This window comes from Microbacterium sp. WCS2018Hpa-9 (assembly GCF_031843745.1).
Classification (GTDB): domain Bacteria; phylum Actinomycetota; class Actinomycetes; order Actinomycetales; family Microbacteriaceae; genus Microbacterium.
This window is the reverse complement of the sequence record NZ_JAVTIY010000005.1, coordinates 55,834-113,012: the sequence shown is the minus strand read 5'-3', so window position 1 is coordinate 113,012 and position 57,179 is coordinate 55,834. Positions and strand designations below refer to the sequence as shown.

At 67.1% G+C, this 57,179-nt stretch carries 56 protein-coding genes (2 of these 56 only partly in view); 12 read left to right on the top strand and 44 right to left on the bottom strand.

From position 1 onward, the window contains the following. The 9 genes from RQG82_RS11730 to rpsA all read right to left on the bottom strand — a co-directional run. Positions 1–74 carry the 5' portion of an MFS transporter gene (locus RQG82_RS11730; protein WP_311259259.1) on the bottom strand. It extends 1,159 nt beyond the left edge of the window, so only the first 74 of its 1,233 coding nucleotides appear in the window; its start codon is at positions 72–74; its stop codon lies beyond the left edge, outside the window. Then, complete coding sequence (gene coaE / locus RQG82_RS11725; protein ID WP_311259258.1) at positions 50–649, bottom strand: dephospho-CoA kinase; 600 nt, start codon at positions 647–649, stop codon at positions 50–52. The genes RQG82_RS11730 and coaE overlap by 25 nt, the downstream gene beginning before the upstream one ends. 32 nt (positions 650–681) lie before the next feature. Then, entirely contained in the window at positions 682–1,266 is a 585-nt protein-coding gene (locus RQG82_RS11720) for a CoA-binding protein (protein WP_311259257.1), read from the bottom strand. Beyond that, entirely contained in the window at positions 1,263–2,567 is a 1,305-nt protein-coding gene (locus tag RQG82_RS11715; RefSeq protein ID WP_311259256.1) for an O-acetylhomoserine aminocarboxypropyltransferase/cysteine synthase family protein, read from the bottom strand. The genes RQG82_RS11720 and RQG82_RS11715 overlap by 4 nt, the downstream gene beginning before the upstream one ends. Beyond that, a complete protein-coding gene (gene acs, locus RQG82_RS11710; protein WP_396653612.1) occupies positions 2,564–4,570 on the bottom strand; it encodes an acetate--CoA ligase in 2,007 nt (668 codons plus the stop codon). Before acs ends, RQG82_RS11715 begins: the two co-directional genes overlap by 4 nt. Next, on the bottom strand, positions 4,567–5,427 hold the full coding sequence (locus tag RQG82_RS11705; RefSeq protein ID WP_311259254.1) for an ABC transporter permease: 861 nt from the start codon (positions 5,425–5,427) through the stop codon (positions 4,567–4,569). The genes acs and RQG82_RS11705 overlap by 4 nt, the downstream gene beginning before the upstream one ends. Then, the gene (locus tag RQG82_RS11700; RefSeq protein ID WP_311259253.1) at positions 5,424–6,470 is read right to left on the bottom strand and encodes an aliphatic sulfonate ABC transporter substrate-binding protein; all 1,047 of its coding nucleotides are present in this window, start codon (positions 6,468–6,470) and stop codon (positions 5,424–5,426) included. The genes RQG82_RS11705 and RQG82_RS11700 overlap by 4 nt, the downstream gene beginning before the upstream one ends. Beyond that, positions 6,467–7,318, bottom strand: coding sequence for an ABC transporter ATP-binding protein (locus RQG82_RS11695; RefSeq protein WP_311259252.1), 852 nt, complete (start codon positions 7,316–7,318; stop codon positions 6,467–6,469). Before RQG82_RS11695 ends, RQG82_RS11700 begins: the two co-directional genes overlap by 4 nt. Positions 7,319–7,451: 133 nt before the next feature. After that, complete coding sequence (gene rpsA / locus RQG82_RS11690) at positions 7,452–8,906, bottom strand: 30S ribosomal protein S1 (protein WP_056377208.1); 1,455 nt, start codon at positions 8,904–8,906, stop codon at positions 7,452–7,454. 204 nt (positions 8,907–9,110) lie between these two features. Between rpsA and RQG82_RS11685 the strand changes: the two genes are divergently transcribed. After that, positions 9,111–10,046, top strand: a complete 936-nt coding sequence (locus RQG82_RS11685; protein ID WP_311259251.1) for a 5'-3' exonuclease — start codon at positions 9,111–9,113, stop codon at positions 10,044–10,046. Position 10,047: 1 nt separating this feature from the next. On the opposite strand, the gene RQG82_RS11680 is transcribed toward RQG82_RS11685, so the two are convergent. Beyond that, on the bottom strand, positions 10,048–11,034 hold the full coding sequence (locus tag RQG82_RS11680) for a PHP domain-containing protein (protein ID WP_311259250.1): 987 nt from the start codon (positions 11,032–11,034) through the stop codon (positions 10,048–10,050). An 8-nt stretch (positions 11,035–11,042) separates the two neighbouring features. Beyond that, positions 11,043–12,107, bottom strand: a complete 1,065-nt coding sequence (trpD, locus tag RQG82_RS11675) for an anthranilate phosphoribosyltransferase (protein WP_311259249.1) — start codon at positions 12,105–12,107, stop codon at positions 11,043–11,045. 288 nt (positions 12,108–12,395) lie between these two features. On the opposite strand from trpD, the gene RQG82_RS11670 reads away from it, so the two are divergent. The 7 genes from RQG82_RS11670 (at position 12,396) to RQG82_RS11640 (ending at position 18,216) form a co-directional block, all read left to right on the top strand. Further along, positions 12,396–12,953 (top strand): heme-copper oxidase subunit III, encoded by a 558-nt coding sequence (locus RQG82_RS11670; RefSeq protein ID WP_311259476.1) that lies wholly within the window; start codon positions 12,396–12,398, stop codon positions 12,951–12,953. A 20-nt stretch (positions 12,954–12,973) separates the two neighbouring features. Continuing rightward, complete coding sequence (locus RQG82_RS11665; RefSeq protein WP_311259248.1) at positions 12,974–13,777, top strand: c-type cytochrome; 804 nt, start codon at positions 12,974–12,976, stop codon at positions 13,775–13,777. Positions 13,778–13,813: 36 nt separating this feature from the next. Continuing rightward, positions 13,814–14,890, top strand: coding sequence for a Rieske 2Fe-2S domain-containing protein (locus RQG82_RS11660; protein ID WP_311259247.1), 1,077 nt, complete (start codon positions 13,814–13,816; stop codon positions 14,888–14,890). Next, on the top strand, positions 14,887–16,701 hold the full coding sequence (locus tag RQG82_RS11655) for a cytochrome bc complex cytochrome b subunit (RefSeq protein ID WP_311259246.1): 1,815 nt from the start codon (positions 14,887–14,889) through the stop codon (positions 16,699–16,701). The genes RQG82_RS11660 and RQG82_RS11655 overlap by 4 nt, the downstream gene beginning before the upstream one ends. 95 nt (positions 16,702–16,796) lie before the next feature. Beyond that, a complete protein-coding gene (locus RQG82_RS11650; protein WP_311259245.1) occupies positions 16,797–17,210 on the top strand; it encodes a Rid family hydrolase in 414 nt (137 codons plus the stop codon). Beyond that, positions 17,207–17,710, top strand: coding sequence for a GNAT family N-acetyltransferase (locus RQG82_RS11645; protein ID WP_311259244.1), 504 nt, complete (start codon positions 17,207–17,209; stop codon positions 17,708–17,710). Before RQG82_RS11650 ends, RQG82_RS11645 begins: the two co-directional genes overlap by 4 nt. An 86-nt stretch (positions 17,711–17,796) precedes the next feature. After that, on the top strand, positions 17,797–18,216 hold the full coding sequence (locus RQG82_RS11640; RefSeq protein WP_311259243.1) for a rhodanese-like domain-containing protein: 420 nt from the start codon (positions 17,797–17,799) through the stop codon (positions 18,214–18,216). 59 nt (positions 18,217–18,275) lie between these two features. On the opposite strand, the gene RQG82_RS11635 is transcribed toward RQG82_RS11640, so the two are convergent. The 5 genes from RQG82_RS11635 to RQG82_RS11615 all read right to left on the bottom strand — a co-directional run bounded on the left by RQG82_RS11635 (position 18,276) and on the right by RQG82_RS11615 (position 23,306). Next, positions 18,276–18,710: a cytochrome c oxidase subunit 4 gene (locus tag RQG82_RS11635; protein ID WP_311259242.1), complete on the bottom strand. Its 435-nt coding sequence runs from the start codon at positions 18,708–18,710 to the stop codon at positions 18,276–18,278. A gap of 3 nt (positions 18,711–18,713) precedes the next feature. Then, positions 18,714–20,447, bottom strand: a complete 1,734-nt coding sequence (ctaD, locus tag RQG82_RS11630; protein WP_042538403.1) for a cytochrome c oxidase subunit I — start codon at positions 20,445–20,447, stop codon at positions 18,714–18,716. 3 nt (positions 20,448–20,450) lie between these two features. Beyond that, positions 20,451–21,350: a cytochrome c oxidase subunit II gene (gene coxB, locus RQG82_RS11625; RefSeq protein ID WP_311259241.1), complete on the bottom strand. Its 900-nt coding sequence runs from the start codon at positions 21,348–21,350 to the stop codon at positions 20,451–20,453. Between the two features lie 97 nt (positions 21,351–21,447). After that, positions 21,448–21,813 carry an iron-sulfur cluster insertion protein ErpA gene (gene erpA, locus RQG82_RS11620; protein ID WP_311259240.1) on the bottom strand — a complete coding sequence of 122 codons (366 nt, stop codon included), beginning with the start codon at positions 21,811–21,813 and terminating at the stop codon, positions 21,448–21,450. A gap of 71 nt (positions 21,814–21,884) precedes the next feature. Further along, a complete protein-coding gene (locus RQG82_RS11615) occupies positions 21,885–23,306 on the bottom strand; it encodes a dipeptidase (RefSeq protein WP_311259239.1) in 1,422 nt (473 codons plus the stop codon). A gap of 46 nt (positions 23,307–23,352) precedes the next feature. Here RQG82_RS11615 and RQG82_RS11610 point away from each other — a divergent pair, with 46 nt between their 5' ends. Next, on the top strand, positions 23,353–23,940 hold the full coding sequence (locus RQG82_RS11610; protein WP_311259238.1) for a DUF3043 domain-containing protein: 588 nt from the start codon (positions 23,353–23,355) through the stop codon (positions 23,938–23,940). 70 nt (positions 23,941–24,010) lie between these two features. Here the strand turns inward: RQG82_RS11610 and RQG82_RS11605 are convergent, their stop codons facing one another. From RQG82_RS11605 to RQG82_RS11475, 27 genes are all read right to left on the bottom strand, one after another. Continuing rightward, positions 24,011–25,033: a quinone-dependent dihydroorotate dehydrogenase gene (locus RQG82_RS11605; RefSeq protein WP_311259237.1), complete on the bottom strand. Its 1,023-nt coding sequence runs from the start codon at positions 25,031–25,033 to the stop codon at positions 24,011–24,013. 10 nt (positions 25,034–25,043) lie between these two features. After that, the gene (gene nrdR / locus RQG82_RS11600; protein ID WP_311259236.1) at positions 25,044–25,514 is read right to left on the bottom strand and encodes a transcriptional regulator NrdR; all 471 of its coding nucleotides are present in this window, start codon (positions 25,512–25,514) and stop codon (positions 25,044–25,046) included. 10 nt (positions 25,515–25,524) lie between these two features. Further along, positions 25,525–26,829: a histidinol dehydrogenase gene (gene hisD, locus RQG82_RS11595; RefSeq protein ID WP_311259235.1), complete on the bottom strand. Its 1,305-nt coding sequence runs from the start codon at positions 26,827–26,829 to the stop codon at positions 25,525–25,527. A gap of 2 nt (positions 26,830–26,831) precedes the next feature. Next, entirely contained in the window at positions 26,832–28,232 is a 1,401-nt protein-coding gene (locus RQG82_RS11590) for a hypothetical protein (RefSeq protein ID WP_311259234.1), read from the bottom strand. Positions 28,233–28,345: 113 nt separating this feature from the next. Further along, positions 28,346–31,864 carry a DNA polymerase III subunit alpha gene (dnaE, locus tag RQG82_RS11585; protein WP_311259233.1) on the bottom strand — a complete coding sequence of 1,173 codons (3,519 nt, stop codon included), beginning with the start codon at positions 31,862–31,864 and terminating at the stop codon, positions 28,346–28,348. A gap of 70 nt (positions 31,865–31,934) precedes the next feature. Further along, positions 31,935–33,068, bottom strand: coding sequence for a hypothetical protein (locus tag RQG82_RS11580; RefSeq protein ID WP_311259232.1), 1,134 nt, complete (start codon positions 33,066–33,068; stop codon positions 31,935–31,937). Then, on the bottom strand, positions 33,055–33,630 hold the full coding sequence (locus RQG82_RS11575; RefSeq protein WP_311259231.1) for an RNA polymerase sigma factor: 576 nt from the start codon (positions 33,628–33,630) through the stop codon (positions 33,055–33,057). The genes RQG82_RS11580 and RQG82_RS11575 overlap by 14 nt, the downstream gene beginning before the upstream one ends. A gap of 44 nt (positions 33,631–33,674) precedes the next feature. Beyond that, a complete protein-coding gene (locus RQG82_RS11570) occupies positions 33,675–34,274 on the bottom strand; it encodes a GNAT family N-acetyltransferase (protein ID WP_311259230.1) in 600 nt (199 codons plus the stop codon). Between the two features lie 43 nt (positions 34,275–34,317). Continuing rightward, positions 34,318–35,238 carry an RluA family pseudouridine synthase gene (locus RQG82_RS11565; protein WP_311259229.1) on the bottom strand — a complete coding sequence of 307 codons (921 nt, stop codon included), beginning with the start codon at positions 35,236–35,238 and terminating at the stop codon, positions 34,318–34,320. 2 nt (positions 35,239–35,240) lie between these two features. Then, positions 35,241–35,891, bottom strand: a complete 651-nt coding sequence (gene lspA / locus RQG82_RS11560; protein ID WP_311259228.1) for a signal peptidase II — start codon at positions 35,889–35,891, stop codon at positions 35,241–35,243. 9 nt (positions 35,892–35,900) lie between these two features. After that, a complete protein-coding gene (locus RQG82_RS11555; protein ID WP_311259227.1) occupies positions 35,901–36,500 on the bottom strand; it encodes a DivIVA domain-containing protein in 600 nt (199 codons plus the stop codon). A 155-nt stretch (positions 36,501–36,655) separates the two neighbouring features. After that, positions 36,656–36,955 carry a YggT family protein gene (locus RQG82_RS11550; protein WP_042538428.1) on the bottom strand — a complete coding sequence of 100 codons (300 nt, stop codon included), beginning with the start codon at positions 36,953–36,955 and terminating at the stop codon, positions 36,656–36,658. Between the two features lie 3 nt (positions 36,956–36,958). Beyond that, complete coding sequence (locus tag RQG82_RS11545; RefSeq protein ID WP_311259226.1) at positions 36,959–37,435, bottom strand: cell division protein SepF; 477 nt, start codon at positions 37,433–37,435, stop codon at positions 36,959–36,961. A gap of 42 nt (positions 37,436–37,477) precedes the next feature. After that, the gene (locus tag RQG82_RS11540) at positions 37,478–38,182 is read right to left on the bottom strand and encodes a YggS family pyridoxal phosphate-dependent enzyme (protein WP_311259225.1); all 705 of its coding nucleotides are present in this window, start codon (positions 38,180–38,182) and stop codon (positions 37,478–37,480) included. After that, a complete protein-coding gene (gene ftsZ / locus RQG82_RS11535) occupies positions 38,179–39,330 on the bottom strand; it encodes a cell division protein FtsZ (RefSeq protein WP_311259224.1) in 1,152 nt (383 codons plus the stop codon). The genes RQG82_RS11540 and ftsZ overlap by 4 nt, the downstream gene beginning before the upstream one ends. Positions 39,331–39,506: 176 nt before the next feature. Continuing rightward, positions 39,507–40,454, bottom strand: a complete 948-nt coding sequence (locus RQG82_RS11530) for an FtsQ-type POTRA domain-containing protein (RefSeq protein ID WP_311259223.1) — start codon at positions 40,452–40,454, stop codon at positions 39,507–39,509. 3 nt (positions 40,455–40,457) lie between these two features. Beyond that, a complete protein-coding gene (murC, locus tag RQG82_RS11525; RefSeq protein ID WP_311259222.1) occupies positions 40,458–41,855 on the bottom strand; it encodes a UDP-N-acetylmuramate--L-alanine ligase in 1,398 nt (465 codons plus the stop codon). Positions 41,856–41,919: 64 nt separating this feature from the next. After that, complete coding sequence (locus RQG82_RS11520) at positions 41,920–42,996, bottom strand: UDP-N-acetylglucosamine--N-acetylmuramyl-(pentapeptide) pyrophosphoryl-undecaprenol N-acetylglucosamine transferase (protein ID WP_311259221.1); 1,077 nt, start codon at positions 42,994–42,996, stop codon at positions 41,920–41,922. Next, positions 42,993–44,231 (bottom strand): putative lipid II flippase FtsW, encoded by a 1,239-nt coding sequence (gene ftsW / locus RQG82_RS11515; RefSeq protein ID WP_311259220.1) that lies wholly within the window; start codon positions 44,229–44,231, stop codon positions 42,993–42,995. Before ftsW ends, RQG82_RS11520 begins: the two co-directional genes overlap by 4 nt. Then, complete coding sequence (murD, locus tag RQG82_RS11510; protein WP_311259219.1) at positions 44,200–45,738, bottom strand: UDP-N-acetylmuramoyl-L-alanine--D-glutamate ligase; 1,539 nt, start codon at positions 45,736–45,738, stop codon at positions 44,200–44,202. Before murD ends, ftsW begins: the two co-directional genes overlap by 32 nt. After that, positions 45,728–46,840, bottom strand: coding sequence for a phospho-N-acetylmuramoyl-pentapeptide-transferase (gene mraY, locus RQG82_RS11505; RefSeq protein WP_311259218.1), 1,113 nt, complete (start codon positions 46,838–46,840; stop codon positions 45,728–45,730). Before mraY ends, murD begins: the two co-directional genes overlap by 11 nt. Next, positions 46,837–48,249, bottom strand: coding sequence for a UDP-N-acetylmuramoyl-tripeptide--D-alanyl-D-alanine ligase (murF, locus tag RQG82_RS11500; protein WP_311259217.1), 1,413 nt, complete (start codon positions 48,247–48,249; stop codon positions 46,837–46,839). The genes mraY and murF overlap by 4 nt, the downstream gene beginning before the upstream one ends. A gap of 28 nt (positions 48,250–48,277) precedes the next feature. Next, positions 48,278–50,059 carry a penicillin-binding protein 2 gene (locus tag RQG82_RS11495; protein ID WP_311259216.1) on the bottom strand — a complete coding sequence of 594 codons (1,782 nt, stop codon included), beginning with the start codon at positions 50,057–50,059 and terminating at the stop codon, positions 48,278–48,280. Between the two features lie 33 nt (positions 50,060–50,092). Then, a complete protein-coding gene (locus RQG82_RS11490; RefSeq protein WP_311259215.1) occupies positions 50,093–50,668 on the bottom strand; it encodes a hypothetical protein in 576 nt (191 codons plus the stop codon). Further along, positions 50,665–51,603 carry a 16S rRNA (cytosine(1402)-N(4))-methyltransferase RsmH gene (rsmH, locus tag RQG82_RS11485; RefSeq protein ID WP_311259214.1) on the bottom strand — a complete coding sequence of 313 codons (939 nt, stop codon included), beginning with the start codon at positions 51,601–51,603 and terminating at the stop codon, positions 50,665–50,667. The genes RQG82_RS11490 and rsmH overlap by 4 nt, the downstream gene beginning before the upstream one ends. A gap of 117 nt (positions 51,604–51,720) precedes the next feature. Beyond that, positions 51,721–52,152 (bottom strand): division/cell wall cluster transcriptional repressor MraZ, encoded by a 432-nt coding sequence (mraZ, locus tag RQG82_RS11480; protein WP_311259213.1) that lies wholly within the window; start codon positions 52,150–52,152, stop codon positions 51,721–51,723. 291 nt (positions 52,153–52,443) lie between these two features. After that, positions 52,444–52,818, bottom strand: coding sequence for a DUF3040 domain-containing protein (locus RQG82_RS11475; protein ID WP_311259212.1), 375 nt, complete (start codon positions 52,816–52,818; stop codon positions 52,444–52,446). Between the two features lie 161 nt (positions 52,819–52,979). Between RQG82_RS11475 and RQG82_RS11470 the strand changes: the two genes are divergently transcribed. Then, positions 52,980–54,005 (top strand): polyprenyl synthetase family protein, encoded by a 1,026-nt coding sequence (locus tag RQG82_RS11470; protein ID WP_396653621.1) that lies wholly within the window; start codon positions 52,980–52,982, stop codon positions 54,003–54,005. A 40-nt stretch (positions 54,006–54,045) separates the two neighbouring features. On the opposite strand, the gene RQG82_RS11465 is transcribed toward RQG82_RS11470, so the two are convergent. Continuing rightward, complete coding sequence (locus RQG82_RS11465; protein WP_396653620.1) at positions 54,046–54,390, bottom strand: Rv2175c family DNA-binding protein; 345 nt, start codon at positions 54,388–54,390, stop codon at positions 54,046–54,048. Between the two features lie 218 nt (positions 54,391–54,608). Here RQG82_RS11465 and RQG82_RS11460 point away from each other — a divergent pair, with 218 nt between their 5' ends. Together RQG82_RS11460 and pknB are read left to right on the top strand one after the other, a co-directional pair. Further along, on the top strand, positions 54,609–55,802 hold the full coding sequence (locus RQG82_RS11460; RefSeq protein ID WP_311259210.1) for a LysM peptidoglycan-binding domain-containing protein: 1,194 nt from the start codon (positions 54,609–54,611) through the stop codon (positions 55,800–55,802). Between the two features lie 79 nt (positions 55,803–55,881). Next, on the top strand, positions 55,882–57,179 hold the 5' portion of the coding sequence (pknB, locus tag RQG82_RS11455; protein WP_311259209.1) for a Stk1 family PASTA domain-containing Ser/Thr kinase. 649 nt of this gene lie beyond the right edge of the window; 1,298 of the gene's 1,947 nt are visible here — the first part of the coding sequence; its start codon is at positions 55,882–55,884; its stop codon lies beyond the right edge, outside the window.

Below are 57,179 nucleotides of genomic sequence, written 5' to 3'. Positions count from 1 at the left end.
ACGATGAGACGCCGATAGGCGGGAGACCCCGGCGTGTGACCGGTGAAGGTCACGACGAGCGGATCCGCTCCCACAGGGCGTCGGTCTGCCGGATCGTCTGCTCCAGAGAACCCGAGGTGTCGATGACCTCGTCGGCGATCGCCAGCCGACGCTCGTCCGACACCTGCGCGTCGATCCGCTCCTGCGCCGCCTGCTCCGCCATGCCCCGCAGCTCGACGAGCCGCCGCCGGCGCTCGTCTGCCGGTGCATGGGCGACGACGATCAGATCCCACGGGTCATCGACCCGCGCCTCGACCAGAAGAGGGACGTCGTACACGACGACCGTCTGGGGATCAGCGGAGGCGGCCGCCTCGAATCGACGCTGCGACTCGGCACGCACCGCGGGGTGCACGATCGCGTTCAGCCGCGACAGCTGCTCGGGATCGCCGAACACCTTGGCGCCCAGCGCCGCACGATCGAGTGCGCCGCCCGCCGCGATGACGTCGGCGCCGAACACCTCCTCGATCCGAGCCAGCACCGCGGAGCCTGGCGCCTGCACGTCGCGCACGATCTGATCGGCGTCGACGACGACCGCTCCGAGCTCTGCGAGTCGTCGTGCGATGGTCGACTTTCCCGAGGCGATGCCGCCGGTGAGCGCGATGAGAGGCATCTCGCCAGTCTAGGCTCGGCCGCGAACGCGGGTCATCGCGCCAGCAGCTGCCGACGTGAGCTGATGACCCCGGTGTCGAATCCGGCGAGGTGGAGCCCCCCGTGGAAGCGGGCATGTTCGATCTTGATGCACCGGTCCATCACGACCGAGAGCCCCGCGCCTTCGGCGATGGCAGCGGCATCCTCGTTCCATGACCCCAGCTGCAGCCAGAGCGTCTGCGCGCCGGCCTCGATCGCCTCCTGGGCGACTCCCGGCAGGTCGTCGTGCCGGCGGAAGACGTCGACGATGTCTGGCACCACAGGCAGGTCGGAGAGCGAGGCGTAGACCGGCTGACCGAGGATCTCCGATTCGCGCGGGTTGACGAGGTAGACGTCATAGGCGGTGCTGGAGAGCAGGTAGGTCGCGACGAAGTACGACGCACGCGCGGGGTTGTTCGATGCGCCGACGATGGCGATGGACGTCGCGCGGCGGAGGATGCCGAACCGCTCCTGCTGACTGGGGCCGGTCCAGGTGCGACCGAGGGGCGACGACGAAGACCCGGGGAGTGCGCAGGATGCGGTCTCCTGCGCAGTCGGAAGCTCGCAGGCGTCGACCCCTGTGGTCTCGATTCCGCTCATCGGGTCGCTCCTGTCGCTGTCGTGAGGCCCTGATCGAGATCCCAGATGATGTCTTCGGCGTCCTCGAGGCCCACAGAGATCCGAATCAGGTCGGGGCGCACGCCCGCGGCTTCGAGCTGCGATTCCGTGAGCTGCCGGTGGGTGGTGGATGCAGGGTGGATGACGAGCGTGCGCGCATCGCCGATGTTCGCGAGATGCGACGCCAGCTGCAGGTTCTCGATGAGCGTCTCCCCCGCTGCGCGGCCGTCGTCGGCCTTCACCCCGAAGGCGAACACCGAACCGGGGCCGAGCGGCAGGTACTTCGCGGCACGCTCGTGGTGCGGGTGATGAGCGAGACCCGCCCAGGTCACATAGTCGACCCGAGGGTCGGAATCGAGCCACTCGGCCACGATCCGTGCGTTCGCGAGGTGCGCATCGATGCGCTGCGGCAGCGTCTCGACTCCCTGCAGGAGGTTGAATGCCGACTGCGCGCTGAGCGCGGGGCCGATGTCACGGAGCTGCTCGGTGCGGAGCTTGGTGAGGAACCCGTACTCGCCGAAGTTGTCCCACCACTTGATGCCGCCGTAGGACTCGACCGGCTCCGTCATCTGCGGGAACCGTCCGTTGCCCCAATCGAAGGTGCCCTTCTCGATCACGACGCCACCGAGCGTGGTGCCGTGGCCGCCGAGAAACTTCGTGACCGAGTGGATCACGATGTCGGCGCCATGCTCGAGCGGACGAGCGAGGTACGGGGTGGCGAGCGTCGCGTCGACGACCAGCGGCACTCCTGCGGCATGAGCGACCTCCGCCAAGCCCTCGATGTCGGCGATCTCGCCGGAGGGATTGCCGATCATCTCGACGTAGACGACCTTGGTCTCCGGGCGGATCGCGGCAGCGTAGTCGGCGGGGTCGGTGGAGGCGACGAAGGTCGTCTGCACGCCGAATCGGCGCAGCGTGACGTCGAGCTGGGTCACCGTGCCGCCGTACAGCTGGGCCGCGGCGACCACGTGGTCGCCTGCGCCGACGAGGGCGGCGAACGTGATGAACTCCGCGCTCATGCCGGATGCCGTCGCGACCGCGCCGATCCCGCCCTCGAGCGACGCGAGGCGCTCTTCCAGAGCGGCGACGGTGGGATTTCCGATGCGCGAGTAGATGTTGCCGTACTTCTGCAACGCGAAGAGGTTGCCGGCGTCAGCGGCGTCGTCGAACACGAACGACGTCGTCTGGTAGATCGGCACTGCACGGGCGCCCGTCGCGGCGTCGGGCGTTCCGCCCGCGTGGAGAGCCCTCGTGCGAAACCCGAAGCGATGTTCTTCCGTCATGATGTCCTCAGTTCAGCGTTCTCGAGCACGGCAGCGATGTCGCCGACGGCCCACGGATTCTGCAGCGATGTCGTATCACCCAGTGGGGTGGGCGCTCGTCCGGCCCGGCGATCCTGCTCTGCCTCCCACAGCTGAGCGAGAAGGCGGCGCATGATCTTGCCCGAGCGGGTCTTGGGCAGATCGGCGACCACGACGATGTGCTTCGGCTTGGCGACGGGCCCGATGGCGGTCGCCACCTGCGACCGCAGCGCGGTCGTCGACACGTCCGCTCGTCCGGAAGGCGTCACGAACGCGACCACCGCCTGGCCCGTCACGGGGTCGCCGACACCCGCCGTTCCCGCCTCGCCGACCGTCTCGTGGGCGACCAGCGCCGACTCGATCTCGATCGTCGAGAGTCTGTGGCCCGAGACGTTCACCACGTCGTCGAGGCGTCCGAGGATCCAGATGCAGCCGTCGGCGTCTCTGGTCGCGCCGTCACCCGCCACGTAGTAGCCGCCATGTTCGCCGTGCCCTGCATACGTCGACCAGTATGCATCGCGGTACCGCTGCGGGTCGCCCCACACCGTCCGCGCCATACCCGGCCACGGGCGGCGCACCACCAGCGTTCCGGATCGCCCGGGGGCGACCTCATCGCCGTTCGCGTCCACGACCGTCGCGTCGATCCCCGGCAGCGGCACGGTGGCCGACCCTGGCTTCAGTGTCGTGACGCCGGGCAGCGGCGCGATCATCGCCGCCCCGGTCTCGGACTGCCACCAGGTGTCGACGATCGGCAGCTCGTTGCGACCGAAGTTGCGTCGGAACCAGATCCAGGCTTCGGGGTTGATCGCCTCGCCGACGGTGCCGAGCAGACGCAGAGTGGAGAGATCATGGCCCGACGGCAGGTCTGCGCCGAACCAGGTCATGAACGTGCGGATCAGTGTCGGCGCGGTGTAGTACACGGTCACGCCGTAGCGCTCGATGATCTCGAGATGCCGTTCGCGATCGGGGGTGTCCGGCGTCCCCTCGTAGATCACCTGGGTGAGGCCGTTCGAGAGAGGCCCGTAGATCTCATACGTGTGCGCGGTGACCCAGGCCAGATCAGCCGTGCACCAGTGCACGTCGTCGGGTTTCGCGTCGAAGTGCGCCCAGTGAGCCCAGCTCGCGTGCGTCAGGTACCCGCCGGAGGTGTGCACCAGGCCCTTGGGCTTTCCCGTGGTCCCTGACGTGTAGATGATGAAGAGCGGGTGCTCCGCGTCGAACGCGAGAGCCTCATGCTCGCGTGAGGCGGTCTCGACCACGTCGTGCCACCACACGTCCCGGCCGTCCGTCCAGGGAACGTCGTGCCCTGTGCGCCGCAGAACCAGCACGTGCTCGAGATCGGGCAGATCCGCTGCCGCGAGATCCGCCGTCGACTTGACCTCGGTCGCAGTGCCTCGGCGGAACTGCCCGTCGCTGGTCACGAGCAGCTTGGCGCCGGTGTCGATGAGCCTGAATCGCACGGCCTCAGCCGAGAAGCCGCCGAAGACGAGCGAATGCACCGCACCGATGCGCGCGCAAGCGAGTGTGATGACGACCGTCTCGATCAGCACTGGCAGGTAGATGACCACGCGGTCGCCTGCCTCGATGCCGAGCGCCGTCAGAGCGTTCGCCGCCTGCGAGACGCGACGCTGCAGATCGGCGTAGGTGACTGAGGTCCGGTCGCCCGGCTCGCCTTCGAAGTGCAGCGCGACCCTGTCGCCGCGGCCATCGACGACGTGACGATCGACACAGTTGTATGCGACGTTGAGTCGCCCGCCCACGAACCAGCGAGCGGCCGGAACGGCGTCTCGCGCGGGCGGATCCCACTCGTGTGCCGTGTGCCATGGCTCGGCCCAGTCGAGTCGATGAGCCGCCTGCTCCCAGAAGGCGACAGGATCGGCTGCGGCCCTCGCATACGCCTCCTGTGTGACGTTCGCCTGCGCAGCGAACGCGGCGGGAGCGGGATACGCACGAGTCTCGTGCAGACGGGCCTCGGTCATGGTCATATCCACCGGCGGAGCAGGTACTTCTCGACCAGCACGAGGATCGCGTTGGTGATCGTGCCGAGAAGGGCGAGCAGAACGATCGAGAGGATGATCCTGTCGACGCGTCCGCTGTTCTGCGAGTCGGTCAGCAGGAACCCGAGTCCCATCGACGATGCGATGAGCTCGGCGGCGACGAGGAACAGCCATGCCTGAGCGAGCGCGAGGCGGAGACCTGCCGCGACCGACGGCACGACGGCGGGCAGCTGCACCGTGCGGAAGAGAGACCAGCCGCGCAGGCTGAACGACCGCCCTGCCTCGACGAGCTGCGGGTCGACGTGGCGGAGCGCCGACGCCACGGTGGTGTAGACCGGGAAGAAGGCGCCGATGGCGATCAGCGTCACCTTGGACTCCTCGCCGATCTGCATCCAGAGGATCAGCAGCGGAACCCAGGCCAGCGACGGCACCGCTCGGATCGCCGAGAGGGTGGGACTGAGCAGCACGTCGCCGATCCTCGACAGTCCGACGATGCCTGCGGCCGCGAGTCCGACCACGGACCCGACCGCGAACCCGAGCAGCACGCGCTGGACGGAGATCGCGATGTGGGTCCAGAGCACGCCGCGTTCGGCCAGCTCGGCACCCGCGGTGAAGACGGATGCCGGCGACGGCAGCAGATACGGCGCGACGAGACCCGTGGCCGTGGCCATCTGCCACGCCCCGAGGATGACGAGCGGCAGCAGCAGTCCGCCTATGACGCGCACGGCGGGTCGATCCCACGCATGACGCGCACCGGCTTCGTCGCGTCGGCGGACTCCGCTCGCCGCGTCGAGAGCCTCCTGCGCATCCGCGGGCACCACCACCCGCTGGTCGGGAACGATCACTCGCCTCCGACCGCCTTCTCTGCGAACGTGGCGTTGACGATCGAGTCGAGGGCCTTGTCGACCGACTCCTCGCCGCCCTGAACATCGCCTGACGCGACGAGCACCGGCGCGATCTTCTCGAGCACGGCGATCTGCGCCTCGCCCGGGATGCCGCTGACGTCGAGGTTCGAGCGCTCCTCGATCACGGTGGTCGCGACCTCGATGTCGATTCCTGCGACCTCGGCCAGCAGTGCCGCGGTCTCGTCGGGGTTCTCGAGCGCCCACTCACGTGCCTGCTCGTACGCGTTGACGACCGCCTGCGCGAGGTCGGCGTGGTTCTCGATGAAGTCCTCGGTGGCGTTGAGGAACCCGTAGGTGTTGAAGTCCACGTTGCGGTAGATGAGCTGGTCGCCGGATTCCACCTCGGCCGCGGCCATGATGGGGTCGAGGCCCGCCCAGGCGTCCACCGAACCGCCGTCGAGAGCAGCGCGTCCATCGGCATGCTGGAGGTTCTGCACCTCGACGTCGTCGACCGAGAGTCCCGCCTCCTCGAGCGACTGGAGCAGGAAGAAGTAGGGATCCGTTCCCTTCGTCGCGGCGACCGACTTGCCCGCGAGATCCTCCACCGAGGCGATGTCACTGTCGGGGCCGACCACGATCGCCGACCACTCCGGCTGCGAGAAGATGTCGATGACCTGGATGGGCGAACCGTTCGAGCGGGCCAGCAACGCGGCTGAGCCGGCCGTCGAGCCCACATCGATCGAGCCGGAGCGGAGCAGCTCGTTCGCCTTGTTTGAGCCGGCGGACTGCACCCACTCGACCGCCACATCATCGCCGAGGATCTCCTCGAGGATGCCCTGGTCGCGGATCACCAGGCTGAGGGGATTGTACGTCGCGAAGTCGATGGAGAGCGTGTCTGCTGACCATTCGCCCGTTGCGGCCGCATCGTCCGTCGATGAGTCAGAGGCCGTGGCGTTCTCCCCGGCGACGCAGCCGGTGGCGACGAGCATCATCGTCCCTGCGATCGCGATCGCAGGGACGATTCGGCGGGTGATGGTGCTCATCGGGTCTCCTCGGTGGCAGTGCGGTGGTGGGTGTCGACGCCGAGTCCCTCTAGGAGCTCGGCACGGAGGTCGGCGAGACCGCGATCGGCGCGGTCTCGAGGGCGGATGCCCGGCACGGTGATGGCGCGCGCGATCGACGGCGCCTCCGTGTCGGCATCGCCGAGAGTGCGCAGCAGCAGCACCCGATCGGCGAGATAGAGGGCCTCTTCGACGTCGTGGGTGACGAGGAGGACGGTGGTCGGCTCGGCCGCATGGATCTTCAGGAGCAGATCGTGCATCCGCAGTCGGGTGAGCGCATCGAGTGCGCCGAACGGCTCATCCAGCAGCAGCACTCCGGGGTTCCGAGCGAGGGCGCGCGCGAGCGAAGTCCGCTGCGCCATACCGCCCGACACTTCGCGCGGCCGCTGGTCGGCGGCCTGCTCGAGGCCGACGAGCTCTATGAGCTCCCGCACCCGCTCGCGGCCTTCGCGGCGGGCAGTGCCTCGAGGCAGACCCAGTTCGATGTTCTGCGCGATGGTCCGCCAGGGAAGCAGTCGTGGCTCCTGGAATGCCACGGCGGTGCGCTCGTCGACATCGGCCACGTGCGAATCGTCGATGCGGATGCTGCCCCCGGTCGGAGCATCCAGTCCCCCGACCAGACGCAGCAACGTCGACTTCCCACACCCGGAGGGTCCGACGATGGCGACGATCTCGCCGGCAGCGACGTCGACGTCGACCCCTCGGAGCACCTCGCGACTGCCCCGGGAGAGCGGGAAGCTGCGCGCCACTCCCTGCAGGCGCACCGGCTGCGCAGTGCCGGCGATCGCCGACGCGCCAGCCGAGGAGGGCCCCGAGAGCAGAGATGTCATGACCCCATGGTGTCCAACCGCCCGGATTGTCACGAATGCCGTCGTAATGTTCGGTCACGTAGCCGCCTGAACCCGCGGATACGCAGAACGGGCCGCCATCCCGAAGGATGACGGCCCGTTCAGAGCGTGATGCTTAAGCGTTGCCGCCCGAGAGCTTCTCGCGCAGAGCGGCGAGAGCCTCGTCATCCGCGAGCGTGCCCGCGCCTGCGACCTCGCTCGAGAAGACCTGGCCACCGAAGTCGTCGCCAGCGGCCGCCTCGGCCTCGGCTGCCTTGGCAACCTGAGCCTTGTGAGCCTCCCAGCGAGCCTGGGCTGCAGCGTACTCCTGCTCCCATGCCTCGCGCTGGGTGTCGAAGCCTTCCTTCCATGCACCGGTCTCGGGGTCGAAGCCCTCCGGGTACTTGTACTCGCCGGCCTCGTCGTACTCGGCGAGCATGCCGTAGAGCGCCGGGTCGAACTCGGTGCCGTTGACGTCGACGGCCTCGTTCGCCTGCTTCAGCGAGAGCGAGATGCGGCGACGCTCGAGGTCGATGTCGATGACCTTGACGAAGACCTCTTCGCCGACCGACACGACCTGCTCGGCCAGCTCGACGTGCTTGCTGGAGAGCTCGGAGATGTGGACGAGGCCCTCGATGCCGTCTGCGACGCGAACGAACGCACCGAACGGAACGAGCTTGGTGACCTTACCCGGCGTGACCTGACCGATCGCGTGGGTGCGGGCGAAGACCTGCCACGGGTCCTCCTGCGTCGCCTTCAGCGACAGGGAGACGCGCTCGCGGTCGAGGTCGACCTCGAGGATCTCGACGGTGACCTCCTGGCCAACCTCGACGACCTCGGAGGCGTGCTCGATGTGCTTCCAGGACAGCTCGGAGACGTGCACGAGGCCGTCCACGCCGCCCAGGTCGACGAACGCACCGAAGTTGACGATCGACGACACGACACCCTTGCGGACCTGACCCTTGTGAAGGTTGTTCAGGAACGTGGTACGCGACTCCGACTGCGTCTGCTCGAGCAGCGCACGGCGGCTGAGCACGACGTTGTTGCGGTTCTTGTCGAGCTCGAGGATCTTGGCCTCGATCTCCTGGCCGAGGTACGGCGTGAGGTCGCGGACGCGGCGCAGCTCGATGAGCGAGGCCGGCAGGAAGCCACGGAGGCCGATGTCGACGATGAGTCCACCCTTGACGACCTCGATGACCGTTCCGGTGACGACGCCGTCGTTCTCCTTGATCTTCTCGACGTCCCCCCAAGCGCGCTCGTACTGCGCACGCTTCTTGGAGAGGATCAGACGGCCTTCCTTGTCCTCCTTCTGGAGAACCAGGGCCTCGACCTCGTCGCCGACCTTGACGACCTCGTTCGGGTCGACGTCGTGCTTGATCGAGAGCTCGCGCGAGGGGATGACACCCTCGGTCTTGTATCCGACGTCGAGGAGGACCTCATCGCGGTCGATCTTGACGATCGTTCCCTCGATGATGTCGCCGTCGTTGAAGAACTTCAGGGTCTTCTCGACCGCGGCCAGGAAGTCTTCAGCAGATCCGATGTCATTGATCGCGACCTGCTTGGTGGCCGGGGCGGTCGTTGCGGTAGTCATGTAGTGGGTTGTCCTTGTGAATGGAGACTCGGGCTGAGGGCTCCGGCCGCGCACGACCGATGATGAGCTCTGCAGCGATTGATTTGGTTTTCGACACCAGGGCATGCACAGGCACGCCACGAGTGACAATCAAGGCTATCAGATCACGGGGCGATATGACGGACTCGATACCATCCCCGCCGGGCACGCTGACAGACTGTCTGCATGCCCCGCGCCGACAAGCTCCTCCTGCTCGACACCGCAAGCCTCTACTTCCGCGCCTTCTACGGAGTGCCCGACAAGGTCACGGCACCCGACGGCTCTCCCATCAACGCCGTCCGAGGGCTGCTCGACATCATCGCGAAGCTGGTCACGCTGTACGAGCCGACCCACGTGGTCGCGTGCTGGGACGACGACTGGCGACCGCAGTGGCGCGTCGATCTGATCCCGAGCTACAAGGGGCATCGAGTCGTCGAGGTCGTCGCCGCCGGGCCCGACGTCGAGGAGGTCCCCGATCCCCTCGAGTCGCAGATCCCGCTGATCCGTCAGACGCTGGGAGCGCTCGGCATCCCGATCATCGGCGTCGCCGAGCACGAGGCCGATGACGTCATCGGCACCCTGGCGACGCACGCGACCATGCCGGTCGACATCGTCACGGGCGATCGGGATCTGTTCCAGCTCGTCGACGACTCGAGGAACATCCGCGTCATCTATACGGCTCGGGGAATGAGCAACCTCGAGATCGTCACGGATGCCGTCGTGGTGGCGAAGTACGGTGTGCTGCCCAGCCAGTACGCCGACTTCGCCACGATGCGCGGCGACGCGTCCGACGGGCTGCCCGGCGTCGCAGGCGTCGGAGAGAAGACCGCGGCCACGCTCTTGCAGGCCCACGGCGACCTGGTCGGCATCCGAGAGGCGGCCGAGGCCGGCGAGGGCATGAGCGCCGGAGTCCGCGGGAAGATCCTCGCCGCGGCGGACTACCTCGATGTGGCGCCGACCGTCGTCGCCGTGGCGCCCGACCTCGAGATCGTGGCCCCGAGCGACGCGCTCCGCCCGCTCGACCCGGCCGAGGTCGACGCTGCGACCGCGCTCGCCGAGAAGTGGAACCTCGGAGGCTCGATGACCCGCGCCGTCGCCGCGATCGCGACGATCGAAGGCTGACTCAGCTCGCCCAGGCGAGCAGCCGGTCGAGTCCCCAGGTGGTGACGATCCTCGATGCGGGGACGCCGGCTCGCTCCGCCCGTTCCGCACCGTGGTCGAGCAGCGAGAGCTGACCCGGTGCGTGCGCGTCCGAATCGATCGAGAACAGGCAGCCCGCCTGCAACGCGATCGCAATCAGTTCGTCGGGCGGATCCTGTCGTTCGGGTCGCGAGTTGATCTCGACGGCCACTCCGTTCTCCGCGCACGCCGCGAAGACGGCCGCCGCATCGAACTGGGATTCGGGGCGAGTGCCGCGTTCGCCCTGGACGAGGCGGCCCGTGCAATGGCCAAGGACGTTGACACGCGGATGCGAGACGGCTGCGATCATGCGGGCCGTCATCGGCCTCGCGTCCATGCGGAGTTTGGAATGCACGGATGCCACGACGATGTCGAGCTCGCCGAGCAGAGCATCGTCCTGGTCGAGGGCGCCGTCTTCGAGGATGTCGACCTCGATGCCGGCGAGCAGCGTGAACCCATCCCCCGACTCGGCGCGCACGAGCGGGATCTGCTCGCGAAGTCTTTCGGGTGAGAGCCCGCGGGCGACCCTGAGGCGCGGCGAGTGGTCGGTGATCGCCTGGTATTCGTGTCCGAGTGCTCGCGCCGCCGCCGCCATCACGGGGATGGGCGTCGTGCCGTCCGACCAGTCCGTATGGGCGTGCAGATCTCCGCGCAGCTTCGCCCTCAGCGCGGATACCCGCTCGGGCTCGACATCGCCGCGCAGCTCGACGAGGTAGTCGGGGACGTCTCCGCTCTGAGCCTGCCGGATGACCGCGAACGTCGACTCGCCGATCCCCTTCGCAGCGCGCAGCCTCGTCGGATCCGTGCGGACATCCTCCGGCAGCTGCTGCAGAGTGGCCGCGGCCTGCCGGAAGGCCTTCGCCCGATAGCGAGATGCCCGTTCGCGCTCGAGCAGCGAGGCGATCTCGAGCAGAGCGGCTACGGGGTCCATCGTGCTGTCTACGCCGACGCGAGCTCGCGGCTCACGCCGATCCACTCATCGAGCTTCGCGACGGCGCGGCCGTCGTCGACCGCAGCGGCTGCTCGCTCGTACCCCGCACGGAGCCGCTCGAGGATCGGGCGCTGCACCTGCGTCGCATCCTGGGAGAGCTCGAACGCGACGATCCCGGCGGCGGCATTGAGCAGGACGATGTCTCGCACTGCCCCCTTCTCACCCTCGAGCGTCCTGCGCAGCACTGCGGCGTTGTGATCGGGTGTCCCGCCGATCAGGTCCGCGAGGTCTGCGATCGGGATGCCGAGGTCGCGCGGGTCGAGGTCGTGCTCGTGGATGTCGCCGCGCGTGACCTCCCAGATGCGACTGTGCCCCGTGGTGGTCAGCTCGTCGAGTCCGTCGTCTCCACGGAACACCAGCGCCGTCGCGCCTCGCGTGCGGAACACGCCTGTGATGAGGGGAACGCGTTCCAGCTGCGCCACGCCGACCGCGTTCGCCTCCGCGCGAGCGGGGTTGCACAGCGGGCCGAGCATGTTGAATACGGTGGGGACGCCGAGTTCGGCGCGCACGGCGCCCGCGTGCTTGAAACCCGGATGGAAGGCGCCCGCCCAGGCGAAGGTGATGCCCGTGCGGTCGAGGATCGTCGAGACCGCCGCGGGATCGAGAGTGAGTTCCAGCCCGAGTGCGCTCAGCACGTCAGACGACCCAGAGGCCGAGCTGGCGGCACGATTTCCGTGCTTGACGACCGGGATGCCGGTGGCGCCGATGATGACTGCGGCCGTCGTCGAGACGTTGACCGTGCCGACACGGTCGCCGCCGGTGCCGACGATGTCGAGAACGTCGGGCGACACGGGCAGCGGGACCGCGGCCTCGAGGATGGCGTCGCGGAAGCCGACGATCTCGTCGATCGTCTCCCCCTTGGCTCGGAGAGCGACGAGGAAGCCGGCGAGCTGAGCCTGAGTCACGTCGCCGCGCATGATCTGGCGCATCGCCCATGTCGACTCCCAGACGCTGAGATCACGACGCTCCAGAAGAGTGGTGAGCACGTCGGACCAGGTCAGGGAATCAGCCATGTGTGCGATCCTATCGGCGCCGGGAAAACGTGCAGACTCTTCCCGAGCACGAGTCGAGCATCGACCATCCCGCGTTTCCCGCGTATTCACCGAGGATTCGCAGCGTTTTCTTAGGGTTGCCTAAGTCGATCGAAGGCGAAACCGGGGTCCCCGGTGCGAGAATCATGCCCGCGGATCGGCCATAATGGAAGGGTGACGACCTCAGCGACGTATGCCCCGGCGGCAAGAACGATCAAGCGCCCCAACCCGGTAGCTGTCGGCACCATTGTGTGGCTCGGCAGCGAGGTGATGTTCTTCGCGGGACTCTTCGCGATCTACTTCACTCTCCGCAGCACCTCTCCCGAGCTCTGGGCCGACCGCACCGAACTGCTGAACGTTCCGTTCGCGTTCGCGAACACGGCGATCCTCGTGCTCTCCTCGTTCACCTGCCAGATGGGCGTGTTCGCGGCTGAGGATCTGCAGCCGTACCGCATCGCCAAGGGGCAGAAGAACGGCGCAGGTCGCCGTCGCCTGTTCGGCTGGGGCATGGTCGAGTGGTTCTTCCTCACCTTCGCCCTCGGTGCGATCTTCGTCTCCGGTCAGGTGTGGGAGTACGCACAGCTCGTCGCGGAGGGCATGCCGATCAGCGCTGACTCGTACGCATCCGCCTTCTACATCACGACGGGCTTCCACGCCCTGCACGTCACCGGCGGTCTGATCGCGTTCCTCCTCGTCATCGGGCGTGCATACGCCGTCAAGAATTTCCGGCACAAAGAGGCGACGTCCTCGATCGTGGTGTCCTACTACTGGCACTTCGTCGACGTCGTCTGGATCGTGCTGTTCGTCGTTATCTACTTCCTGAAATAAGAGCGGAGCTGATCCCCGAGATGGCACGAGAGAAGAAGCGCCGTTCGAATGGCCGTCGCAGCCCACTGGCTGCGGCAGCGCTCATCGGAGCAGGCCTCATGATCACCGGCGCGGTATACGCCGGAACGTCCGCAGCCTTCGCTGCGACCGACACCCAGACCACTGCTGCGAGCACGCTCACGGTCGAGGACGGCGAGAAGCTGTTCACGGCGAACTGCGCCACCTGCCACGGTCTCGATCTGCAGGGCACTGCGAACGGACCGAGCCTCTACGGCGTCGGCGAGCTCGCGACCGAGTTCCAGCTGTCGACGGGGCGCATGCCGCTGCAGATGCAGGGACCGCAGGCTCCCCAGAAGGAGCCGCAGTTCACCGAAGAGCAGATCCTGGCGATCTCGTCCTTCGTGCAGAAGTCGGCTCCCGGCCCGACCTTCCCCGAGGACCACATCCTCGACGGAGGCGGAGACGTCGCCAACGGCGCCGAGCTGTTCCGCGTGAACTGCGCGATGTGCCACAACGTGGCAGCAGCCGGTGGCGCCCTCACCGAGGGCAAGTACGCCCCGGCACTGACCGAGACCAGCGCGCTGCACATGTACGCGGCCATGGTCACGGGCCCCCAGAACATGCCCGTCTTCGGCGACATGAACCTGTCGGACGAAGACAAGCGCGACATCATCTCGGCTCTGCTCTTCCAGCAGCAGTCCGTGCAGATCGGCGGATTCTCGCTCGGTTCGCTCGGTCCCGTCTCCGAGGGCCTGTTCGTCTGGATCTTCGGCATCGGCGCGCTCGTCGCCATCACCGTGTGGATCACGGCGAAGTCCAACTGACGCTTATTCATCGAAGAGGAACGTACGAGGAGCACCATGGCACACGACGACGACTCGCAGGCTCTTGACAGGGCCTACCAGCCCTCTCCAGGGCTGGGTGTCGCAGTCAGCGATCCCGTGCAGAACCCGGGGCTGCCGCCGCACCGCGAGCGGATGACCGACAAGGACCCGCGCGCCGAGAAGGCTGCGGAGCGCACGGTCTACACGCTGTTCTACCTTTCGCTGGCGGGAAGCATCTGGGCGGTCGCCGCCTACATGCTCTTCCCGATCGAGAGCGGCGCTCTCATCGACATCCGTCAGAACAACCTCTTCATCGGTCTCGGCATCTCGCTGGCACTGCTCGCCATCGGAATCGGTGCGATCCACTGGTCCAAGGCGCTGATGGCCGACAAGGAGCACATCGAGTACCGCCACCCCACCCGGGGCAAGGACTCGACGCGAGAGGCCGTCATCGCCTCGTTCGCCACGGCGAACGAGGAATCCGGTTTCGGCCGACGCACGATGATCCGCAACTCGCTGTTCGCGGCGATCGTGGCCTCGATCATCCCCGGAGTCACGCTCTTCCGCGGTCTCGCTCCGCACAGCACTCCTGATGACCCCACCGCGGGCGACCCGGTGGTGCTGCTGAAGCACACCATGTGGGAGAAGGGTCAGCGTCTCGTGCGCGACCCCGACGGCACGCCGATCCGCGCAGCGGATGTCACCCTCGGATCCGCGTTCCACGTGATTCCCGAGGACCTCGCCGAGCTCAGCCACCATGACGGCTACCTCGAGGAGAAGGCCAAGGCCATCGTGCTGATGATGCGCCTGCGCCCCGAGCAGCTCATCGAGGCCGAAGACCGCAAGGACTGGTCGTACGACGGCATCGTCGCGTACTCGAAGGTCTGCACGCACGTCGGGTGCCCTGTGGCACTGTACGAGCAGCAGACACACCACCTCCTCTGCCCCTGTCACCAGTCGCAGTTCGACGTCACGGATCACGCCAAGGTCATCTTCGGACCGGCCGCACGTCCGCTGCCGCAGCTGCCCATCACCGTCGACGACGAGGGCTACCTCGTCGCACGCAGTGACTTCACCGAGCCCGTCGGCCCGAGCTTCTGGGAGCGCCATTGAGCACCGCAACGCTGTCCAAAGAGGACAAGGACAACAAGGCGCCTCTCGGCGGTCGATTCGTCGGCGCCGCGTCGAACTACATCGATGAGCGCACCAGCATCTCCGGCTTGGTCAAGGAGCTCGGTCGCAAGATCTTCCCCGACCACTGGTCGTTCATGCTGGGCGAGATCGCGCTGTGGAGTTTCGTGGTCGTGTTCCTCTCGGGAACCTTCCTGACCTTCTTCTTCGAGGCCTCCATGGTCGAGACGCATTACACGGGTGCCTACGCCCCGATGCGCGGGATCGCGATGTCGGCCGCGCTCGAGTCGTCGCTGAACATCTCGTTCGACCTCCGCGGTGGGCTTCTGGTGCGCCAGATCCACCACTGGGCCGCGCTGGTCTTCGTCGCCGGCATCGGCGTGCACATGCTCCGCGTCTTCTTCACGGGCGCGTTCCGCAAGCCTCGCGAACTCAACTGGGTGATCGGCTTCGTGCTGTTCGTCCTCGCGATGGCAGAGGGCTTCACCGGTTACTCCCTGCCTGACGACCTGCTCTCGGGCAACGGCCTGCGCATCATCGACGGAATGATCAAGGGCATCCCGCTGATCGGCACCTGGACGTCGTTCCTCCTCTTCGGAGGCGAGTTCCCGGGCACCGCCATCGTCGGCCGCCTGTACACGCTGCACATCCTGCTGCTTCCGCTGCTGGTGATCGGCCTCATCGCCGTGCACCTGATGCTGATGATCGTCAACAAGCACACGCAGTTCGCCGGCCCCGGCCGCACGAACGACAACGTCGTCGGCTACCCGATGATGCCCGTGTACATGTCGAAGATGGGCGGCTACCTGTTCATCGTCTTCGGCACGATCGTGCTGATGGCGACGTTCTTCCAGATCAACCCGATCTGGAACTACGGCCCGTACGACCCCTCCCCCGTCTCCGCCGGTACACAGCCTGACTGGTACATCGGATTCGCCGACGGTGCTCTGCGTCTGGCTCCGTCGAACCTCGACGTGGTCTTCCTCGATCGCACCTGGTCGTTCGGAATCCTGCTGCCGCTGGTGGTCCTCGGTCTGTTCATCGTGCTCGTCGCGATCTATCCGTTCATCGAGGCCTGGGTCACGGGTGACAAGCGCGAGCACCACATCGCTCAGCGCCCGCGCAACGCTGCGACTCGCACCGCGATCGGCGTGGCCGGCGTCGTCTTCTACGCCGTCCTGTGGGCAGCAGCATCGTCCGACCTCATCGCGACGCACTTCATGCTCACGATGGAAGGCGTGATCCACGCGCTTCAGGCTCTGCTGTTCGTCGGACCGGTTCTCGGCTACTTCATCGCCAAGCGGATTGCGATCGCACTGCAGAAGAAGGACCGCGAGATCGTCTTGCACGGCTTCGAGTCCGGCCGTATCGTCCGCCTCCCCGGTGGCGAGTTCATCGAGGTCCACCAGCCCGTCGACAAGTACGACCGCTGGAAGCTCATCGATGTCGACGGCTACGAGCCGCTGGTCGTGCGCCCCAACGCGAAGGGACGCATCTCGTGGACCGAGAACCTGCGGTCCTCCATCTCACGCTGGTTCTTCGAAGACCGTCTCGCTCCGCTCACGCAGTCCGAGATCGAGGCCGCGGATGCGCACCAGCATCACGTGACGGCTCAGAACGATGAGACCGAAGCGGCCGAGATCCAGGGCGCTCACGAGCGCGCAGGCGTGCCGGATGCTCCGATCACCGTCAGCGAGACCCACGTCGATGAGACGGCGAACACTCCCAGCACGGTCATCTCGACCGAGCCGGTGAAGAAGCCTCGCAAGAAGAAGTCGGAGGACGGCGAGTAACATCTCCGCTCCCCCGCGAAAGGGCCCTGTTCGATTCTCGGACAGGGCCCTTTCGCATTCGGGAGCTTTCAATGTGCGCGTGACAGGATCGTGACATGAGCTCAGCAGTCCAACTCATCCGTTCCGCCGACCTCGCCGCAGCCCCCTACGCTTACGCGGCGACCGCCCCCGCCGGCTCCCGGCTCATCTTCCTCGCCGGAGCATGCCCCCTTGAAGACGACGGCACCACGACCGCCCCCGGCGACTACGCCGCACAGGCGTCACGCTGCGTCGAGACTCTCGACATCGCGCTGCGTGCCAGTGGCGCCACGCTCTCGGACATCATCAGCACGCGCGTCCTCGTGGCGTCTTCATCGCAGGCCGATCTGGTGGCGGCATGGGACGTCATCCATGCGGCCTTCGGCGACCACGACGTGCCGAGCACCCTCATGGGCGTCACCGTGCTCGGCTACGACCATCAGCTGGTGGAGATCGAAGCCGTCGCTGCGATCACGGAGGATCCGCGATGAGTGGTGTCATCCGACCGGCCGTCGCTGAAGACGCAGAGGTCCTGCAGGCCATCGAGACGCAGGCTGATGCCCTCCTGATCGCCAGCCTGGGAGCGCCGGAGTGGCCGCCCGCAGGCGACGGTGCCGAGCGACTCGCGACCCCTGGATTCGTGCTCGTGCTCGAGGACCCCAGCGACTCCTCGCCTGTCGGCTTCGTGCACGTCCTCGACGCCGACGGTCATGCGCACCTCGAGCAGCTCTCCGTGCTTCCCTCCTCCGGGCGCCAGGGCTTCGGGCGTCGACTCGTCAGCGCCGCCCTCGATGCGGCACGCGAGCGCGGCTACACCCGCATGACTCTGCGGACGTTTGCGGAGATCCCCTGGAACGCTCCGTTCTACGCGTCGTGCGGCTTCCTCGAGAGCATCCCCGAGACTCCGTTCCAGCGTGGCCTCGTCGACACCGAGACGTCTCTCGGTCTCGACCGATACGGCCGCCGAGTGCAGATGACCGTCGAGCTCTGAAACGCCCCGTCGACATTGGCGGGATACCGTCTGTCGGCGTCGGGAAGACGACGGCAGAAGAACGGGCGGCTCCCTAGGCTGAGGACATGATCGATCGCGCCGAGTACTACGCCGCCAAACTCGCCTACGAGACCGATGCGAGCGACGTGCACGCCGCCCTGCAGGCCGAGGACGGCGTCGTCATCATCGATGTCCGCTCCGACGAGGCATGGGCTCAGGGACGCGTCGCAGGGGCCACGCACATGCACTACAGCGAGATCGCGAGTCGCGCCCCTGCTGAGATCCCGGCCGGCTCGGCCGTCGTGGTCTATTGCTGGAGCCCGGGGTGCAACGCGGGCGCGAAGGGAGCTCTCGAGTTCGCGAAGCTCGGATACGCCGTTCGGGAGATGATCGGCGGATTCGAGTACTGGGTCAGAGAGGGCTATCCCGTAGAGGATGCGGACGGCGTGCACCGCCGCCCCGTCGACCCCCTGACCGGCATAGCCCGCATCCGCTCCCGCGCATAGGCCTCGCGGACATGAAGAAAGCCCCTGGGATGGGATCCCAGGGGCTTTCTCTCTGTATGTCAGCGGGCGAAGTTCCCGCGGTAGTACTCGTAGACCCAGCCGACGATCGCGACCACGAAGATCGCCAGGCCGATCGGCAGCAGGAACTGTCCGACGGCGAGGCCCACCACGAAGATACCCGCGGATCCAGCCAGCACGATCGGCCACCAGGACCACGGGCTGAACTCACCGAGCTCGGGGTCTCCGTCGTCGATGTCGCTCGTGAGGACGTCTTCAGGCAGCTCGCCGTTCTGAGCCTTGTGCGTGCGGTCGAGGTAGAAGGCGATCATCGCGCCCATGAACGCTGCGAAGAACAGCGCCACGGTGCCGACCCACTCGATGCGGGCCGCGAAGTTGTCGGACGGCGTGGCAAGGATGTGCCAGCCGGTGTAGACGACTCCGACCAGGGCGAAGAAGGCGGTCAGGACCCACCAGAGGATGACGTTGTCGCGCATGGCTCAGTGGCCCTCTCGCTCGCCGGGTGCGGCCGGAGTGAACTCCGCTGCCTCCGGGTGGTTCAGGTCGAACGCAGGGCGCTCGCTGCGGATGCGCGGGATCGACGTGAAGTTGTGACGCGGCGGCGGGCAGGACGTCGCCCACTCGAGCGAAGCGCCATAGCCCCACGGGTCGTTGACCGTGACCTTGGGTGCCTTGCGAGCCGTGATCCAGACGTTCAGGAAGAACGGCAGCATGGACGCACCGAGGATGATCGCACCGATCGTCGAGACCTGGTTCTGCCAGGTCCAGCCGTCAGCCGCCGAGTAGTCGGCGTAGCGACGCACCATGCCGTCGACACCCAGCCAGTGCTGGATGAGGAACGTCATGTGGAAGCCGATGAACAGCATCCAGAAGTGCACGTAGCCGAGACGCTCGTTGAGCATGCGTCCGGTCCACTTCGGCCACCAGAAGTAGAAGCCGGCGAACATCGCGAACACCACGGTGCCGAAGACGACGTAGTGGAAGTGCGCGACGACGAAGTACGAGTCGGACAGCGCGAAGTCGAGCGGCGGAGCCGCGAGGATCACGCCGGTCAGACCACCGAAGACGAACGACACCAGGAAGCCGAGTGCGAACACCATGGGCGTCTCGAACGTCACGGATCCGCGCCAGAGTGTGCCGATCCAGTTGAAGATCTTCACACCCGTCGGCACCGCGATGAGCATGGTCATCAGGGCGAAGAACGGCAACAGCACCGAGCCGGTCACGTACATGTGGTGAGCCCACACGGCGACGGACAGTGCGGCGATCGCGATGGTCGCGTAGACGAGCGTCTTGTACCCGAAGATCGGCTTGCGGCTGAAGACCGGGAAGATCTCCGACACGATGCCGAAGAACGGCAGGGCGATGATGTACACCTCGGGGTGACCGAAGAACCAGAAGAGGTGCTGCCAGAGCAGGACACCGCCGTTGGCCGGGTCGTAGATGTGGGCTCCGAGAATGCGGTCCGCGGCTGCAGCGAAGATCGCCGCTGCGAGGACGGGGAACGCCATGAGGATCAGCAGGCTCGTGATGAGCGTGTTCCACGAGAAGATCGGCATACGCCACATCGTCATGCCGGGAGCGCGCATCGTGATCACTGTCGTGATGAAGTTCACCGCGCCGAGGATTGTGCCGAAACCGGAGATGCCGAGACCGACCATCCAGAGGTTTCCGCCGGCGCCCGGCGAGAACGATGCACTGGCGAGTGGCTGGTAGGCGAACCAGCCGAACGACGCTGCGCCCTGAGGGGTGAGGAAGCCGGCGACGGCGATCGTGGATCCGAAGAGGAACAGCCAGAACGCGAACGCGTTGAGACGCGGGAACGCCACATCCGGTGCACCGAGCTGGAGCGGCAGGATCGCATTCGCGAACCCGGCGAAGAGCGGCGTCGCGAACATGAGGAGCATGATCGTGCCGTGCATCGTGAAGAGCTGGTTGTACTGCTCCTTGGTCGGGATGATCTGCATCCCGGGAGCGAACAGCTCTGCGCGGATGACGAGGGCCATCACGCCGCCGAGGAGGAAGAACAGCACCGAGGCGATGAGGTACATGTACCCGATCGTCTTGTGGTCGGTGGAGGTGATCCACTTGACGACGATGTTGCCCTTCTGCTCGACGCGCGACGTGCTCATGAGAGCAGCCTGACGCGCGGGCAGAGTGGTGGGTCGAGAGCGAGGGGCCTCGTCGGTGCGGGGGGCTTCAGTGGTCGACATGGCTTACTCCTCTCCTTCCTCGGAGGTCGGGGCGGTGGTCCCGGGGTAGTTCGACAGACGGTCGTAGGCGTCCGTGATGTCTCCGGTGTTGCCTTCCTCCTCGAGCGACTGGAGGTAGGCGTCGTACTCGTCCTGCTCGACGACCTTGACGTTGAAGAGCATCATCGAGTGGTACTCGCCACACAGCTCGGCGCACTTGCCGGCGTATTCGCCGACACGCGTCGGGATGAAGGACCAGGAGTTGTCCTTCCCGATGTACATGTCCTTCTTGTAGAGGAAGTCGATGATCCAGAAGGAGTGGATGACGTCGCGAGACTGAAGGTTGATCGTGACCTTCTGGTCGACCGGCAGCACCAGGGTCGGAAGCTGCGCCTGGTCGATGTTGCCTTCTGCATCGGGCTGAGCCTGGATTCCCATTGTCCAGACGGCGTCGGAGTTGTCCTCCTCTTCGCCGTCGTACTGGAAGTCCCACGCCCACTGCTTGGCGATCGCCGTGATCTCGACGTCGGGCTCGTCCCACTTGGCCTCGATGGCCGACTGGTCACGGGCCGTGAAGAAGAACATGCCCAGCACCAGGATCAACGGCACGACCGTGTAGAAGATCTCGATCGGCATGTTGTAGCGCATCTGCACGGGGAGACCGGTCTGGCCCTTGCGACGGCGGTAGGCGATCGCAGCCCAGGCCATCAGGCCCCAGGTGATCACGCCGACCGCGAGCAGGACGATCCAGGAGTTCACCCAGAGCGACGACACACGCTCGGTCTGGTTGGTGGCCGCAGGCTCACCCTCCACGAAGCCCGGGAGGTAACCGTTCAGCTCAGTGGCAGTACATCCCGCCAGGGCCACGGCTGCCGCTACTCCCAGGGGGAGAGCGGCCCAACGAAGGCGGCGTTTCGAGGGCACGATGCACCTTTCAGATTGCGGACAGGGCACACCCAAGTCTAGGGCAACCTCACACCTGATTCATGCCAACCACGCAGGTTGGCGGAGGGGGTTCGGATCAGTGGAAGCTGTCTCCGCAGGCGCAGCTGCCCGCGGCGTTGGGGTTGTCGATCGTGAAGCCCTGCTCCGAGATCGTGTCCTTGAAGTCGATGGATGCGCCATCGAGATACGGGACGCTCATGTTGTCGATGATGACCTCGACGCCGTCGAAGTCGACGGTCTCGTCGCCCTCGAGGAACCGCTCGTCGAAGTACAGCTGGTAGATCAGGCCGGAGCATCCGCCGGGCTGGACGGCGACGCGCAGACGCAGGTCGTCACGGCCCTCCTGCTCGAGGAGGTTCTTCACCTTGATCGCCGCGGCGTCGGTCAGCTTCACGCCGTGCGCGTGGGTGGTCTCTGCGGAAGTCAGTGTGGTGTCGCTCATGTCGCTCCTTCGGACGGGCCGTGCTCGCACGGCTGGTAACTCGATTTTACCCTCAGCCTCGACGATCGGGCTCAGATGATGATGTCGTTCATGCGCGAGAGCAGCAGGGCCTCGGTCGCCACGGCGTGGCGGAACGTGTCCAGGTGCAATGATTCGTTGGGACTGTGGGCCCTCGAGTGCGGGTCCTCGACGCCGGTCACGAGGATCTGCGCATCGGGGAACTCCCGCACGAGGTCGGCGATGAACGGGATCGATCCCCCGACGCCGAGGTCGACGGGGGGCACGCCGTAGCCGTCTCGCATGGCATCGCGGGTGAGCGCGACGGCCCAGCCGCTGGTGTCGACGAGGAAGCCGTTGCCGAGATCGACATCGGAGAACGTCAGCTCCGCGCCGTACGGGGCGTTCGCGCGCAGGTGCGCCTCGAGGGCGGCGTACGCCTCCTCACCGGTCTGGCCGGGCGCCACGCGCGCGCTCACGACGACCGTGACCTCCGGAAGAAGGGTGTTCGACGCCGCAGCGACGCTGGTCGCATCGATTCCGATGACGGTCACCGACGGCTTGTTCCAGATCCGGCTCAGGATGCTGCCGTCGCCGATCGGCGACGTGCCGGGCAGAAGACCGGCTTCGTCTCGAAGCGTCTCCTCGCTGTACTCGGGCGTGGGCGCCTCGCGCTCGGTCATCCCCTCGACCGCGACAGAGCCGTCTTCGTTCCAGAGCGTCGAGAGCATCTTGACCGTGGCCATCATCGCGTCGGGCACCGCTCCCCCGAACATCCCCGAGTGCGACGCGTGATCGAGCGTGCGCACGCGCACGGTGAACCGTGCGTTGCCGCGGAGCGAGACCGTGAGCCCGGGGGTCACCGAATCCCAGTTGCCCGAGTCCGCGACCACGATCGCATCCGCGCGAAGCGCCTCCTTGTTGTCTGAGAGGAACTGCGCGAAGGAACGGGATCCGTACTCCTCTTCACCCTCGATGAACATCGCGATGCCCAGTTCGAGGTCATCGCCGACGACCTCTGAGACTGCGCGGATCGATGCGATGTGCGCCATGATCCCCGCCTTGTCGTCGGCAGCGCCTCGACCGTACAGACGTCCGTCGCGCACTGTGGGCTCGAACGGCGGCGTCTCCCACAGCGCGTCGTCACCGGGAGGCTGCACGTCGTGGTGCGCGTAGAGCAGGATCGTCGGCTTGCCGTTGCGCGCAGCGCGCGTCGCGAGCACCGCCGGCTGACCGTGCTCGTCGGTGCCGGGGATCGCGGCACGGAGAACGCGCACGTCGTCGAAGACCCCGGTGGCCGTGGCGAGTGCGGCGACCGCCTCGGAGCTGCGTTCGAGCTGCGTCTGGTCGAACGCGGGCCACGCCATGCCGGGGATGCGGACGAGCGCGCCCAGGTCGCTCAGTGCCGCAGGGAACCCCGTCGACACCGCCTCCAGGACGGCGGGTTCGCGTTCGCTGGACAGATTCTGTGCGCCGGGCTGGGCAGGAGATGTCATGCGAGTAATCTTAAGGTGATCCGCCTTCACTGAACCGAGGAACCTCGTGGCCACTACCCCTGTCCCCCCTTCGACGAACGACGACGCCCCCGAGACGACTGCGTCGGGCAAGGGACGCGCGACGCCGACCCGGGCCGAGCAGGAGGCGGCTCGCCGTCGACCTCTGGTCGCGAACACCAAAGAGGCGAGGGCCGCAGCAAAGGCAGAGCTCAGTGAGCGCCGCAACCGCGCCCAGGCCGGGCTGGCTGCCGGCGAGGAGAAGTACCTCCCGACTCGCGACAAGGGGCCGCAGCGCCGCTGGGTTCGTGACTATGTGGATGCCGGCTGGCACCCGGCCGAGTTCGTCATGGGTGTCATGGTGCTCGTCATCCTGATCTCGCTCCTGCCGGCGAACCTCGCCATCGGCGGATTCGCCATCGCCGGCTGGGCATACCTGGTCATGATGGCGTACCTGATCCTCGCGATCGGCGGCATGGTCCTGCTGGGGATGCGCGTCAAGCGCAAGGTCGCCGCGAAGTTCGGCAAGGAGCGCATGGAGCGCGGCCTCGGCTGGTACGCCGCAATGCGTTCGCTGCAGATGCGGTTCATGCGCCTGCCCAAGCCGCAGGTCAAGCGCGGCGACTACCCCGCCTGATCCTCGATTTTCACGAGAGGCGTCTCCTGCTCCCGAGCACGAGGCGCCTTTCGCATTGCGGTGCAGCTACTCAGCGCGCGACGAGGCCCCGGTTGATCTCGCGGCCCCAGAAGGGACCGCGATACAGGAAGGCCGTGTAGCCCTGCACCAGCGTGGCTCCGGCTTCGAGCCGCTCCTGCACGTCGGACGGCGTCTCGACTCCCCCGACGGCGATGACGCAGAACTCCTCGGGCACAGCCGATCGCACGAGACGCAGCACCTGCAGGGACCGCTCCTTGAGCGGCGCACCCGACAGCCCGCCCGCTCCGATCTCCGCGACTGTCGCCGCATCCGTCGTGAGGCCGTCCCTGCTGATCGTGGTGTTGTGCGCGATGATTCCGGCGAGCCCTTCGTCGACCGCGAGTTTCGCGATGGCGATGATCTCCTCGTCTGAGAGATCGGGGGCGATCTTGACGAGCAGCGGAGTCTCACCGGATGCTGCTCGCACCGCCCTGAGCAGCGGAGCCAGCGTCTCGACGGCCTGAAGCCCCCGAAGACCGGGAGTGTTCGGGGATGAGACGTTGACCGCCAGGTAGTCGGCGAGCGGGGCGAGCCTCGTCGCGGAGGCCACATAGTCGGCTGTGGCGTTCTCTACATCGACGACCCGACTCTTGCCGATGTTCACACCGATGACCGTGTCGGGTGCACCGCGCCGCAGTCGCGCGAGTCGCCGGGCCGCGGCATCCGCACCCTCGTTGTTGAACCCCATGCGGTTGATGACCGCGCGATCGGCGATCAGACGGAACAGCCGTGGTTTCGGGTTGCCGTCCTGCGGGATCGCCGTGACGGTACCCACCTCGACGTGTCCGAACCCGAGTGCGGCGAGGCCGCGGACGCCGATGGCGTTCTTGTCGAACCCGGCCGCGATGCCGAAGGGCGACGAGAAGGTCAGTCCGAGGGCCTGAACCTGCAGCGACGGGTCGGGCCGAGTCAGCGCACGCGTCGCCCAGGAGAACGGCCGCGCCCCGAGCACGCGGATCACCGCCATACCGGCGTGGTGGGCGAACTCAGGGTCGAAGCGCGACAGGACAGCGCGAAAGAGCAGCGGATACATCCCTGCCAGATTACCGGTCGACGGGCTCCGGCTCGACGTGGTCGGCACGAAGATCGGTGATCGCGCTCTCGAAATCCTCGAGCGAGTCGAAGGCCTGATACACGCTCGCGAACCGCAGGTATGCGACCTCGTCCAGGTCGCGGAGAGGTCCGAGGATCGCCAAGCCGATCTCGTTCGTGTCGAGCTGCGAGACACCCGTCTGTCGAACGGCCTCCTCGACCCGCTGAGCGAGGATCGCCAGATCGGCCTCGGTGACCGGCCGTCCCTGACAGGCCTTGCGCACGCCCGAGATCACCTTCTCGCGGCTGAACGGCTCCATGACGCCGGATCGCTTGATCACGTTGAGGCTCGCAGTCTCGGTCGTCGTGAAACGACCGCCGCATTCAGGACACTGACGTCGACGCCGGATCGAGAGACCGTCATCACTGGTGCGGGAATCGATGACTCGAGAGTCCGAGTGACGGCAGAAGGGGCAGTGCATCTGACCGATCCTACGCGGTGAAACGCGCCTCGATCGCCTCACCGTGTGCGGGGAGCACCTCGGTCTCGGCGAGGGCGACGACTCCCGCGCGCACGTCGGCGAGTGCGGCGCGATCGTATGAGATGACCTGCTGCGGACGCAGGAACGTGTATGCGCCGAGTCCGGGCGCATAGCGCGCCTGTCCCCCGGTCGGCAGGACGTGGTTGCTGCCCGCCATGTAGTCGCCGAGGCTCACCGGGGTGTGGTCTCCGACGAATACGGCCCCTGCGCTGGTGAAGCTGTCTGCCGCGGCCTCGGCGTCTTCGAGGTGCAGCTCGAGGTGCTCGGGAGCATACGCGTTGCTGAACGCCGTCGCCATCGCACGGTCATCGACCAGCACGATCGCCGACTGCGGCCCGTCCAGAGCCGCGGCCACCCGCGTGGCGTGGCGCGTGGCCCCCGCCTGACGTTTGACCTCCGCGGCGACCCGCTCGGCCAGCTGCGGGGAGTCGGTGACGAGCACAGCCGACGCCTGCTCGTCGTGCTCCGCCTGGCTGACCAGGTCGGCGGCGATGAGTCGCGGGTCAGCTGCGGCATCGGCGACGACGAGGATCTCGGTGGCTCCGGCCTCGGAGTCGGTGCCGACCACCCCCGCCACAGCGCGCTTCGCGGATGCGACGTAGTTGTTGCCAGGCCCTGACAGGACGTCGACCGGGTCGAGCCCGATCCCCTCGACGCCGTGCGCGAAGGATCCGATCGCCCCTGCTCCGCCGATCGCATACACCTCCGTGACGCCGAGCAGACCCGCTGCGGCGAGGATCGTGGGGTGGACGCGCCCTCCCTGGTCCTGCTGCGGCGGCGAGGCGAGCGCGATCTGCTGCACGCCCGCGACCTGCGCCGGGACGACGTTCATGATGACGCTGGACGGATAGACGGCTTTGCCCCCGGGGATGTACACCCCTGCGCGGTGAACGGGCTGCCAGCGCTGGGTGATCGTCGCGCCGTCGCCGATCCGCGTGATCTGACGCTCGGGCACCTGTGCCGCCGAGGCGATGCGCACTCGGCGGATCGCCTCCTCGAGAGCGAGGCGGACGTCGGGCGCGAGAACCTCGAGGGCCTCGGCGATGTGCTGCGCGGGCACACGGATCTCGTGTCCCGAGACACGATCGAAGCGTTCGGCCTGCTCGCGCAGAGCCTCTTCGCCCCTCTCGCGCACATCGTCGACGATTCGTGCCGCGGTGTCGAGAGCCTCGGCTCGTGCCTGGGTGGCGCGCGGCACGGCCGCGAGCATGTCAGCCGGCGAGAGCGTGCGTCCCCGCAGATCGATGGTGCGCAAGGTCAGCCTCTCGTGATGTCTGAGATGTCGTGCAGGTAGCCGATGCGACCGTCGTCGTGTCTGATGACGTATGCACCGCCACGGTCCTCGATGACGAGAGCCCAGGCGCTCGGACCGACCCGGAAGATGCTCTGGCCGCGCTCGTCATGCACGTCACGCTCGGTCGGCGCGAGGATCCAGAAAGGCTGCGGGGCCGAGAAGTCGTGCTGCGGGTTCGTCGCGGTGAAGTCGGTCTCGTCGTCGATGGCGGGGAACGCGGTCGTCTCGGCCGACGAGACGTCGCGCGCGGTCGCTCCCAGAAGAGACTCGATGCTGCCGGTGTCGGATGCGATCTCGGGTTCCTGACCGCGCGATCGACGCGAGTACGCGGGTACGTACTCCTCATCGGAGGTCGTGTCCTCGGTTCCCGTCCCCCCGCCGGAGGCGTGCGAGGAGAGCGGCACCTGCTCGGCGAGATCGAGACGGGCGACCTCATCGGTCGCCTGCGCGTCGGACAGCTCGATGTCGATACCGGCCGCCGGAGCGGCCGCGGTCGTGTACGCCGGAGGGGCGGCGTCGATCGTGTGCGGCGCGGGGGCAGCGTCTGTCGAATACGTCGGGGCGACGTCCGTCGAGTACGTCGGGGCAGCATCCGTCGAGTACGCCGCCGGGGCGATGTGGGGCTCGGGGGCGGCGTCGAGTGACGGATCGGACGCGAGGTGGGGAGCAGTCGCTGCAGCCGCATGCGACGCGGAGGCTGTCTCGGAGTCGGCGGGCGTGTCGCTGGCCTCGGGGGCAGGCTCGGGGCGCGGGCGCGCGATGACCGGTCGAACCGGATTGGCATTGCGGTGCGCGAGCGTGACGAGTCGGCCCTGGAAGTCCTCCTTGAGGCCGGGCACCAGCGGAGCGAACACCGTGAGGACGACGAGCGCGAGGGCCGCGAGAAGCTGGACCACACCGTTCCAAGGCAGCCCGAAGACGCCGAACTCGATCACGAAGGCAACCGAGTTCCAGAGGGCTCCCAGCCAGAAGACGGCCGAGACGGAGAACGCGACCGATGCGAACTGGTCGATCCCCAGCGAACCGACGCGGCGGATGCCGTCCGGCGAGAAACGGCGGAGGATCAGCAGGAACACGGCGACCGTCGGCACGCCGATGGGCAGAATCCACTGGATGCCGGCGCCCCAGATCGACGCGCCGCCGACGTAAGGGAAGAACGAGGCGATGAAGGCGATGAGCCACACGCCGACGATGAGCAGCTCCCGAAGGGTGAAACCGAGGATGCCGTACTCCGGCGTCACCTCGTCATCGTAGAGAACGCCGTCGTCATCGGAGAAGTCCTCCTCGATGGCCGCTTCGGGTGCGGCCGTCGAACGGTCTGCATCCGATTCGTCATTGTTCAGGAAGGGTGATTCCGTGCTCATGGGGAGGGTCCTTTCGCCACGGTGCATAGCCTCTGCGTCGTGCACCCGAACGCGTCCCGATACTACCCGGTGCATCCGTGAGGACCTCTCGGGCAGCAGCGCTTTGCTGACGCTCAGCCCAGGCAGGTCGGGCCGAGCAGAGATTTGAGATCGCCGAACAGATCGGCGGAGACCTTGACCGGCATCGGCACCTCGAAGACCTTCGCCGTGCCGCCGCGGTGCACGCGAAGCATCACCTCGGTGTCGCCGTTGTGGCGTCTCAGCACTTCGGCGAGCTCGGTCATCACCCGCTCAGTCGCCCTCTGCTCAGCCAGGACGAGCGAGAGGGGTCCTGCGGCGTCGAACGAGCCGACGTCCGGCGCGAACGCCGACTGCGCATGCAGATTGAGTCCGTCATCGCGCTTCGACACCCGTCCGCGCACCGCGAGGATGGAGTCCTGCTGCAGGATGTGCTGGAACTCGGTGTAGGTCTTGCCCATGAACATGACCGTCACCTCGCCGTTGAAGTCCTCGACCGTGATCATGCCGTACGGGTTTCCGCTGGCCTTCGCGACACGATGCTGGACGCTGGTGACGAGGCCGGCGACCGTGACCTGCTCGCCGTCCTGCATGTCCTCGGAGTTGATGAGGTTGTGGATCGAGATCGACGCGTGCTTCGCGAGCGGCACCTCGAGACCCGCGAGGGGGTGGTCGGAGACGTAGAGCCCGAGCATCTCGCGTTCGAACGCGAGTTTGTCCTTCTTGATCCACTCCGGTCGCGCCGGCACCTTCGCAGGCGCCGTCTCTTCCATGCCGTCGTACAGGCTGTCGAAGTCGAAGCCGATCGCGCCCTGCGCCTCATTCCGCTTGCGATCCACAGCCGCCTCGACGGCATCCTCGTGGACTTCGAGCAGGGCCCGGCGGGAGTCGCCCATCGAGTCGAACGCGCCGGCCTTGATCAGCGATTCGACCGTGCGCTTGTTCGAGACATGCAGCGGCACCTTCTCGAGGAAGTGATGGAACGATGTGAATCGCTCGTCCTTGCGCGCCGCGATGATGCCCTCGACAACGTTGCTGCCGACGTTGCGGACGGCACCCAACCCGAAGCGGATGTCGTCGCCGACGGCGGCGAAGTACTTGATGGACTCTGAGACGTCGGGCGGGAGCACCTTGATGCCCATGCGACGGCACTCGTTGAGGTACAGCGCCATCTTGTCCTTCGAGTCGCCGACGCTGGTGAGCAGCGCGGCCATGTACTCGGCGGGATAGTGGGCCTTGAGATAGGCGGTCCAGTACGACACGACGCCATACGCCGCCGAGTGCGCCTTGTTGAAGGCGTAGTCCGAGAACGGGAGCAGGATCTCCCAGATCGCGTTGACGGCTCCGTCGGAGTACCCGTTCGCATGCATGCCCGCTTGGAAGCCCGCGAACTGCTTGTCCAGCTCCGACTTCTTCTTCTTGCCCATCGCTCGACGGAGGATGTCGGCCTGTCCGAGTGAGAATCCGGCCACGCGCTGGGCGATGGCCATCACCTGCTCCTGGTAGATGATCAGGCCGTAGGACTCGTCGAGGATGTCGGCGAGCGACTCGGTGAACTCCGGATGGATCGGCGTGATGGGCTGCTGACCGTTCTTGCGCAGCGCGTAGTTCGTGTGCGAGTTCGCGCCCATGGGTCCTGGACGGTAGAGCGCGATGAGTGCCGAGATGTCACCGAAGTTGTCCGGACGCATCAGCCGCATGAGCGATCGCATGGGACCGCCGTCGAGCTGGAAGACGCCGAGCGATTCGCCTCGCCCGAGCAGATCGTAGGCACCCCGGTCGTCGAGCGCGAGGTGCTCGAGGTCGAGCTCTTCTCCGCGGTTGGTGCGGATGTTGTCGAGCGCGTCAGAGATGATCGTCAGGTTGCGCAGCCCGAGGAAGTCCATCTTGATCAGGCCGAGCGACTCGCACGAGGGGTAGTCGAACTGCGTGACGATCTGGCCGTCCTGCTCGCGGCGCATGATCGGGATGATGTCGATCAACGGCTCGGACGACATGATCACGCCCGCCGCGTGCACGCCCCACTGGCGTTTCAGGCCCTCGAGGCCGAGTGCGCGGTCGAAGACCGTCTTCGCCTCCGGGTCGGTCTCGATGAGAACGCGGAACTCGCTCGCCTCTTTGTAGCGGGGGTGCGCCGAGTCGAACATTCCGTCGAGGGGCATGTCCTTGCCCATCACGGGCGGCGGCATCGCTTTTGTCAGCCGCTCCCCCATGCTGAACGGGAAGCCGAGCACGCGGCCGGCATCCTTCAGCGCCTGCTTGGACTTGATCGTGCCGTACGTGACGATCTGGGCGACCCGCTCGGATCCGTACTTCCTCGTCACGTAGTCGATGACCTCGCCGCGGCGCCGGTCATCGAAGTCGACGTCGAAGTCGGGCATCGAGACGCGATCGGGGTTCAGGAACCGCTCGAAGATGAGGCCGTGCTCGAGCGGGTCGAGGTCGGTGATCTTCATGGCGTAGGCGACCATGGAACCGGCTCCGGAACCACGGCCCGGCCCCACGCGGATGCCGTTGTCCTTGGCCCAGTTGATGAAGTCGGCGACGACGAGGAAGTAGCCGGGGAACCCCATCTGCAGGATGATGCCGGTCTCGTACTCGGCCTGCTTGCGCACCTTGTCGGGGATCCCGCTCGGGTACCGGTAGTGGAGGCCGGCCTCGACCTCTTTGATGAGCCAGCTGTCTTCGGTCTCTCCGTCCGGCACCGGGAAGCGCGGCATGTAGTTGGCCGCCGTGTTGAACTCGACCTCGCAGCGCTCGGCGATGAGCAGCGTGTTGTCGCACGCCTCGGGGTGATCGCGGAAGAGCTGACGCATCTCGGCGGCGGTCTTGATGTAGTAGCCGTCGCCGTCGAACTTGAAGCGGTTGGGGTCGTCGAGTGTCGAACCCGACTGCACGCACAGCAGAGCCTCGTGCGCGTCGGCCTCGTGTTGGTGCGTGTAGTGCGAATCGTTCGTGCCGACGAGCGGGATGCTGAGATCTTTCGCGAGCCGGATCAGATCGGTCATGACCCTGCGCTCGATGGAGAGACCGTGATCCATGATCTCGGCGAAGTAGTTCTCCTTGCCGAACAGGTCTTGGAACTCCGCCGCCGCGGCACGGGCGGCGTCGTACTGGCCGAGGCGCAGCCGTGTCTGGATCTCGCCCGAGGGGCATCCGGTGGTGGCGATCAGGCCCTTGCCGTAGGTCTGGAGCAGCTCACGGTCCATGCGGGGCTTGAAGTAGTAGCCCTCCATGCTCGACAGCGAGCTGAGGCGGAACAGGTTGTGCATGCCCTGCGTGGTCTCGCTCCACATCGTCATGTGCGTATAGGCACCGGATCCCGAGACGTCGTCGCTCTTCTGATCCGGAGACCCCCACTGCACCCGCGTCTTGTCGCTGCGATGCGTGCCGGGCGTGACGTACGCCTCGAGTCCGATGATCGGCTTGACCCCTGCCGCGTTCGCCGCCTTGTAGAACTCGAAGGCCGCGAAGGTGTTGCCGTGGTCGGTCACCGCGATGGCCGGCATGTCGTAGTCGGCCGCCGCCTGGGTCATCGCCGCGATCTTCGCCGCCCCGTCGAGCATCGAGTACTCGCTGTGCACGTGCAGGTGGACGAAGGAGTCGGATGCCATGCTTCGAGTCTACTTTCGGCGTGCGACATCGAGCGTCGGCGCGACCCCTCGCATCCGCCCGCCGCACACATCAGGGAAGCGAATCCACCACGCTCACGGTGAATACGTACCGCTCGTCGGCCATGGTGGCGGGGATCAGCGCCGAGGCGGTGTCGAGAGTCGCCGTCTTCTCGTGCACGATCCCCGTGGTCGTGTCGATCGTGACCGTTCGTCTCTGGATGGCTGCCACTCCGGAAAGCGCCTCGGTCGCCGCCGAGAAGCGCAGCGTCGCGAGGTTTCCGTCGGTGGAGACGATCTCAGAGCCGGGGAGCAGGCTGAGAGCCTCGTACATCGTCGCGCGCTGCGTGCTCGAGCCCAGATTGTATGACAACAGGTCGATGAGCACCCACCCGACCTTGTAGTCCTGGTCGCCGGTGCTGGCGCCCTGGTTCTCGCGGATCCATTGGATGAGTCCCGCCGGATCCGTCGGCATCGCCGCGAAGAACGCCGTGAGGGCGTAGCCGTCAGGGGTGGCCCAGGGACCCAGCGGCCCGTCGTCGAAATAGGATTCGCCGCTCGACGAGATCGCCTCCCTATGCGCCTCGGACAGTTGCACGGCGTCGGGTCCGAAGGTGTCGGTCACCGTCCAGGGTTGTTCCGGGGCGATGAGCCACTGCTCTGCGGGGTCGGCCGGGGCGTAGCTGCTCCAGGACGACGTCCCGCGCCAGGCGTTCTGGGCGTTCGATCTGTCTGCCTGATACTGTCCGCCTTCCGGATCGGGCTGGTGATAGACGACGTGTTCCGACTGCTCGTGCAGACGCAGATACTGTCCTGGTGCCAGCGTCAGCCCCGTGAATGCGCGCGCCGCGGTCGCGGCGGCGCCGAACGCCTGTGCCGACGTCATCGGGGCCTGTGTCGGGGCCGGTGTCGGGGTCTCTGGCTCCGGCGACGGCAGAGTCTGCCCGGGCTCACGCGTCGGGACTGCTTCGATCGCAGGTGTCGTCTGCGCGGTGATTCCGGTGACGACCAGAACGCCCACGACGACCGCGGCCGCAGCTCCCACCAGCGAGCCGGCGATCACCCATCTCGGCCTGGCGGACCGCACGATCGCCGGGCTGGTGTCGGCCGCGATCTCGCTCATCAGTCGAGCACGAGCCGCGTCGACATGGGATTGCGCACCATCGAGATCCGGCTGGGTCTCCTGAACCCTCTCAAACACGTCCACGGACTTCTCCTTCCTGCTGCTTCTCGAATGCCTGGATCCTTCGTGCGGGATCCAATCGCCTGCGAACGCGATTGAGCCGCGATCGCACGGTGCCCACGGGCACCCCGAGTGCTTCTGCGATGTCCTCGTAGCTCAACCCCTGCCAGGCGTACAGGAGGAGCGTCTCGCGATCCTTCGCGGGGAGGCCCGCGATCCTCTCTCTGAGAGCGCGCACCTCGCGTTCGGCATCCACGCGTCGCATGGCGTCGTCGAGGCCGCCGAGCGACGCCACGTTCTCACCGCCAGCCGCAACGAAAGAACGCCACTGCCGCGCCTCGACCGCCCGGTGCCGACGGATCAATCGCGAGGCGATGCCGAGCAGCCACGGTGCGGCCGACTCCCTGCTCAGGTCGAAGTCGGCCCTGCGCCGGAAGGCGACGAGGAAGGTCTCACTGAGCACGTCATCGGCGTCGTCGGAACCGACGCGGTATGCCGCGAACGCGTTGACCGCGCGTGCATGCCGGTCGAACAGCTCGGCGAATGCCTCCGGCCGGCCGACCCAGCGACCGCCGGATGATCTCACTGTCTGTGCTCACACTATGTATTGCCCCTGCGGCGCGGTCGGGTTCACGGTTTCTTCGACCGTCTGTGCGATCCACGCAGATCGAGGCGCATCAGCACCCGAGGAAACCCGTCGAGAGTGGATCCGGTGTCAGCCGCCTTCTCGAACCCCGCGTTCTCGAACAGCAGCCTGGTTCCGACGTAGGCCATGGTCGAGTTCACCTTCTCGCCGCGGTTGTCGACCGGGTATCCCTCGATCGCCGGCGCCCCGCGCTGCGTCGCGTGCGCGACAGCGCCCTCGATCAGCGCGTGCGAGATGCCCTGCTTTCGAAAGCCGGGGCGGACGCGGATGCACCACAGCGACCACACGTCGAGGTCGTCGACGTGCGGGATCAGGCGGTTGCGCGCGAAACTCGTCGCGCTGCGAGGATGCACCGCCGCCCATCCCACGGGCTCCTCGTCGAGATAGGCGATGACTCCGGGCGGCGGGTCTTGGTGGCAGAGTTCGCGCACGCGGTCGGCACGCTGCGCGCCACGCAGCGTGTTGTTCTCCTTGCTGCCTATGCGGTAGCTCAGGCAGAAGCACACGTTCGACGTCGGCTTCTTCGGACCGACGAGAGTCGCCACGTCGTCGAAGTCGGTCGCGGGTCGCACCTCGATGCTCATGCGCTCAGTCTGGCTCACACCGCCGACATCCGCCGCGGTAGATTCACTCGCCGCGCAGGATCTCCAGGGCGTGCTCGAAATCTGCCGGGTAGGGCGACTCGAACTGCACCCAGTCCCCCGTCGCCGGGTGCGAGAAGGCGAGCTTGTGCGCGTGCAGCCACTGTCGGGTCAGGCCGAGTCGCGCCGACATCGTCGGATCAGCGCCGTAAAGAGGGTCGCCCGCACACGGATGCCGAAGCGCCGCCATGTGCACGCGGATCTGGTGCGTGCGCCCGGTCTCGAGGTGGATCTCGAGCAGCGACGCCCCCGGAAAGGCCTCGAGCGTCTCGTAGTGGGTCACCGACGGCTTGCCGTCCGGCACCACCGCGAACTTCCAGGAGTGATTCGGGTGCCGGCCGATCGGTGCGTCGATCGTTCCGGTCAGCGGGTCAGGGTGCCCCTGGACGACCGCGTGATAGATCTTCTCGACCGTGCGCTCTTTGAACGCGTGCTTCAACGTCGAGTACGCCGTCTCGCTCTTGGCGACCACCATGAGTCCGCTGGTGCCGACATCCAGACGGTGCACGACCCCCTGACGCTCCGGAGCCCCGCTGGTGGCGACCCGGAACCCCGCCGCAGCGAGGGCGCCGACGACGGTCGGCCCCTCCCACCCCAGCGAGGGGTGGGCAGCGACGCCGGTGGGCTTGTCGATCACGACGATGTCGTCATCGTCGTAGACGATCCCGAGTTCGGGAACCGCGATCGGGATGATCCGCGGCTCCTCCTTCGGCTGCCACTCCACCTCGAGCCACCCTCCGCCACGCAGACGGTCGGACTTGTCGAGGGTGACTCCATCGAGGCGCACACCTCCCGCGGAGGCGACCTCGGCGGCAAAGGTGCGCGAGAAGCCCATCAGCTTCGCCAGCGCTGCGTCGACGCGTGAGCCCTCCAACCCGTCAGGAACCGGGAGGGAACGGGATTCCACGCTCAGCGTCCGTCCGAAGTCGGCGCCGGCGCATCAGGAGATGCTCCGTCCGCGCGGGACACGTCGGAGCGAGGATCCGCGCTGGCATCTTCGGCCAAGGCGGCAGCCTCTGCTTCCTCGTCGGTCTCGACGGGAGCATGGTCGCGTTCACGGGTGCCGTCGAAACGAAGCCCGAGTACCACGAGCAATGCGACGGAGATCATTCCGCTGACGATGAAGATGTCGGCGACATTGAAGATCGCGGGCATCATCCACGGCATCGAGATCATGTCGACCACGTGCCCCATGGGGAAGCCGGGATCACGGAAGAGACGATCGGTGAGATTGCCGAGGACTCCCCCGAGCAGGCAGCCGAGAACGACGGCCCAGAGGCGCGAGTGAAGCCCGAAGGCCTTCCACACGATCACGCCGGCTACCACCGCCAGAGCGATGGTGAAGATCCAGGTGACGTCGGATCCGAGCGAGAACGCCGCACCGGGGTTGCGCACGTAGTACAGCTGAAGGAACTCACCGAGCACCGGGACCGGCTCCTGCAGCGGCAGATTCTCAGTGGTGAGGTACTTCACAAACTGATCGGCGGCCAGCACGATCGCTGCGAGAATCGCAACGATCGCGCCGGCCGCCGACCGACGAAGGGGACGGCGTCCTGGCAAAAGGACGACCTACAGTCCGATCGCGGAGACCGGAGTCGAGTCCGTCGACGCCGACTTCTCGTCGAGATCGCGGAGCTGACCCTCGATGTAGCCGCGCAGCTGCGAGCGGTAGTCGCGCTCGAAGTTGCGGAGTTCGGTGATCCGAGCCTCGAGTGCATTGCGCTCGCGCTCGAGACGGGCCGACTCTTCGCGCTGCTTGGCCTCGGCCTCGGTGCGAATGCGGTTGACTTCGCCTTCGGCCTCGGCGATGAGCTGAGCGCGCTTCGCCTCACCCTCGGCGACGTGCTCGTCGTGCAGGCGCTGCGCGAGCTCGATGATGCCGGCGGTCGCGGTCGCGGAACCCGACGGAGCGGGCTCAGCGGGGGCCGGGGCCGGAGCCTCTTCGACGACCGCAGCGGGCGCCTCTGCAGCGGCTGCGGGAGCTGCCGGCGCGTCGCCGGACTCGTACGCGGCCAGCTTGGCCTTGAGTTCGACGTTCTCTTCGAGGGCCTTGCGCCACTCGATGACGATCTCGTCGAGGAAGTCGTCGACCTCGTCCGGGTCGAAGCCGTCCTTGAAGCGGACGTGCTGGAACTGCTTGGTGACGACGTCATCCGGGGTAAGTGCCATGGTGGCTCCTTCGATGAGTTCGGTTGCCAGTTTTGGAGAATGGCGTGGTCGAGATTCGGCGCGAACCCGGGGCGCGCACCTGGGAGCCAAGCATAGTCCCCGAGCCTGTCAGTCGCGACGCCACGACACCCCAGGGTGTCGAAGTCGCACAGGTCTCAGATGAAGCTTCGGACGATGCTCATCAGGATCAGCACGATCAGAATGGTGATCGAGAACCCGAAATCCAGGGACAGCGAGCCGATTCGCAGGGGCGGGATGATCCGCCGGAAGAACCGGACAGGCGGATCGGTCACCGTGTAGACGAGCTCGGCCGCGACGAGGCCGGCTCCCTTGGGTCGCCACTCCCGATTGAACAGCGGGATGTAGCTCAGAATGAGACGTGCGAAGAGCACCAGCAGGTACAGCAGCAGGGCCAGATGTACGATGCTGGCGACGATGGAGACGACGAACCCCACGGTCTACGACTGGTCGAAGCCCGCGGACTCTGGGTCCGCGTGCGCGATTCCCCCGTGACCGGAGACCGCGATGTTCTCCGGCGACAGCAGGAAGACCTTCGACGTGACCCGCTCGATGCGGCCGTAGAGGCCGAGCGAGAGTCCAGACGCGAAGTCGATCAGACGGCGAGCATCTGCATCGCTCATCTGCGACAGGTTGATGATGACCGGCACGCCCTCACGGAAGCTCTCCGCGATGAGCTGAGCATCGCGGTACTGCTTCGGGTGCACGGTGAGGATCTCGTTCACTGCCCCTCCTGCGGGCTGGCGCACGGCGACGGGGCGCCGTAGCGGGGTCACGGGCGCCGGAGCGGGCTCCTCGCGTTCGCGGTCGCGATCACGCTCTCGGTGGGAGCGGGCCGGGGCCGGCTCCTCCTCGTAGACCTCTTCCTCGTCAGCGAGGCCGAGATACACCATGGTCTTCTTCAGCGGGTTACCCATCGTGTCCTCCGGTTCGAACGTGTCGGGTGGTCTTTTTAGAGGTTAACCCCGGTCGGGGCGGGGTCCCGTGATTGCGGACCCGATCCGCAGGTGTGTCGCGCCCGCATCGATGGCCGCGACGAAGTCGCCGGTCATTCCCGCGGATATCCAGTCGGCGGACGGCTCGACCTCGCGCACTCTCTCGGCGATCGTGCGCAGGCGCGCGAATGCCGAAGCGGGTTCCTCATCGAGTGGCGCGACCGCCATCACGCCGCGCAGGCGCAGCGACGGAAGGGCGAGGATGTGCTCGGCCAGCGACCGGGCATCGTCGGGCTCGACTCCGCCCCGGCCCGCATCGTCGGTGAGATTCACCTGGACGAGGACATCGAGGATGTCGTCGTCCTCTGCGGCCCTGTGCAGGGCGTCAGCCAGCCGGTCGCGGTCGACCGAGTGCACGGCATCCGCGCTGCGGCGGATCGCGGACGCCTTGTTGGTCTGCGCCTGACCGATGAAGTGCCAGCGAAGATCGAGGTCGTCCAGCTCGCCTGCCTTCGACGAGAGCTCCTGCTGACGGTTCTCCCCCACTTCGCGCACGCCGAGCGAATGCAGTTCGCGGACGAGCGACGACGGGTGGAACTTCGTCACGACGATTCGGGTGATCTCGCCCGGATCCCTGCCGGCCAGGCGCGCGGCATCGGCGATCCGTTCATCGATCGCCGACAGCCGCGCCGCCAGACCGGACTCGGTCTGGCCCTGCGCCGGAGTCACTTCAGGAATTCGGGGATGTCGATGTCGTCATCCGCGAAAGCCGGCTCGATGCTCGTCGCTGCGACGCGCTGCTGCGCCTTCTCAGGTGCGGGCGTCTCGGCTGCGGGCTTGCTCTCTTCGTCCTTCGAGAGCGCCACCTCGGGCAGCGTGCTGGCCGCGGCCGGGCGAGAGACGACCATCGGGTCCAGACGCAGCGAGGGCTCGCCGCTGTCGAAGCCGGCAGCGATCACGGTGACGCGCACCTCATCGCCGAGCGTGTCGTCGATGACCGTACCGAAGATGATGTTCGCCTCGGGGTGCGCAGCCTCCTTGACGAGGTCGGCTGCATCGTGGATCTCGAAGATACCGAGGTTCGAGCCACCCTGGATCGAGAGCAGGACTCCATGAGCGCCTTCGATGCTGGCCTCGAGCAGGGGCGACTCGACAGCCAGCTCGGCGGCCTTGATCGCACGGTCGGCGCCGCGGGCGGATCCGATTCCCATGAGCGCGGAACCCGCACCCTGCATGACCGACTTCACGTCCGCGAAGTCGAGGTTGATGAGGCCAGGGGTCGTGATGAGGTCGGTGATGCCCTGGACACCCGCGAGGAGCACCTGGTCTGCGGTGGCGAATGCCTCGATCATCGAGATTCCGCGATCGCTGATCTCGAGGAGGCGGTCGTTCGGCACCACGATGAGGGTGTCGACCTCTTCCTTGAGCTTCACCACGCCGGCTTCGGCCTGGCTCTGACGACGACGGCCCTCGAAGGAGAACGGCTTGGTGACGACGCCGATGGTCAGCGCGCCGATCGACTTCGCGATGCGTGCGACGACGGGGGCTCCACCGGTGCCGGTTCCGCCTCCCTCACCTGCGGTCACGAAGACCATGTCGGCGCCCGTGAGCGCCTGCTCGATCTCTTCGGCGTGGTCCTCGGCGGCACGGCGGCCCACCTCGGGGTCGGCGCCCGCGCCGAGCCCGCGAGTGAGCTCGCGGCCCACATCGAGCTTGACGTCGGCGTCGCTCATCAGCAGCGCCTGAGCGTCGGTGTTGACGGCGATGAACTCGACTCCGCGGAGACCGAGATCGATCATGCGGTTGACGGCGTTGACGCCGCCACCGCCGACGCCGACGACCTTGATCACGGCGAGGTAGTTCTGGTTCTGGCTCATGGCCGGCCTCCGAATAGTCGAACCTGTCTTAGGAGAGATTCCGCCGGGTTGAACCTTAAACCTCAACTAGAGGTGTAAAGTATTTCCCGGTATTGGTTTCTCTTGTTCGAAGGTAAGCGTCACGCCCCCGTGCACGCGCAGCGACACGGGCGTGTCGCCCGTTTGCCGTCGAAACCTCAGCCGACGACCACCGCATGCGGCGATGTGACGTCGATCGTCGACGCCTCGGGGTTGCTGAGCAGTGTCTTCGTGAGCACTTCGCTCTTCATCGGAGAGTCCTCGGAGCTGCCCCAGACGACCGTCAGCCCGCTGCTCAACGTCAGCGTCACGTCGTCGGCCGTCGTCGCGCTCACGCCGGTGAGCAGAGCGCGCAGTTCGGCGGGAACCGAGCGCACCACGAGACCCGCGCTCTCGAAGGCCACGGAGTCGGTGCCCCCGTCGATCTCGAGCAGAGGCTGACCTGCCGGCTGGTCGGAGGTCGTGGCGAGAGCGACGCCCGCCGCGTCGACGAGCGTGTAACCCGCGTCCGAGCGGATGACGCCGACCGGCGTGCGTTCGACGATCCGCACCGTGAGGTCGTGGGGCGGCTTCGCCTCGAGCGCGTAGGTCTCGATCAGCGGGAATGCGAGCAGAGCGGCCTTCACCTCGCTCGAGTCGACCAGAGCCAGCGGTGTGCCGACCTGCTCCGCGAGTGCCGCCTCGACTGCGGCGGCGTCCAGCGTCGTCGCGCCCAGCACCGTGACCTTCTCGACGGCGAACAGCGGACTGTATGCGGCTGCGGTCGTCCCTCCGATCAGGAGCACCACCGCGCCGATCGCACTCAACCAGATGATGCGGCGCCGACGCGACCGCTGGGTGAACCGCCTGATCTCCGCCCGCAGCGCTTTGCGCCGCGCTCGTGCCGCCCGCCACACGTCGCGCGTGGACGTCGGCCGCACCGCGGCATCCTCAGCCGTCTCCGCACCGACCTCGGATGCCGGCCTCAGCGGTGCGACTCGACCACCTGCGGGCTCATCATGCTCGACGTCTCGCGCACGCCCCCTGGTTCCCGACTGCACCCGTCGCCGGGGCGCGCCCTCCGCGAGACCCGCGGGAGGCGTGGGAAGCGGAGGCGGACGACGCATCTGCTAGACCTCGGTGGTCCGCAGTGACTCGAGCACCTGCGGAATGATCTGGTACACGTTGCCGCAGCCGAGGGTGACGACGAAGTCGCCGTCGCGGGCTACGGACGCCGTGTAATCGGCCGCCTGCTGCCAGTCGGCGACGAAGTGCACGTGCGAGGGGTCGCGGAACGCGCCGCTCACCAGTTCGCCGGTGACACCGGGAACCGGGTCTTCTCGAGCACCGTAGACGTCGAGCACGACCGTATGGTCGGCGTACGTCTCGAGCACGTCTGCGAACTCACGGAACATGTGCTGCGTGCGCGAGTAGGTGTGCGGCTGCTGGATCGCGATGATCCTGCCCGAGCCGGCGATCGAACGCATCGCCTCGAGTGCCGCACGCACTTCTGTCGGGTGGTGGGAGTAGTCGTCATAGACCGTGACACCGCGCTCGACGCCGTGCTGTTCGAGACGACGGACCGTGCCGGCGAAACCCTCGACGGCGCGCGCAGACTCGGCCAGACCGAAGCCCACAGAGAGGAGCACCGTGATGGCGCCTGCCGCGTTGATCGCATTGTGCACGCCGGGCACAGCGAGCTGCAGGCGCACGCTCTCGGACCCCCTGCTCACGGTGGCGGAGACCGGCCCGGCCGTCACGATGTCGGTCACCCTGACATCCGCGCCCTCGGCCTGCCCGAAGGTGATGACGTTCGGATGCGAGAGGTCTGCTCCCACGCGCAGCGCGCCCGGATCATCGCTCGAGATGACCACGGCCTCCGTTGCCGCGTCGGCGAACCGCACGAACGCATCGTGGAACGCCTCGTCCGAGCCGTAGTGGTCGAGGTGATCCGGGTCGACGTTCGTGATGAGAGCGACGGCCGTGTCGTAGAGCAGGAAGGTGCCGTCGGACTCGTCGGCCTCGATCACGAAGAGCTCGCCCGACCCCGTAGCGCTCGAGACACCGAGCTGTTCGATCACGCCGCCGTTGACGAAGTTCGGGTCGGCGCCGAGCTGCTGCAGCGCGGTCACGATCATGCCGGTCGACGTCGTCTTGCCATGGGCGCCGGCGACCGAGACGAGTCGCCGCGAGCCGATCAGCCAGTGCAGCGCCTGCGAGCGGTGAATGACGTGCAGCCCACGCTCCTTGCCTGTGACGAACTCAGGGTTCTCAGGCCAGATCGCCCCGGTGTGCACCACGGTGTCTGCGTCGCCGAGGTGGGCCGCGTCATGGCCGACATGCACGACGGCACCGGCCGCCTCGAGTGCGCGCAGGTTGTCGCTGTCGGCTCGGTCGCTGCCGGACACGCGAATGCCCGCATCGAGAAACATCTTGGCGAGCCCGCTCATGCCGGATCCGCCGATGCCGATGAAGTGCGCGGAGGAGATCGACTCGGGGATCGGGAGGGAGAGGTCAGGTCTGATCATGTCGGGTTCAGTCTACTTTTCGGTGATGACGTTGCGGCGTCGCGGAGCCGTGTCTACGGCGATGTCAGGAGGCGCTGAGCGCGCGATCCACCAGGGCGATGAGGTTCTCCGTGCCGCTGCGGGTGCCGACCTGTCCCGCGGCAGCCTGCATGGCTGCGAGCTGCTGCTGATCCTCCATGACCGGGATCACCAGGCGGCGCACCGCGTCGCCGTCGAACGTCGCGTCGTCGAGAAGGCGCGCAGCCCCGGCGGCCACGGCGGATGCCGCGTTCAGCCGCTGCTCGCCGTTGCCCACCGAATACGGCACGTACAACGCCGGGATTCCCAGCGCGCTGATCTCGCTCACGGTTGCTGCACCGGATCGCGAGACGATGAGGTCGGCGAGGGCGAACGCGAGATCCATCCGGTCGACATAGCGCCGCATCGCGTAACCGGGCACCTCCGGGTCTGCGAGATCGCTCCGCTCGCCCGTGACATGCAGCAGCTGCCATCCGGCGGCGAGGATGTCGCCCCACGAGTCGGCGATGGCCTCGTTCAGCCGTTGAGCGCCGAGCGAGCCGCCGAAGACGAGAAGGACGGGACGCGCGGGGTCGAGCCCGAAGCTCGCGGCGGCTTCGTCGCGCAGGGCTGCACGGTCGAGCTCGATGACCTCTCGTCGCAGCGGCATGCCCACCACCTCGCCGCCTCGCAGAGGTGTTCCTGCGAAGGCGACTCCCGTCGCAGCGGCCCGACGAGCACCGAGAACGTTCGCGAGGCCCGGCTTCGCGTTGGCCTCGTGCACGACGAAGGGCACGCCCTCGCGACGCGCCGCCACATAGGCGGGAGCGGAGGCATAGCCGCCGAATCCGACGACCACGTCGACTCCGTGCGTGCTGATGTGCGAGCGCACCTGAGCGATCGCCCGGCGGAACCTGGCCGGGAACATCGCGGCCTGCTTGTCAGGCCGCCGAGGGAACGGGACCTTGTCGACGACGAGCAGCTCATAGCCCCTGGCCGGTACCAGACGGGACTCGAGCCCCTCGGCCGTTCCCAGCACCAGAACGGTCGCATCCGCGTCGCGGGCGCGCAGCGCATCGGCGACGGCGAGCAGGGGGTTGACGTGACCGGCGGTTCCACCGCCGGCGAGAAGGTACGTGGTCACCGTGTGACCTTACCCCGCCCTGCTGAAGCGGCCCGTCCAGCCGAACGTGCCTCGGCGACGGGGATGGTACGCGCGAACGACAGCAGCACTCCGCATGCGATGAGAACAGCCAGCAGCGCCGTGCCGCCCTGCGACATGAAGGGCAGCGGAACACCCATGACGGGGAACAGCCCGATCACGACGCCGATGTTGAAGACGGCCTGACCGGTGATCCACACGGTGATGCCACCGGCCGCGACGCGGATGAACGGGTCTGCGGTCTTGCGGATGATGTGGAAGGCACCGACGGTGAAGAGCGTGAAAAGCGCCAGCACGACGATGCAGCCGATCAGGCCGAGCTCCTCACCGACGATGGCGAAGATGAAGTCGTTGCCGGCGGCGGGCAGCCAGCCGTACTTCTCCTGCGAGTTGCCGAGGCCCACTCCGAAGATGCCACCGGAGGCCATGCCCCAGATCCCGTGGATCGACTGGTAGCAGTCGCCCGTGTAGGCCGACATGTCGGAGCATGTCGCGGTGATGCGCCGCATGCGGTCAGGGCTGGTGACGGCCAGGGCGATGACGGCGACGACCCCGAGCAGCACCGGGAGGATGAACAGCCGGAGCTTCACTCCCGAGAAGAAGAGGCAGCCGAGCAGGATGATGACCAGCACCATCGCGGTGCCGAGGTCTTTGCCCGCGATGACCGTGCCGATCGCCAGCGCTCCGACGGGCACCACCGGGATGAAGACCTGGTGCCAGGTGCCGAGCATGGTCTGCTTGCGCAGCAGGACGTAGCCGATCCACAGCGCAAGGGCGAGCTTGAGGAACTCGGACGGCTGCAGGGTGAACCCCGCGATCATGATCCAGTTGCGGTTTCCGCCGTCCTCGATGCCGAGAGGCGTGAACACGAGGAGCTGCAGCGCGATGGCGCCGAAGAGCGCAGGCCACGCCATGCGCTTGAGGAAAGCGATCGGAAGTCGTGAGATGAGGAACATCAGCGGCACGCCGAGCACAGCGAAGATCCCTTGACGCAGAGCGCCGTCCATCGGGTTCTCCCCGTTGGACACCGCGGTCGCGCTGGTCGCCGAGAGCACCATCACGAGACCGAAGATGGTCAGCATCAGCGCGGCCGATGCGATCATCAGGAACTCGGTCGAGACGGGAGTGAAACGACGCCCGAGCGACACCCTGGCGGCGAGGCCTCCTGAGCCGGTGCTGCTCTGGTCAGAGCGGTGGGGGCGTTCGACCTGCGTCATCGGCGCTCCCCCGGTCTATCCAGTCCTGCACCGCTTCGGCGAAGCGGTGTCCTCGATCCGCATAGCTGGAGAACTGATCGAAGGAGGCCGCTGCGGGGGCCAGCAGAACTGTGCCCTCGTCTTCGACGATCCCCGCGGCGATCTCCACCACGCGATTCATGACCTGACCAGTCTCGCCAGCATCCACCTCGAACACCGGAACCTGCGGCGCGTGTCGCTCGAATGCCGTGACGACGGCTGCGCGCTCCACTCCGATGACCACGGCCGCACGGGCGGTCGCGCCGGCCGTCGCGACCAGATCGGCGATGTCGACGCCCTTGAGGTCGCCGCCGACGACCCAGACCGCACCGGGGTAGGCGCGGAGCGACGACGCGGCCGCATGAGGGTTCGTCGCCTTGGAGTCGTCCACCCAGGTGATGCCGGCGTGTCGGGCGATGATCTGGATCCGGTGCTCGTCGAGCCGGAAAGACTGCAGTGCCGAGTGGATGGCCTCGGGCTCGACTCCCAGCGAACGTGCGAGCGCACTCGCCGCCAGGATGTTCTGCACGATGTGCGGCGCGGCGAGACCGGCTTCCCGGAGGTCAGCGACAGTCGTGAGCTCGAGGGCGCTGCCCGCCCGGTCGTCCAGGAACGCGCGATCGACGAGCAGCCCCTCCACGACGCCGATGTCGCTCGGACCGGGGATGCCGAGATCGAAACCGATCGCACGCGCCCCCTCGACGACCTCGGCCTCCTCGACCATGATCCTGGTCGCCTCGTCGGCCTTGTTGTAGACGCAGGCGACGCGGGTGTTGCGGTACACGAGAGCTTTCGCGTCGCGGTACGCCTGCGCGCTCCCGTGCCACACCAGGTGGTCGTCCGCGAGGTTCAGGCACACCGAGGCATGCGGATACAGCTCGCCTTCGGCCTGGGACAGCCCGAGATACCAGAGCTGGTGACTCGACAGCTCGACGACGAGCGCATCGAAGCCAGCCGGGTCGCGCACCGCATCGAGCACCGGCACGCCGATGTTGCCGCAGGGCGCTGCGCGCAGCCCCCCTTCGACCAGCAGCGAGGCGGTCAGCTGGGTCGTCGTGGTCTTGCCGTTGGTGCCCGTGATGAGAACCCAGTCGGCCGGAGTGCCATCCGGGCGCGGCACCTTGTCACGCACGCGCCAGGCGAGCTCGACGTCGCCCCAGAGCGCGATGCCGGATTCCTGCGCCCAGCGGATCACGGGGTGCGACGGAGCGAACCCGGGAGACGCGATGACGACCTCCGGCGCGAATTCCGTCAGTGCCTCGGGAACCTGATCGAGAGGACCGAGCTCGAGTCGGGCACCGATCACCGGCAGGAGCTTGGCGTACTCCTCTTCCGCCGATTCGGCCACCACGAGCACGTCCGCGCCGAGTTCGGTGAGCGTGTCGGCCACCGAGAACCCGGTCATCGAGAGCCCGAGCACGGCGACGCGCAGGTCAGACCAGTCGGAGTTCCAGCTCGTGAGAGTCGCGAGCCTCGTCTCAGTCGACACGCGTCAGCCACTCCACGTAGAACAGACCGACCGCCGAGATCGCGAGGAGACCCGCGATGATCCACATGCGCACCACGATCGTCACCTCGGACCACCCGCGCATCTCGAGATGGTGGTGGAACGGGCTCATCAGGAACAGTCGCTTGCCGCGGGTGATCTTGAAGTAGGCGCGCTGCAGGATCACAGACCCGGAGGCGAGGACGAAGACACCTGCGATCACGAGAAGCAGCAGCTCGGTGCGGGTGAGGATCGCCATCGCGGTGATGACGCCTCCGATCGCCATGGAGCCGACATCGCCCATGAAGACCTTCGCCTTGGGAGCGTTCCACCAGAGGAAGCCGATCAGGCTCGCGGCGAACGACGCGGCGATGATCGCCAGGCTGAACGGATCGCGGACCTCGTAGCAACCGCCCAGCGCCGCCGTCTCGACTCCTTCACCGACGCACGACTGCTTGAACTGCCAGAAGGCGATCAGGCTGTAGGCACCGACGACGATGACCCCGGCGCCTGCAGCGAGACCGTCGAGACCGTCAGTGAGGTTGACGCTGTTCGACGTCGCGACGCCGATGACGGAGATCCAGAGCAGGTACAGCGCCCACCCGAGGATCGCCGTGAAGGCGAAGAGGTTCAACCAGGGGATGTCGCGGAAGAGCGAGATCGAACCGGATGCCGGGGTCTGATCGAACGCGTTCGGGAAGTTCAGGGCGACGATGCCGAACGGGATCATCACGACGAGCTGACCGATGATCTTGCGCCAACCCGAGAGCCCGAGGCTGCGCTGGCTGCGTACCTTCATGTAGTCGTCGATGAAGCCGACGGCCCCGAAGCCCACCATCAGCCAGATGACGAGAAGCGCGGACAGCGCAGGGGTGCCCCCGCCGACGTACGTGCCGGTGAAGTAGCCGACCATGGTGCCGACGATGAAGATCACGCCACCCATGGTGGGTGTTCCGCGCTTCGCCTCGTGGTTCGGATTCTCGATCGCCTCGGGCGTGCGGATGACCTGGCCCCAGCCCCACTTCCGGAAGAGCCGGAGGAAGACGGGAGTCAGAAAGAGCGTGAAGGCGAGCGAGATGGCAGCCGCCATGATGAGAGATCTCACGAGAACAATTCTCCCAGACGATCGCCGAGGTGCCGGAGGCCCACGGAATTGGAGGACTTCACGAGCACGCGGTCGCCGTCTCGGAGTTCGGTGCGCAGGTAGTCGAACGCTGCGTCCTGGTCGGGGAAGAAGATGGCCTCGCTGTCCCAGGATCCTTCGCCGATGGCCGAGATGTAGAGCCTGCGGGCCTCGGGGCCCACGACGACGATCCGCTGGATGTTCAGCCGCACGGCCAGGAGCCCGATCCGGTCGTGCTCCTCGCCGGCGGTCTCACCGAGCTCGCTCATGGCGCCGAGCACCGCGACCGTCCGCTCTCCGGGGCCGGTGATCTGGGCGAGAGTGCGCAGCGCCGCCGACATGGAGTCGGGGCTGGCGTTGTAGGCATCGTTGATGATGCGCACCCGGTCGCTGCCCATCGGCTGCATGCGCCAGCGCTCCGCGATCTCGACCGTCTCGAGACGCGCGATGGCGTCGGTCGCCGAGACCCCGAGGACGCCCGCGGCGGCGATGGCCGCCAGCGCGTTGCCGATGTGGTGCGCGCCGAGAACCTGCAGACGAAGGGGCAGGCTCTCCCCCGCCGCTTCGATGATGCACGAGGTGCCTGACGCGGTGACCTCGAGATCGTGGGCCTGCACGTCTGCCGCGGCGCTCTGCCCGAAGCTGACGACCTGCATCCCCCGCGACTGCGCGAGCTCGCCCATGGCGGCCACGCGGGAGTCGTCGAGGTTGAGCACAGCTGTGCCTGAAGGCTTCGCCGCGGCCACGAGCTCGGACTTCGCCTTGGCCGTCGCCTCGATGCCGCCGAAACCGCCCGCGTGGGCCATTCCGACCATCAGCACCACCGCGACGTCGGGCTCGACGAGTCCTGCGAGGCGGGCGATGCTCCCTGGGGCATCCGCACCGAATTCGCTGACGAGGAAGCGCGTGTCGTAGGTGACGCGCAGCATGGTGACCGGCGCGCCGACCTCGTTGTTGTACGAGTTGATGGGCGCGACGGTCTCGCCCTCGTCGGCGAGGATGCGGGCGAGGAAGTTCTTCGTCGTCGTCTTGCCGTTCGACCCGGTGATCCCGACGATCTTGAGGTCACCGGCTGCGCGCACGCGCGCGACGACCTCCCGTGCGAGGTCGGCGAGGGCGACGATGACGTCGGGAACGACGATCTGCGTGATCTCGTCATCGACGACGTGCTCGACGATCGCGAGCGCGGCACCGGCCGCCAGCGCCGATCCGACGAATCGATGTCCGTCGGTCTCGGCTCCCGGCTTCGCGACGAAGACGGATCCGGGCGCCATGTTGCGCGAGTCTGTGTCGACCACACCGTCGACGACGGTGTCGGCGGTCGAAGAACCGGCGAGGCGGAGATCACCCCCGACGACGGCGGCGATCTCGGCAAGCGACAGGGCGATCATGACGTCTCCAGGCGCGGCAGGGCGCCGTCTATTCGAACTTGGGAAGCAGTGCGTCCATCGGGCTGGAGGACGGCATCACGCGGTAGGTCTTCATGGTCTGGGTCATCGCCTTCTGGAAGGCCGAGGCGGTAGCAGCAGACGATGTAACTCTAGTCGGCTCATCGAGAGTCACCACCACGACGTACTGCGGATCGTCGACCGGAGCGAAGCCCACCATGCTCGTGTAGTAGACGCCGGACTTGTAGCCGCCCTTGCCGTCGGGGATCTGCGCGGTACCGGTCTTGCTCGTCACGCGGTAGCCGGGCACCTGGATGCGATCGGCGTTGCCGCCCTGGACGGCGACGTTCTCGAGCATCCGCGTCAGGTCGGCTGCGGTCTCGGGCTTGATGATCTGCTCCGACTCGGGTGCCTCGGGTGTGACCACCGTGCCGTCAGGCGTCGTGCACGACTCGATCAGCGAGAGGCCGATCTTCTCGCCGCTGTTCGCGATCGCCTGATACGCGCCGGCGAGCTGAGGAGCCGTGACGGTGAAGTACTGACCGAACGTGGTCGTGTACAGCGACTGATTGTCCCAATCGCTCGTGGGGTGCACCAGCCCGGAGGTCTCGTCGGGGAATCCGATGGTGCTCTCGCCGACGCCGAAGCGCTGCAGGTAGTCGTAACGCACGTCGGGGCTCACCATGGTGCCGAACTTCGACAGTGCGACGTTCGACGAGTCGATGAGCGCCCCGGCGAGCGTGTAGTTGAAGGTCGGGTGCACGAACGCGTCGTTGATGACCGCGCCGTTGTCGAACTTCTCATGCGATGAGGCCGCCACGGTGGGGCTGGTCATGGTCACGCCGGCGTTCTCCATGACGGCTGCCGCGGTCACCGGCTTGAAGGTGGATCCCGGCTCGAACGGATACGAGAAGAGCTTGCTCACCCATGTCTCGGGGGCGGAGGCGTCGAGATCGTTGGGGTCCATGGTCGGCCATTCGGCCGCCGCGCGGATCTTTCCGGTGCCGACCTCGACCACGGTGACGGTGCCGCCCTTGGCACCCTGGGTCTGCGCTTCTTCGGCGATCATCTGCTGCATGTACCACTGCAGGTCGCTGTTGATGGTCAGCTGCACGGTGCCGCCGTCGACCGCATCCACTCTGCTCTCGCTGCCGGGGATGACGACGTTGTTCTTGCCGGTCCGGTACGACTCCTCGCCGTCGGTGGGCGCGAGGCACTTCTCGTCCATCTTCTCGACGCCGGCCTGAGCGGTGCCCGTGCCGTCGAGATACCCGAGGAGGTTTCCTGCGACAGCCCCGTTCGGGTAGACCCTGACCTCGCGCGGCTTCATCACGAGGTACGACGACAGCTTGAGGGCGCGGAGCTCGATGTACTTCTCGGTGCTCAGGCCCTTGACCAGCGGGAGATACTGCGAATCGGGGTTCTCCGCGAGCGCAGCTGCGACCTCGGCCCGCAATTCGTCTGCGTCCAGGCCCATGATCTCGGCGATGCGGGTCGACGCCTGAGCCCACGGCAGTGCGGGAGGGTTCTTCTCGTCTTCCTCCAGCAGCCGGATGACCTGGGGGCTGAGCTGCGCGTCGTAGACCATGACGCTCTCGGCGAGCACCGATCCCTCGCTGTCGACCACTGATCCGCGCTCGCCCGGAATGGAGGTGCGGTGCGCGATGAACTCGAGCGACTGGGCGACGTGCTCGTCTGCCTTGACCACCTGGATGTCGACGAGACGCACCACGAATGCCGCCAGGATCGCCAGGATCACCGCGAGCGCGACGACCGTGCGTCGCCGCGGCGTGCGGGTTGCTCGTGTCGTCATGGACTCTCTCCGTCAGGCTCGGTGGTGGGCGGACTAGCGGGTGGTGGGGCTCGGAAGCCCGTCGGTGATGGCGGGCGGCAGCTCTTGCATGGCCTGACCCGCCGTCCCCTCAGGAACGGCATCGTCTGCCGTCGAGGGGTTGACCGGCACATCGTTCAGCAGGGAGTTGCTCACCGCGCCCGCGCCGTTCGGGTCGATCGTCGACGAGCCGGTCGCGCCGGTTCCCTGGCCGAACACCGCGCCGTCGCTCAGTCGAAGGTAGGACGGGGCCCCTGCCACGACCATCCCGAGAGATGCCGCGCTGGTGGCGAGGGACTGAGGCGAGCTCATCCCGGTGAGATCCTCCTGCAGGGCGTTGGCGTGCAGGTCGAGCTCATGCTGCTGCGCAGACAGGCCGGCGAGCACGAAGGAGTCCTGCGTGATCGCCAGCGAGAGTCCGATCTGCACGGCTCCGATGGCCATGGCACCGGCCAGTGCTGCGATCGCGTAGGCGAGCTTCGGCTTGCGGCGGACCGGGGTGCCGGTCACCGGCTCGAGACGTCGGCGAGGAGCGCGCTCGGGCGCGCTGGGCAGCGCGCTGGGCTTCGGTGCTGCGACGTTCAGGCTCATGAGCTCTCCCGCACTTTCTCTGCGGCGCGCAGTCTGACCGGAATGGCGCGGGGGTTGCGAGCCCGCTCCTCGTCGTCGGCGAGCTCTGCTCCCTTGGTGACGATGCGGAATCGGGGCGCGTGCTCGGGCAGCTCGACGGGCAGGCCCCTCGGTGCGGTGGAGGCGGCGCCCGCGGCGAAGGCCTGCTTCACGAGTCGATCCTCGAGAGACTGGTACGACATGACCACGATGCGCCCGCCGACGGCGAGGGCATCCATGGCAGCCGGGATCGCGTCCGCCAGCACGTTGAGCTCGGCGTTCACCTCGATGCGCAGGGCCTGGAAGACGCGCTTGGCCGGATGCCCGGCACGCTGAGCCGCCGCGGGCGTGGCCGCCTGGAGGATCTCGACGAGCTCACCCGAACGTGTGATCGGCTTCTTCTCGCGCGCGGCGATGATGAATCGCGCGTAGCGACCGGCGAGCTTCTCCTCGCCGTAGCGCTCGAAGATACGACGCAGGTTGCCCTCGTTGTAGGTCGCGATGACCTCGGCAGCCGTGACGCCCTTCGTCTGATCCATGCGCATGTCGAGCGGAGCATCTTTCGAGTACGCGAAGCCGCGCTCTGCCTCGTCGAGCTGCAGAGACGAGACACCGAGATCGAAGAGGATGCCGGCTGCGCCCTGGGCGTGCAGCCCGATCTCGTCGTAGACGGTGTGCACGAGTGTGATGCGGTCCTTGAAGCGGGCGAGCCGCTCCCCCGCGATGCGCAGGGCGTCGGTGTCTCGGTCGAGTCCCACCAGACGGATGTGGGGGAACCGCTCGAGCAGCGCCTCGGAGTGACCGCCCATGCCGAGCGTGGCATCGACGAGCACCGCTCCGTCGGCGTGAAGGGCGGGAGCGAGCAGCTCGACGCAGCGGTCGAGCAGAACTGGGGTGTGGATGTCGCGGAGGTTCATGATCTTTCTCGGGTGACCTCTGTATGTCGGTGACCAGGGCCCTGATCCCCCTCCGCTTCACGACCCGGCACCGGGGAAGTGTGTCGGGGCAGGAGCGGCGGGGCATCACAGCCGTGGTCAGAAGAGTCCCGGAATCACCTCCTGCTCGAGATCGGAGTAGGTCTCCTCGCCGGCTGCGAGGTAGCTGTTCCAGCTCTCGGCATCCCAGATCTCGGCGTGGGCGCCGACTCCGGTGACGATGAGTTCCTTCTGCAGCCCCGCGTACTGACGAAGGTGCACGGGGATGGTGATGCGGTTCTGGCTGTCTGGCATCTCCGCACTCGCACCGGAGAGGAACAGGCGCATGAAGTCACGAGCCTGCTTGTTCGCGAGCGGCGCCTGACGGATCCGTTCGTGCATCGCCTCGAACTCGGCCGTGCTGAAGACGTAGAGGCAGCGTTCCTGCCCTCTGGTGACGACGATGCCGCCACCGAGGTCTTCGCGGAACTTCGCGGGAAGGATGACCCGTCCCTTGTCGTCCAACTTCGGAGAATGCGTTCCCAGCAACATCAGCCATCACCCCCTCTCCGTCCGGCCAACTCGAGGTACGCCCCACTTTACTCCACTTTCCTCCACAAACCTATGGGCAATCGCGGGTGAAGCCGCTCCCGAGTTTCGAAGCGCGCCGAAAAACCGCGTGATCACGCGGCTTCAGGGAGTGGAGGGAGGTGGAGCGCCAGTGGAGGGCCGGCGCGGGATCAGCGAGCCGGTGTCAGCGCGAGGCCACTCGGCATTTCAGCGTCCGAACACGACGAAGGCCCGGATGCTCAGAGCATCCGGGCCTTCGAGGAAGTGGTGGTGTCAGTTGCCGTCTTGGCGGCGGTCCCATCGATCGTTCATGCGGTCCATGAAGGATGCCGAAGAACTGCGCTGCTTGGGTGCGCGCTCACGAGGGACTGCAGAGAGCGGCTTGCGAACGGGGGTCACCGCGATCATGACGCCTCCGAGCATGGCGGCGAATCCGATGACGCCGACCACGACGCCCCAGACGTCTCCGAGCACGACTCCGACGATCAGTCCACCCACCCCGGCAAGGAGCAGAAGAGCTCCGTAGACGAGGTTGCGGTAGCTGAGTGCTCGATCGCCTGACGGCGCACTGACGACATCGGCGTCGTTGTGGAGGAGATGGCGTTCCATCTCATCGAGCAGACGCTGCTCCTGTTCGGAGAGTGGCATTTCGTCCCCCTCGGGTATTCGTTCGTCCATTCTACGCGCGGTATGCCGCTGCGGGCTAGCAGTAAGGGCTTCCGTTGGCTTTACGTATGCTGGGAGTCGTGCCGACCCCCTCCTTCGTCTCCGACGCTGTCGCCGCACGCCTGCGGCTGTTCCTCGACCGGATGCGAGGAGAGTCCACCGACTACGGACCCGACGCCGGGGGCCTGATCGATTCGGCCGCCGACACCCTCGTGGGCGGCAAGCGACTGCGCGCCCGCTTCTGCCACGCGGGCTGGCAGTCCGTCGCACGCTTCCGCGACCGCGACGCCGAGGAGACCACGGCGCTCTGGGATGTCTGCGCAGCTCTGGAGATCTTCCAGTCCGCGGCGCTGGTGCACGACGACCTGATCGACAACTCCGACACTCGGCGCGGCCGGCCGGCCGCTCACCGCGCACTCGAGAGCGCCCACGTCGGCGCCGGTTGGCGGGGCGACCCGGCGGCGTTCGGTCGCTCGTCGGCGATCCTCCTCGGCGACCTGCTGGTGGCCTGGAGCGACGACCTCCTCGAGGACGCGATCGAACCGCTCCCCCATGCCTCGGCGGTGCGCCGCGAGTACGGCCGCATGCGCCGGGACGTCACCGTCGGTCAGTTCCTCGACATCGCCGAGGAATCCGCATGGAGCGTCCACGCCACCGACTCTCACGTCGAGCGTGCCCTGAGGGTGGTCTCGTTCAAGTCCGCGCGGTACAGCATCGAGCAGCCGTTGGTGCTGGGCGCGGCGATCGCAGATGCCGACGACGACCAGCTCCTGGCCCTGCGCCGGTTCGGTCATCCGGTCGGGATGGCGTTCCAGCTTCGCGATGACCTGCTCGGCGTCTACGGCGATGCCGCGGTCACCGGCAAGCCGGCGGGCGACGACCTGCGTGAGGGCAAGCGCACGGTGCTCGTCGCGCTCACGAGGCAGACTCTCGACACGTCCGCCCGCAACCTGTTCGATGAGATGCTCGGCGATCCCGAGCTCACTGCCGAGCAGGTCGCGTTCCTGCAGGCGACCATCACGGCCTCCGGCGCTCTCGAGCGTGTGGAGCGGATGATCGACGAGTACGCGCGGGAAGCCGATCGAGCGCTCTCCGGAACACGCCTCGACAATGCAGCTGTCGGAGACCTGCGCGATCTCGCACGCGCGGCCACGGTGCGGTCGGCCTGAGATCGCGGAGTCCGGGTATGAGCGGTCGCGACCGCTCGGTTCAGGCGAGGGTTCTGGCGACCCTGCGGACGGCGCTCTTGTGCCCGGCGAGAAGCGCGTCGATCGGCGAGCGACCCAGCTCCTCGTCAGAGGTGAGAAGCCAGTCGATGACCTCGTCGTCGGAGAAGCCCGCATCCTGCAGGACGATGATGGTGCCACGCAGCGAGGACAGCGGCTGGTCGTCGACGATGAACACCGACGGAACGGCGAACACGCCGGAGCGACGCGATCCGATGAGGTAGTGCTCGTCGATCAGCCGACGCACGCGGCCCAGCGTCTCGTCGAGGACGTCGACGAGATCGGGCATGGTCAGCCACTCGGTGGCGGTAACGCCGGGGGCGCTCACGGCGTCCGCGGACGAGACCTCGGACTGCGGGGTTTCGGAGGGATTGCTTTCAGACGACACAGACACGTTGCAACTATCTCACCTCTGGGAGCCGACCGCATTTCGTGCATGACCGCAGCCTGACATCACACCAACATCACCAGCATCACCAGCCACTTCTGTTGACTTCCGTTTACATACGTGTCAGCGTGGGCGGACGTCGAACAAGGGAGACCACCTTGACAACGCATGCTGTCGCGCGACGAACGCGCTATATCCAGCTCGGGGTACCCGCCGCCGTGCTGGGCACACTGTCGGCGGCGATCGCCGCCACCCCCGCTTCCGCGGACGCCGTCACTTCGCCGATCGAACGGCTCCAGTCGACACCGACGCGCATCGCGCCTGCCGAGGCGCCGCCCGCCTCGTACACCGTGCAGCCAGGCGACACGATCTCATCGATCGCGAACCGCTTCGGGCTGCGGACAGTCGACGTGCTCACCTGGAACGGACTCGGCTGGCGCTCGGTCATCTATCCGGGGCAGACCCTGTCGCTGACGGCGGGAGCCACCACCCCCACGGCCCCCACAGCGCCGGTCCAGACGAACCCGGCTGCCACCTACACCGTCGCCACGGGCGACACCGTGTTCAGCATCGCGCAGCGGCACGGCACGAGCGTCGACGCCGTGCTCTCCGCGAACGGCCTCACCCGGGCATCCGTCATCTACCCCGGCCAGCAGCTCGCACTGACCGGCTCTTCCGCTCCCCCGCCCGCGGCGGCCGCAGTCACCCCGACCGCGCCCGCTCCCGTGGCGACCGGCGGCCAGACGCACGCCGTGGCGGCAGGCGACACCCTGTTCGCGATCGCGAAGAAGTACGGCACGACCGTCGCGCAGCTCTACGCGCTGAACGGCTTGGCTTCGGGGGCGATCATCTACCCCGGTCAGACTCTGACCGTCGCCGCAGCGCCGGTGACCGCTCCGGCGCCGGCCGCGGTCGCCACCACGCCACCGGCTCAGCTGTTCGCGACCCTCGACGCCGAGCAGGCCGGCAATGCCTCGATCATCATCCGCGTCGGGCGCGATCTCGGCGTACCCGACCGCGGCATCGCAATCGCCCTCGCCACCGCGATGGTCGAATCCAGCATGCGCAATCTCTCGTCTGGCGACCGCGACTCGGTCGGCCTCTTCCAGCAGCGCCCCAGCATGGGCTGGGGCACCCCCGAGCAGGCGATCGACGCCGACCGCAGCACCCGGGTCTTCTACGGCGGTGCCGCAGATCCGAACGGACAGGCCTCGCGCGGCCTTCTCGACATCCCCGGCTGGGAGAGCCTGCGATTCACGGATGCCGCGCAGACAGTGCAGATCTCGGCCTATCCCGAGCGATACGGCCAGTGGGAGACCCAGGCATATCAGTGGCTCGGCATCCACGGCTGAGCGCCTTCCGGGCAAACCCGCAGGTGCAAGGGGCGAGCCGCTCCCCGGGCTTTCAGGCAGTTCTCCATAGAATCTTGACGTGACGACCAATCAGCAGGCCGACCCCCTCATCGGGCGGCTTGTCGACGGTCGATACCGTGTGCGGGCCCGAATCGCGCGCGGCGGCATGGCGACCGTCTATGTCGCCACCGATCTTCGACTCGAGCGACGCATCGCCCTGAAGGTCATGCATGCGCACCTGAGCGACGACTCCGCCTTCCAGAGCAGGTTCATCCAAGAGGCGCGCGCAGCGGCGCGGCTGGCCGATCCGCACGTCGTGAACGTGTTCGACCAGGGCCAAGACGGCGAGCTCGCCTACCTGGTGATGGAGTACCTGCCTGGCATCACGCTGCGCGAGCTGCTGCGCGAGCAGAAGCGGCTCACGATCCCGCAGACCATCACGATCATGGACGCGGTCCTCGCCGGACTCTCGGCAGCGCATCGCGCCGGAATCGTGCACCGTGATGTGAAGCCCGAGAACGTGCTGCTGGCCGAAGACGGCCGCATCAAGATCGGCGACTTCGGTCTCGCCCGAGCCACGACCGCGAACACGGCCACCGGCCAGCAGCTGCTCGGCACCATCGCCTACCTCGCACCCGAGCTCGTCACCCGCGGCACGGCCGACGCCAGAAGCGACATCTACGCGCTCGGCATCATGCTCTACGAGATGCTCGTGGGCGAACAGCCCTACAAGGGCGAGCAGCCCATGCAGATCGCGTTCCAGCACGCCACCGAGTCCGTGCCGCGGCCCAGCGTTCGCAACCCCGGCGTGCCCGAACAGCTCGATGAGCTCGTGCTCTGGGCGACCGAGAAGTCACCGGACGAGCGACCTGACGACGCCGGTCAGATGCTCGAGCGTCTGCGCGAGATCGAGCGCGGTCTGGGCATCGCTCCCGCCGTCGCCGCTGCCACAGCATCGCAGCGCTCGCAGGCCGACTCCGCAGACCTCACCAAGGTCATGCCGAGCACGATGGTCATCTCCGACCCCACCGCCCCGGCGCAGGCCGCCGTCGACAACGCCACACTCCTGCGGCGCCGGTCGTCGCGACGCCGTGCACGTGGAGCGTTCCTGCTGACGCTGGTGCTGCTTCTCGCGACCGTGGCCGGCGGCGTCGGGTGGTGGTTCGGATCCGGCCCCGGGTCCCTCGTCGCCGTCCCCGGAGTCGCCGGCCTGTCGTACGACGATGCCGCTTCGGCGTTGACCGCCGAGGGGTTCGTGCCGGTGCGCGGCGAGGAGAGCTCCATCGACATCGCCAGCGGCGAGACGATCCGGACGGATCCCGATGAGGGCGAACGACTCGACAAGGGCACCGAGATCACGGTCTTCGTCTCCTCCGG

Coding starts and splice junctions, on each gene's coding strand:
- RQG82_RS11555 (WP_311259227.1), bottom strand. CDS start 36,500: ATGGCACTTACCCCGGATGACGTCGTCACCAAGCAGTTCCAGCACGTC.
- murC (WP_311259222.1), bottom strand. CDS start 41,855: ATGATCAGACCTGACCTCTCCCTCCCGATCCCCGAGTCGATCTCCTCC.
- RQG82_RS11475 (WP_311259212.1), bottom strand. CDS start 52,818: ATGCCACTCTCCGAACAGGAGCAGCGTCTGCTCGATGAGATGGAACGC.
- trpD (WP_311259249.1), bottom strand. CDS start 12,107: ATGGCTGATTCCCTGACCTGGTCCGACGTGCTCACCACTCTTCTGGAG.
- RQG82_RS11545 (WP_311259226.1), bottom strand. CDS start 37,435: ATGGGTAACCCGCTGAAGAAGACCATGGTGTATCTCGGCCTCGCTGAC.
- RQG82_RS11470 (WP_396653621.1), top strand. CDS start 52,980: ATGCGAGGAGAGTCCACCGACTACGGACCCGACGCCGGGGGCCTGATC.
- RQG82_RS11640 (WP_311259243.1), top strand. CDS start 17,797: ATGATCGATCGCGCCGAGTACTACGCCGCCAAACTCGCCTACGAGACC.
- ctaD (WP_042538403.1), bottom strand. CDS start 20,447: ATGTCGACCACTGAAGCCCCCCGCACCGACGAGGCCCCTCGCTCTCGA.
- RQG82_RS11495 (WP_311259216.1), bottom strand. CDS start 50,059: ATGACGACACGAGCAACCCGCACGCCGCGGCGACGCACGGTCGTCGCG.
- erpA (WP_311259240.1), bottom strand. CDS start 21,813: ATGAGCGACACCACACTGACTTCCGCAGAGACCACCCACGCGCACGGC.
- RQG82_RS11700 (WP_311259253.1), bottom strand. CDS start 6,470: ATGAGCACCATCACCCGCCGAATCGTCCCTGCGATCGCGATCGCAGGG.
- mraZ (WP_311259213.1), bottom strand. CDS start 52,152: ATGTTGCTGGGAACGCATTCTCCGAAGTTGGACGACAAGGGACGGGTC.
- RQG82_RS11645 (WP_311259244.1), top strand. CDS start 17,207: ATGAGTGGTGTCATCCGACCGGCCGTCGCTGAAGACGCAGAGGTCCTG.
- RQG82_RS11680 (WP_311259250.1), bottom strand. CDS start 11,034: ATGGACCCCGTAGCCGCTCTGCTCGAGATCGCCTCGCTGCTCGAGCGC.
- RQG82_RS11665 (WP_311259248.1), top strand. CDS start 12,974: ATGGCACGAGAGAAGAAGCGCCGTTCGAATGGCCGTCGCAGCCCACTG.
- rsmH (WP_311259214.1), bottom strand. CDS start 51,603: ATGAACCTCCGCGACATCCACACCCCAGTTCTGCTCGACCGCTGCGTC.
- RQG82_RS11490 (WP_311259215.1), bottom strand. CDS start 50,668: ATGAGCCTGAACGTCGCAGCACCGAAGCCCAGCGCGCTGCCCAGCGCG.
- RQG82_RS11685 (WP_311259251.1), top strand. CDS start 9,111: ATGCCCCGCGCCGACAAGCTCCTCCTGCTCGACACCGCAAGCCTCTAC.
- ftsW (WP_311259220.1), bottom strand. CDS start 44,231: ATGACGCAGGTCGAACGCCCCCACCGCTCTGACCAGAGCAGCACCGGC.
- murF (WP_311259217.1), bottom strand. CDS start 48,249: ATGATCGCCCTGTCGCTTGCCGAGATCGCCGCCGTCGTCGGGGGTGAT.
- RQG82_RS11605 (WP_311259237.1), bottom strand. CDS start 25,033: ATGTATCCGCTGCTCTTTCGCGCTGTCCTGTCGCGCTTCGACCCTGAG.
- dnaE (WP_311259233.1), bottom strand. CDS start 31,864: ATGGCATCCGACTCCTTCGTCCACCTGCACGTGCACAGCGAGTACTCG.
- RQG82_RS11615 (WP_311259239.1), bottom strand. CDS start 23,306: ATGACATCTCCTGCCCAGCCCGGCGCACAGAATCTGTCCAGCGAACGC.
- RQG82_RS11670 (WP_311259476.1), top strand. CDS start 12,396: ATGTTCTTCGCGGGACTCTTCGCGATCTACTTCACTCTCCGCAGCACC.
- rpsA (WP_056377208.1), bottom strand. CDS start 8,906: ATGACTACCGCAACGACCGCCCCGGCCACCAAGCAGGTCGCGATCAAT.
- RQG82_RS11635 (WP_311259242.1), bottom strand. CDS start 18,710: ATGCGCGACAACGTCATCCTCTGGTGGGTCCTGACCGCCTTCTTCGCC.
- RQG82_RS11590 (WP_311259234.1), bottom strand. CDS start 28,232: ATGAGCACGGAATCACCCTTCCTGAACAATGACGAATCGGATGCAGAC.
- RQG82_RS11720 (WP_311259257.1), bottom strand. CDS start 1,266: ATGAGCGGAATCGAGACCACAGGGGTCGACGCCTGCGAGCTTCCGACT.
- RQG82_RS11650 (WP_311259245.1), top strand. CDS start 16,797: ATGAGCTCAGCAGTCCAACTCATCCGTTCCGCCGACCTCGCCGCAGCC.
- RQG82_RS11570 (WP_311259230.1), bottom strand. CDS start 34,274: ATGAGCATCGAGGTGCGACCCGCGACCGACTTCGACGACGTGGCGACT.
- RQG82_RS11695 (WP_311259252.1), bottom strand. CDS start 7,318: ATGACATCTCTGCTCTCGGGGCCCTCCTCGGCTGGCGCGTCGGCGATC.
- ftsZ (WP_311259224.1), bottom strand. CDS start 39,330: ATGAGCCAGAACCAGAACTACCTCGCCGTGATCAAGGTCGTCGGCGTC.
- RQG82_RS11660 (WP_311259247.1), top strand. CDS start 13,814: ATGGCACACGACGACGACTCGCAGGCTCTTGACAGGGCCTACCAGCCC.
- acs (WP_396653612.1), bottom strand. CDS start 4,570: ATGACCATGACCGAGGCCCGTCTGCACGAGACTCGTGCGTATCCCGCT.
- RQG82_RS11715 (WP_311259256.1), bottom strand. CDS start 2,567: ATGACGGAAGAACATCGCTTCGGGTTTCGCACGAGGGCTCTCCACGCG.
- RQG82_RS11530 (WP_311259223.1), bottom strand. CDS start 40,454: ATGCGTCGTCCGCCTCCGCTTCCCACGCCTCCCGCGGGTCTCGCGGAG.
- coaE (WP_311259258.1), bottom strand. CDS start 649: ATGCCTCTCATCGCGCTCACCGGCGGCATCGCCTCGGGAAAGTCGACC.
- nrdR (WP_311259236.1), bottom strand. CDS start 25,514: ATGCACTGCCCCTTCTGCCGTCACTCGGACTCTCGAGTCATCGATTCC.